Here is a 52,153-nt window from a genome sequence, read left to right on the forward strand (position 1 = left end):
ATCAGCCAGGGGTTCTGCCCACCCGCCAGCTGCGTGGCCACATCGGTAAACTGTGCCGGGAGCATACGCATTGCTGCGTTATACTGACCCACAGAAATACCCGCTTTGCGCGCGGCGTTCTCCTGGCGGCTGAAGGACTGCTGGATACGTAACGCTTCGTCGTTTGCCGCACTGCCGGTCTGTTTTAATTCTTTTTTGACGTAGTTAAGCTGCTCGCTGAATTTCGACGAGTTAACGTCAAGGTTAACGACCAGATCACCGACTGCCGTCTGGGCCATAGCGCACGCCTCCTGAAATACCTGCAGCCTTCGCCATCAGCGTATTGTCATCCGGTTCATCAATGTCGATGGGTTCCGGTGCAGTATTAAGAATGCTGAAACTGTCCGGGGTTAACTCCGGATCGGCAAAAAACAGGGTTGAGATGGTGTAGAGCAAGCCGGAGAAGTGTGCGTCCAGCTGCGCATCATGAAAGTAATTGTCCTGATAGAAGATTTTCCAGTCGCCGTACTCCGTTGAGGACATGCCAGCAAGCATGGCACGCCAGTCCGGGCGACCGAACTCACGCGCCAGTTTCATGGCAAATTTCAGCTCACTGGCGAGGGCTTTTCCGCAGTAACGGGTTCAGCGGGTTTATAACCTTCTTCGGCGGACGCTGCCTGGTCATCAGTTACCGGCGCAATCATCCCGGACAGGAGCTTCACCTTATATTCCGCTTCGGCAACCAGTTCTGTCGGCCATGACTGCATGACCTCATCCTGAATCTTTGCCACTTCCGCCGCAGCATTTTCTCCCTGGGAGCCTTTCAGTTCGTGGCCGTGCCAGAGCGACATCGCCACGAGGAACGCCCCACTTTTTACGGTGAGGGTGATGGCCGCCTGGAAATCGCCAGCTTCAACTGCCTCCAGCTGCTTCAGGTATTCGAGGTATTCAATACGCTGAAGCGCCGAAAGCTGGAACAATGTGACGCTGCTGCCGTTACTTTCCAGCAGTTCGCTCTTTAGAAACATATTTACTCCGGGTCGGAACGGGGCTCACGCCCCGGTTATCAGGAAACAGTGACTTTGCAGATCGCCACAAAGTTACCGTCATTGCTCATAACGATGATTTCTACGGTGCCCGCCGCCACGCCGGTGACAGTCAGGGTATTGCCGTTAACGGTGACCGTCGCTTTTGAAGGATCAGAGCTGGCTACGCGGAAGGATTTATCTGACGCACTGGCCGGAAGGACTGAAACCACCAGTTGCGTTGTGGCTGCGACCGCTACAGCTGCAGTGGATTTATCCAGACTGATCCCCGTAACAGCAATCGGCGCGGTACCGCTGTCCTCTGCCAGCGATGGTTTGCCGTTGTTTGTGATTTTGGCCGTGCGGGTCATGACCTCTTTGGACGTAATGGTTTTACCGAGGCTGCTCACCCAGCCCTTAAACACATCGACAACCCCATTCGGATATTTGATTTTATATCCCCTCACGGTGCCCTCATCGAACCAGTTCACCAGGTCCTGCTGCCCGGAATCTCCCGGCATCCACGCGAGCGTCAGGTTGGTTTCACCGGCTGATTTCTGCCCCTGCATCGTTGATGTCCAGTCGGCATTCTCATCATCGATGTAGGTGTCATCTTCAGATTCAGCCGTCAGTTCACCGGGCTGCAGGTCTTTAATCTTTGCCAGACGCAGCCAGTCAACATCTGAAAGCGGGTTGGCATAGGGGTCACCGGTTCCGGTGTAAACCCATAGGGTGGTACCAGCACCTTTTGTTGGCGCCAGCGGGTTTGGTGTGGCCATAGGATCCTCACATTACATAGCTGATTGAATAACTGAGATCGGCTGATCCCCACATCATCACTTCCTCATCTCGCTGATAGTCATAGCCATTCGCATTCATCAGTTCGATTAGGGGCAGCAATTCTGGGATATCAGCCAGAGCGGGGTACACTTTTTCTTCCATCCAGGCATCCAGAGCGGAATCGGTCTCTTTTGCCTTCAAAAAGACCTCGATATGCAGCAGTGCAGTCCACATATCTTCATCCACCCTATCTTCTGAAGCTCTCGCATCAGTCAGATAGACGGCTACAGCAGGCAGATCTTCTTCTTCCAGAAATCCAGGACGGCCGTCGAACCAGGTTATTTGCTCTGTAATACTGCGTTTCAGGGCCGTCAGAACGGCGGCCCGTATCTGCGGGTGTTTCATCGTTTGAGTATCAACCTCAGTTGGTTTTGCAGGTTCTGGCGCATAACTGCTGGCATGTTTTCGTCCATCAGCCGGGGTAGCTCCGCACGGAAGGCCTCTGTAAGGGGAACAGCCAGTGGAATGCTGACCACTTCAATGGGGTAGCGGTTCTTGGTGGTGCGTCGCAGCACATGCCATCGACCATTTGCCAGTTGCTGGATAAAAGCGCCTGGAAAACGAAACGGGCCTATTCTGAGCACACTGTTTGCACCCGACTTATCCCGTTTTCTGCGGGACAGACGAACACTGGCGGGACCGAGTTTTATGGCGGGGAGATTTCCCCGGTTCACCCGAATAAGTGCGCGTGGTTTACTGACGGTAGCCCGCCGTAACCGGGCACGTTGCTTAACCAGTTTTCGAGGTACACGCGTCGATTTTGAAACGACAGAAACGCTTCGGTTGATGGCCTGCCCGGCAATACGGTTAACCGACTGGGCAGAGGCACGTGGTACGGCCGTTTTGCTGATGCTGTTGAGGTTTGCGATAGCCTGCTCGAGGCCTTTGATCGACATAGCCCCTCCTACTCAATGAAGATACGAGGTTTCCCGTTAAACAGTTCGTGACGTGTGACGGTCCAGTTTCTGCCTTCCCAAACCACTTCATCGTTTCGCCGCGGGGTATATTCTCCACTGAATACCACCAGAGACCGTAAATTCCCTGATAACGGCCCCATCTCTTCAAGCAACTCAGCAGAGATAACGTCGTATGTGATTCCGTTAATCAGAGCCGTTTTCCCCATCTTTTTTATGGTGGCCGCGTCCATGCGAGCCGCCATCCGATCAAAGGGATTAGACATTAATCTTCACTTCAACAACGGTGGTGTTTGCCGGTGCATCTTCCCAGGCGATGCCTGCGGCAACGGCATCCGTTTCATCGGTCTGGATTTTGCCGTCCTTCAGATACACCTGCGCCCCGGCAGTAACCGCATCTGCGGATACTTTTGGCAAGAGGAAAACACCCTCAGTAAAACCGTCCCCGGTATCGCCAGCCGAGATATCGGTAATTGCCACCGCGATAAGTTTTCCAACAACAACCGGGTCGCCGCTCTGAATATCGGTTGCACCACTGTTTACCAGCGGGATCGTTTTCCCGTCCTGCGCATAGTTCTTAGCCATAACTTCTCCATTCAGCCCCATGCGGGGCTGGTTTCAGGTATAAAAAAAGCCCTTACGGGCATCTGTTTGTCAGGACTGTTTTTTACTGACCAGTGGATTTGGTCATGCCGCGATGGTCCAGCGGCGCCACACCGGCATCAATACGCACTTTCGTGGCGATACCATCAGTGGTGAAGCCTTCCTGCTGATCGATGTAAGGCGTATCGACACCGTTGAGATAAGCGACCTCGATGGTGTCGGTGCCCTTCGCGGCGGCCAGATACCAGGCTTTCGCATCCGCTTCATCCAGACGCGGTTCAGCGATGACCTCTGCAAAGTTCTGGATCGGGTTAACGATGCCGGCATTAATATCAGCACCTTTAACACTGGCCGACTTGATAGTCTGATTCGCCAGGGTTTCCAGAGCTACAGGCACCAGCATGTAGGCTGGGCGGATATTCAGGGTACGCTCACCTTCCTTCTGCAGGCGCATCAGCTTGCGCGCTTCGTCCAGGCTGGCCACAGAAATTGCGCCCGCGCTCAGGTTCTTGTGATCGGCATGGAACAGCGGTTTGCCGTCGGAGAGTTTCGGGTTTTTGGTCAGGATGGCGTAAACCAGATCGCCAATCGTTGCTTTCGCCGCACGCCCCATCTTCATCGGCACGTCGGTGAGCTGGTTCAGATCGTCGTTAATGATCGCCTGGCGGGTTACAGAGAAAATTTCACCATAAGTGGCTAGCGCGATGGTTTCGCCTTTATCACTTGTAGTGACGTACTTGTACTCCGCCCCCTCGCGAACCTGTCGCAGAGAAGGGAAACCACCCATACCGACACGATGCGCCGTTTTGAAGTCTGACAGCTGGCCTTTTTTGGTCCACAGTTCGAAAGTTTCCTGGGATTCTTCCCAGCCCTGAAGCAGCGCTTTGTTCGCCACGTCGAGCAGAATATTGCCAAAGTCAGAGGTGCTGTGCGTCAGCGCCAGGCCAACCATCTGCATCGGATTGTAGCTGGATACACCGATACCTTTTTCTGTCAGGGCCATGCGCGCATACTCGCGCAGCGTCATACCGTTATAAACGTTATCCCGCTCCTGGCCTTCAAAACCGGCACGCGCCATCAGCGCCTGGCGAATACCATCCGCAACGAAATTACCGTTGCCCGCATGAATATGCGGTTGTGTGGTTTTGTTGGATGGCGTGGCCGTTTTACCGAGCTCTGCCAGTAGTAAATCTTTCGCCTTATCAACGGAACAATCAGGATCGGCCACGCACTGATTTTGCAGTTCCGTATGTTTATTACCGAACATGGCAAAGAGATCACCGATGGCGTTAACACGGGCTTTCTGCTCAGCCAGTACCTGCGCGCGGATTGCATTTTCATCCGGCGCCGGGTCAGTTTTTGCCTGCGGTGTCTGAGGCTGGGTAATAACCGGGTCACGCTGGGTAGTATTGCGCGGCGGGGTGATCATGTTGCGAATGCTTTTTGGCATTTTTTCAAATTCCTCAATACGTTTTGAATGGATACAGGCCATAGCCTGCAGGGATGGAGTCACCTGGTCGGCAAAACCCAGTTCAAGGCACTCGCTGCCGCTCATCCAGGTTTCGTCTTCCAACATTGCCGCAATTTCTTCGGTGGATTTCCCGGTTTTTTGCGCGTAAGCCGGGATAAGAACGGATTCAACCTTGTCGAGAAGATCCGCATAGTCGCGCATATCGCTCGCATCACCACCAGCAAACCCCCATGGCTTATGGATCATCATCATCGTGTTTTCAGGCATGATGACCGGATTGCCTACCATCGCGATCACCGAGGCCATGGAGGCCGCCAGTCCGTCGATATGAACGGTAATCGCCGCACCGTGGTGCTTCAGCGCGTTATAGATAGCAATACCGTCGAAGACATCACCACCGGGTGAGTTGATGTGAAGGTTGATGTGGGTAATGTCACCAAGCGCCCGGAGATCATTGACGAACTGTTTCGCCGTTACGCCCCAGTACCCGATTTCGTCATAAATAAAAATGTCGGCCTCGCTGTTATTGCTGGCCTGCATGCGGAACCACGAATTACTTTTTGCGCTGGCTTTCGGACGGTAGCGCGCCCGGTTCTTTGGCTTCGGCACTGGTGCCTCCTTTATCATTGGCGGGGTCGGTGTCAAACACCAGGCCCTGTTCACGGTTCTCGTCAACCTCCGCTTTACGGCGTGACTTGACATCATCCGGGTTGCGACCGCTGGCACGGATCCAGTCGGACTCGGTGGCCGCACCGCCGCGGATTTGCGTTTTCCAGGCATTGGCTTCTTTAACGGGATCAATCCACGGCATAACGGGTCCCGAATAAACCGCGTTATACAGCGTGTCCATATCGATGCCTCTCGGCAGCTTGATTTCTCCGGCAGCAATAGCCATCTTCAGCCAGGCCCGGTACATTGGCCGGGTCACTGAACCGATGAACCAGTCCTGCAGAATCAGATATCCGTCTGTTGACTCGACAAGCTCCTGCCGCTGGGCACTGTATGTGCCGTTGTAGTTTCTGGATGTACTGGAAAAACTGAGGCGACTGCCCGCAGATACCGCCCGCAGCTGTCCATTACGAAACGATTCGAGGTTAGGGTTCGGGCGATCGGATTTAATCATCCCGATTTCTTCCCCGGCCTGCAGTTCGTCATACAGCATCCCTGGCTGAATCATCAGCTCGCGGTCATCGCTGCTGGAATCTGAATCGAAACTCTGTCCGTCGCCTTTTTTGATATACATGCCGAGCGCCGCAGCAATTCTTGCTGCAGTAAGCTCCGAGTCCTCGTACTCTTTCAGCGCGCTCAGACGCATCAGGACACCAGACAAAAGAGACGTTCCGCGGGTCTGGTGCAGGCGGCGGGTGAATTTGAGATGAAGCATGTTCTCAGCATCTATCTCTTTCGTATCGAACTGTCGCCCGGACACCGGCAGACTTTTATAGACCTGATATTTTTTGGGCCGTCCCCAGTTATCGACAAAAACGCCCTGATTAAGCTGGGTGGCTGCATCACTGTTCATCGGCACGAAATCAGGCTCCAGCGCTTCCAGCCAGAACGGCACGCCAGCGACCGGCTGAAGCCCATTTCCGGTACCGCTAACCAGCTGAGCAAAAACCTCGCCGTCCCTGAGCCACGTTCGCAGCATAAGACGCTCAAGCATGGGTCGGGTAAACTGGGTTGTGACATCGGGCCTTACGGACCATTCGCCCCACTTTCTGCGGATATCAGTGGCAAGCTTTTTAGCGATCTTCCCGTTACTCAGCATCGGATGCGGTTCAACTATGATGCCCTTCGCACCCACCACCCTTTCTTCCAGCTTGTCGAAAACGCCGATCACCAGATCGTGGTTGTTATCCAGCCAGCGCGCTTGCTGCCTCAGTGAAACCGCCCCCATCTGGCTGAGCTGATCGGCTGAGCGATTTTCCTTCTGGGCTTTGTGGGTACGCGTTTGCTTTACCGCCTCATACGCCTTAATAACCGCACGGGCACGCAGGCGTGAGGCTTTCCAGCCTGGTGAAAACAGGCCAATCGCATCATCTAAAAAACTCATCCAAACCTCGCCAGCCTGTAGCCGGGTCGCCCGCGGCGTTTGTTATTGAGCGTTGCCAGTCGTCGCTCCCATTCCTGACGGCCTTTTCTGATTTCCGACAGGTTTTCGAGCGTCATCTGCTGCCCGTTGAAAGTGATTGATTTCCCTTCCAGAACAGACAGCTCTGCAGCAGCGTAGCGGTCGATCATGTTTTGAATATCAGCTGGACTCACACCCAACCTCCTGACGAAGACCACGGATTAGCCTGTTCAGTTACGGGCTTCTCACGTTTTGGTTTTGATTTAGATTTCGGCGCAGGCGACGGGGATGGCACTTCGCCAGTTTCCGTCTGCGTGTCCTCGATCCACGTTTCCCGCCGTGCCCACTCAGGAGCTGACGGCCATTTAATTTTTTCGTATCCACTAAGGATGGCGAGCGCATCGGCATAAACGAGCAGGTCAAATGCTTCATTTGCGCCCCGGCCGGGCTTACTCCACTTCCCTTCATTCGAGCGTTCCTCATATGTCAGTTCGTCATAGAACCAGCTGCCCAGCCAGGCGGGGAAATGCACATAGCCAGGGCCGGGTGAATCACGCCACAGCGCATTGTTCACCCGGTCTTTAAGGGCATCGGTTTGGAGAAGATAAAGAGGCACATCCCCGGTCGCCTGTGCGCGGCGTGTTGACCTGCCGGTGTTGTCGGGAAACGTTCGCTGGATAAGTTTGCTGCGACGAACACTGTCACCTTTGAAGAGATAGATACGCTTACCCAGCCCCTCCCGGCGGCATCTGCGCCAGAACTTGTATGCATTATCCGTCACACCGTCCTCGCCCCCGGAGTCCACGGCCATCGACATAAGCCGCATGCCCTTTGACGGGTCAGATGCCAGAGGCCACGTTTTCTCAAAGACGTCAGTGAGCAAAAGATCCCAGTCCTCCGGATAGCTTGCCGGATCAACCTGTATGCTTTCCCCGTTGCCGTCACAGCGCAGCGAATACCGTATGTTGTAACGGTCAACTATCCATCGCTCACCCATACTTCCGTAACCCGTAACCTGCACGACAAATCGCCGGTCGCGCCCGGCCTGCACGTCCACGGTCGCGGTGAGAAACTGCACGCCGTCCGGTACCGAACGTTTTGGAACATCCTCGGCACGCTGCTCGAGCAATTCACTTTTACGCTGCTCCAGGCTTGCCCGCGGCAGATAGGGTCTGCCGAAATCGGTGTTGATCACCGTTTTCAGGGTTTCTTCGCTGCGCGTGGATTCGTATTCCTGCTCGGCGGTCAGGTACTTATAAATAAGCTGCGCCCAGGTCTGGTATGCAGCTGCCGGACCTTCCATCCAGAAGGAGGCAATACGGGAACGACGGCCATCACCACTTACCTGACCGTTACGGTCGATACTTTGCCCATCCCTCAGCCAGACACATTTCATGTTCAGCGCACGCTTCATGTCCGGTGTGATCCTGCCTTTACAGGCCGGGCACTGTAGAAACGCAGCTTCACTGGCCAGCACGGGATCGCTGCTGTCGCGGTACCCGGTCATATTGTCCATTTCCGGCTGGAAATACTCCCCACAATGCGGGCATGGCCAGTAAAGGCGGCGGCGGTCGCCACGGTTATAGAGTGATAAAATTCCGGTAGTTGGAGGGGCTTCATGAGGCGTGGTTCGTCGCCATTTTGTGTCTCTGATATCCCTGCCGGGTGAACTCTCAACCAGCGTCATTCCGGAGGACATAAATGTCGTGGTACGTTTCGACGCCAGTGAAAAAGCGTCGCCCTCCCCGTCGATATCTTCAGGAAAACGGTCGTAATCCGTCAGCGCCACACTTTTATAGTCAGAGGACGACATGATATTGACGGATGGCCAGCCGAGCTTCAGATAGTTACCGGCGCGGAATGTACGATCGTAGACGTTATTATCGTTACGCCTCGGACTTAACCGGTTTTTAACTTCAGGGCTGCAGCGAAAAGTACGGTCCAGACGTTTTTTTGAATGCTCGCGGGCCTTTTCCTCTGATACCTGAATGACGAGCATATCTGCCGGATCGCAGACGATGTTATAGACAATCCAGCCGTCAATCAGCCCGATGGTTTTACCCGTTCGCGCCGGGCCAACAAACACAACCGCATCGTATTCACGCGAGGCCAGGCAATTCATCGGCTCTATCACATAAGGAGCAAGATCCGGCTCCCATGGAACGGAGTTTCCTGCCCCCATCGGCACGCGCATATATGTACCGACCGCATCGGCCACCGGCATACGACGCGGGGCACGTAAAATACCGGAAACATCGCGGCGGATGCCCCTGGCGGATGCCCGCTTTGCCATCAGTCCTCCTCTGGCTCTTCCTCCTCTGTTTCAGCGTCCTTCACCCTCTCCGCCATCTGGTCGCGCAGGTCATCGATAACGTTTTGTACGCGGGAAACCGCAGTCGGCGTTAATGCGCAGTCGCGTTCGAGTATGTCAGGGAGAGTTTCAAGTACCATGACGACGGCTTTCGCCATCAATGAGAATTCACGCGCCACTTCATCAGCAGGTATTAACTGCCCCGTATCCTGTTCAAACTTCAGCCTCTCGTTCTCTGCTTTCCAGTGAGCGAGCCTGTCGGATGGATCCATATCGTCGATATTCGTCGACACGGTGGGGATCATCAGTTCAGTCAGAATGTCTGTAACCAGATAGAGCTTTAATTTGCTGTTGCTGCCTGGCGCAGGTTCGACATTTTTCAACCTCGCGGCAACCGTCTGACGGTGTACGCCGGTTATCCCGGCAAGCTGATTGATATTCAGTTTTAATGCGGCGATTTCCTGGTCCATGATGGTGAACACTTTTTAAACGATTCGACATCTTGCGAAAACGGCCTTTAAACAAATCAAAGACCTGCATAAATGATGATGATGACCCTAGATCGCAAAAACTAGCCGTTTTCCGCGCGCCAGCCGCCCCGTGGTAGGCGCCCACGACGGGAGGACCCGTATGACTGCCAATAAAAAACCGCGCGAAGGCAGTTACTGTTTGAATATCAGGATGTTGTTTTGTATTAACCCTGGTTAAGGTAAGTCCTCAGCCCGTCAGTGGTGGGACACTGCCGAAACCTAATACAGAGAAATGGCTGAAAACCTCTGTGAAGGAAATAAAATGAACGAAGAAATTCATCTCAATCTTGAATGTACGTTGAAAAGCCTTGCCGATGCTGAACGCGAGATTGGCGAATTGAAAATGGTCGTTGGTTTAATGCTAGCTAAACTGCCAACCAATGAACGTGAAGCTGTAATTAATGAACTACGTTCGTGGGGTTTCCCTGAGAAGGCCAACGAATTTGATCAATTTGTCCATCCACGTCCTGCCCGTTAGGCTGATAAACCCAGACCGATTAATAGACCACTTATAATGAGTGGTCTCCACATTATTTTTTGATTTCATGTAACCTCCTGATTCACTTATGGCACCACCAGGTATTTTCACAGTCTGTTTGAAAACGGTGTGCACCAGATGGCCAATGACCAGCGAATGACTATGCGACAATACCAAACGCCAGCATGTCACCCACCGCCGCAACAGCCTATTCTTTCTTCCAGCACCGATAACTCTGGCTCCTGTAGTAAAGTCGGATGATGCCGTTAGCGAACGGCCATCACAACAGCGCAGGTAACGGCGATGGCCAAGCGCCATCATCCCCTAAAGACAGATGCTCGCCCCCGTCATCCATCAGGGCTGACAGGCTGGCGTTCTTCGAAGCAACAATGCCGAGTGATTCATCATGGCGGAGCAGCTGCACGCCGTCGGGCGCTATCGCTGCAGGCTTTGAACCGTCATCGATAACAACCACCAGCGCGCCGGCGGGAAGATGCTTCATGTACTGTTCGAGAGATCGTTTCAGAACGTCGGGGCGCTGGTGCGTCGTTATTGCAATGTCTATCCGCGATGAAATTGCGCAGGCGGGTGCATACAGAACACCATCATTAGTAACTTGCATTACTAGTCTCACATTTTGAACAATGGGGTATGTAACAAAAACATTGTTAGATATAACATGTCGAAAAATAAATAAGAGGAAAAGCCAGTATGTCTAGAGAAGGTTCGTTGGACTTATTGCAAGAAGTTGAAGAAAATCTTGACATCATGAGACAAACACAGAGCATAAAGCCTGTAAAAGTCAAAGCCATCTTGGAAAACCTGCGAAGCTCCTTAGAGTATCTCGCTAATGACACCTACGACAAATATAATGAACCTAGCCCTACGATCAAACGCCCCAATATATACTTCCCTTACGGAAAGAAAATCTTCGTTGATAATTTCTTTATTAAAAGTTTAAAAGTAAATCCGCCGAACGCATCTCCGCTATACAAGGTCTTTACTTCCATACAGGACTACCACACTGGTGAAAAATGGCTGGAAATGATGTGTAACCTTACAAATGAAGTTAAACACAGACAACCAATCTCTTTAAGAGAAGACAATTCTGTTAAAGACCTTAGTGTCAGCGTGGATGGTTTTGGTTTAATTAGCGCAGGAAGTTCTGCAAACATCCTCTTTAAAAATAATTATGTTAATGGTCACAAACTAGAAGATTTTACTTTTGAAAATGGAAATCTGCAAAGAAGTGGTAATGGAATACCATTAAACATAGTAATTACCGAAGAGAAAAAAATTAGATTTCATGGTAATGATTATGAAGTAATTCCTTTCATTGAATTATGCCTTATCAAAATCAGGTCTCTTATCATTGAAGCCTATGATGAACTAGAAAACATATAAATTGAATATTTCGCGTCACAGTGGATCTTAAATATGCGTCTGCTGTGATGACTATCCATTTATTTGAAGAATGTTCGTCATATCTAATGATGAGGATGATATAAATTTGAACTTGCTTTTTGTTTTTTTGGACAGTTTTTTTGCCACGCTTTGTTATGCGCAAGGATGTCTCTTTTCGTCTGGCGGTCCATAACGTCGATGTCGTGATCAGTCAGGTAGATTGGCTTTACCCAGTCACAGGCGGTATCAACCACCACCGGGACGCTTCCACGTGTCACGCAGCTCGCGATCAACATCGTCATCAGGCATGTGGTTAACAGTCTGCTGTACATTGCTGGCCTCTTTCGTTGTCTCTACCCGGCGATCTGCTGCTGTGACCGTTGCCGCTGCGTTATCTTCGGTGCGCTGCTGATCTGCTTTCGCTTCAGCTTTGCTTGTGCCGCGAATATGGCCCAGGCCGAAAGCGCCAGCGATGGCGGCAATGACAGCTGCAGCAATACCAATTAAAGTTTCAAACCCCATTGTGACCTCACAATAGCACTGATTTTGCTAGGTTAAACAGCGCACGGCGTTTATCCAGACCGTTACGGCCACCATTGATAAGCAGCGTGACGCGCTCCACATCGCCTGAATGGTGCAGGCATCCGTGCGAGACGTAGAACCATGCGGCGGAGCGCGCAGCGTATTCATCTCGTTCCAGTAGTTCTGGATACGAAACCAGATCCACTTTGAGAGCCTGGCCGCAGCTGTGATAGTTGCTAAGCCCGGTGATTTGCTTAAGGCCTCGGCCGCGATATTTCCAGCCATCACCAGCAACCTGGTTGCCCAGGTTCTTTTTGCCCCACTCACCGCCATAAACCAGATTGGCTATCGCTTTCTGATTTGCCGGTTGCGTTGCCGTTCTGCCGAGTGCGGCGGCCTGCTGTGCAGTAATGCGATGCTTGCCGAACGTAGGTACCAGGTTTTCTGCCGCATAGTTCAGGTTTTCCACCAGACGGGTAAACCCGCAGGACTCATGCCCCATTTGTGCAATAAACATGGCCAGATCGAGCGGGGCAGTAATGCCGAATTCCTTCATTGCAGCATCGATGTAATGAAACCAGCGCGCGGCTAGCCCGCCGCTGATACCAGCCGCCTTTTGAAATTGTGTTTGGTTCAAGTTGTGCTCTCTCCAGTAATACGAGTGATATTGCCGCCCGCACGCCAGACAGCCACGCAGACAACAACGTTAATGAGGATTTCACCGTAATCGACCTGCACATAATCGCCGTGCCAGATGCGGAAAGCCGTGTACGCAGGAGCCAGAATCAGCCCATAGGCCAGAAGTTCCATTAACCGGCGCCGCCGCATACTGCGCTTACGGAAAAACATCAGGCGGAACGAAATCATGATGCAGGCCAGTGCATTGAGGTGAAGCAACAGCCATGGAAAGTTCAGCAGCAGCCACGTCATTCTTCCCCCTTCACGCCGGGCAGATTGCCTGATTTTGAGCGGGCAAGAATGCGCAGCAGAATTGTCACGGAAACCGTTGAAGCCGCCAGTGCGCCAATCGCGGGCGATACCTTGATAGTGACTGGCGGGCTAAGCTGATTCAGTCCGGCGTTGATAAGGGCGGCGATAATTTCTGAGGCTGTACCGGCACAGTAAATGCCACCGATAAACGAAATGAGCGCAAAAAGAATCTGCTTCCAGATTTTATGGTCCTCAGAGCTGAGGATATACAGCGCCGCCCCTGCGAGGGAGCAGACCATCACTGCTGGCGTAGCCTCTGGAAAAAGCGTGGCGAAGGTGATTCCGGTTGTACCAGCAGCCACGCCCGCCGTTACCGTTGCAGTTATTGGTTCTGCGGACATTTTACCCCCTCTTATTGCTGTGGATCCTCTCAGAAAATTTGAGGGGAAATAAAAAAGGCCGCCAGTTGGCAGCCTTGATTGGTATGATAATTTTTTACGATAACCTTAGATTGATATATTCGTGGCATCCAAATATAAAAGCGTTTTGAGCATCTACGAATTCCTTTTTTTCTTCAGGCGTAAAGTATCCTTTTAAAAAACACTTAGTTAAAGCCTGCTGTAAGTTTGCTGTTAGACCAACAAGCTTACAACCTTGTTCATCAGGACTAATCAACAGAAGGAATTTATTTTTACTAATCTCAGCTGATTTCATTGGTGTCTGTATCTCATCGGGAAAAATTCCTTTAGACAACAATGAAACATCTTTTTTACCTATCAAATGCCATTGTTCAAACGTTGTAGCTAACATTATTACATCCGTCACTACTTCCGCGCCTGCGGTTCTGATTAGCTGTGCCAATTCCTTATTGGCATTTAACTGCGTTTGCAATCTTGCCAGTGCAAAGTTCTGTTCAATCGCTCGATATGCGACCCAGCCTGTAATTGCAGCTGCCAATACACCTGCGATGGCAGTGATCAGGGTTTCGATAGGGAAAGCAGAATTAATCTCAATTGGCGGGAGCTTTTCTATAGCCAGCGTGAACACACCAGTTGATTTTTCATATGTGAAAGGTACACCTTGCCAATCCATGAAGCCTCCTTGGTTGCGTAGGCATCATAGCAAAAAACCCCGCCGAAGCGAGGTTTAGAATATTGTAACGTCATGGGCGTAATATCCCAGCGTTGGAAAGAGATTAACCATTTTCCGCCAGTTTTGCAACCCCCCGAAATTAAACGTACCCTCAGGCGGGTTTGGCCCAACCTGTTAATGTGTTACCTGGCCGAGCACTTTTTCAGCAAAGGATTCCTCTATGTAGCAGTGCTCAACCAGACGATCAAAGAAGAGTTTATAGTTGCGGCGCCACGTGGATTCGGTGACTCCCAAGGCTTTAAATACCTCGGTATCTTTCAGGCGTGGATATCCTCTACCGGAGCAGCGCGGGCATTTTTTATAGACCGGTACACCCTGCAGCTCTGTTTTCTTCTTATCCAATACCTCACCGCGACCTCGACAACGGCACTCGTTTTTAACATGCCCTTTTCCGGAGCAGGTCTTACACACAATACGAACCTGTTCGCGTACCTCTTTCCACACCTCCCAATCTGAAGGCAAAATACCTTTTGTGTCTCTGACCCATTTTGGTGGTTTGCCGTCCGGATATGTAACTTTATTCGTGAATACCTCTGCCGTTATGAACTTCTCTCCGGCGCAGCTGCTGCACATGATCAGGCTGGCCGCACTCAGCGAATAATCGCGGAAAACATACTTTGCCAGCGTCTGGAGGAATGCAACCCTGTTCCCTTCTGACATTTTACGCAATGGTGCGTGCCTTTCTGCCCGCTGCACAGCCAACTGATGAATGTAGGCGATGATATTATCCGACGACATAACCCCGGCTTTTGCCAGATAAAGCTCAATACCTATTGCAGCTTTTGATGTAAGCAGACCAAGTGAAGCCATTACATCTGTGATGGTCAAAGTATCAGCTGTTTTTCCGCAGGGAACAGCACCGGGTAACATCGATTTTGGTGAGAAATACTTCGGTAAACTTTCCAGCTTCATTTTATGTCCTCGATAATTATCATTCCGGTTTCGCCCCATACTTTTGATGTCCGGGCGTCCCAAATGTGGGAATCATCCTCAAACAAGGCGTCCAACAGAGATTTTGTTAAGTTGTCCAGATCTGGCTTTTGCTGGTGGGGCTGGCCGTCCATAGCTGCGCGTTTTTTCTTGCTCCAGCTCTGCGGCATCGGCAAAACGAAAGTGATATGGGCGCCGTTCTCCGGTAGCTGGATTCCATGAAGACGCGCTTCATCGCAAAATATGCGATAACGCATAACCGGCGGGCGCTGCTTCCACTTATCAGCGCGGGTCATGCGGGGTTTTCCGACAGGAATGATGAGGTATTTAGGCATAGAACACCCCCAGCTCTAACTGGACCTGCTCCAGCAGCTGCAACTCGGTACCGAAGTTTTTCTCCCATTGCTTACGGCCAGCATGAATCGCCACACCATAACCGCCGTTGCGATGATGCATATGGCACAGGGGAATTGATTTTCGATGGTCAGCGCGCTGGCTTGTGCCCTGCCCGGTTCGGATATGGTGAATTTCCGCGGGCGTCTCGCCCAGGTTCTGGTTTCTGCACACGATGCAGCCCAGCGCGGCCACACGTGAAAGATGGAGGCTATCTGCTTTCTTCATGCTGGACCACCAGCATAAGCAGAAACATCGTGCACGACGGGGCGGTGTGAGTGATATATGGTAATGCTCTGCGCCATTTTGATTCCTCAGGTTGGCGCAGTAATCAGAGGGTGTTCAGCCCGTTTGATTATTATAAATCAACACTTACGTCTTGAGAACCTTAAGCGCTTCTGGCAGGGAGTTTAGGTTTATTACCCGCTCATCATCACTGAGGATGCGCGCAGAAATTCGATTACCTTCCCGGCGTATCAGAGTACGTAAGGCGTTATTGGTGACGAGGTAATCAGTTATTTGACCATCCGATAGATTTAAAACTAGCAATCCATCTTTGGTTAAACCAGCGGCAAATTCGTTTAATTTCATGGGCACATCCCTAAAAATGGTTTCCCCTGACGGGGGCGGTCCTTTATCTCCCTGTCTACTGATTTAATTAAAGGTTCCGCTAACCGATCGGATTTGAGACACAGGAATCATGCACGTTCTGCTAAATCACCGGCCTGTCGTCTGCATCTTTCACACGATTTAGGAGGTGCGTTACCACACCCATTACGGTCACATCATCCAGCACATCGCCCTCAATAGCCTCGTCGTCCAGGGTAATCAGCGCTTTCCCATGGAGTTTCGCGTACTCCAGACTTCCGCAGAAAGAAATCAGAACCGTGTCACCCATTTCCGGTTTCATGGCGACGTTTATGATCGCGTGCCCGAATGAAGTTTCTATGGTTCGGCAGTTATCGTCGTAACCGCAAAGGCTGGTAATAGTGAGCGTCTGTTCTGCGTAGTCTGCTGCTGGTGATGGAAAACCCATGATAACCACCCCTGTTAATTAACTGTATATTTATACAGTAACACCAAAAAAACGAGGGTCAAGAATTTGGGCGCAAAAAACCCGCCGAAGTGGGTAAGTGATTAATAAATAATCAATTCTTCTCGCAGTCAGCACCACCAGCACGATTAAAACCACCAGCCAGACGGTCCCTGATAACAGCTCCATCAGGTTTACGTTTTTACCTCATGCCTATCGCGCAACCGCTGGTACTTGCAATATTGGGGGATAGTCAGATAGCAGCCGATGCTCATCGCCCTGGCTTCGACTTTGCACAGGAAGATGTTAATCTCGCCGGCTTCCAGCTCGGACGTATGGCGCAGGGTTTGCACGGCAGTAACCTCGCCGGACACGACGTCTCCCCAGTCTTTGCTTTCGTTGCCGAGATAGGTGTGCTTCATCGCTTCCTTGACATACCCTGCCTAGAGAAGGCCTTGCTTCGGTTAGCTGACTTTCGTGAACTACAAGTGGCTGAACGCGTTCTGAGCCAGGCTGCGCTTCTCTCGCCACGGCTTCACATGCAGGCGGAAGCATTACCCGGCATCCAGTAGTGGCTGTGGATATGCTTGCCGATAACGACGAAGTTACCGCGATGGAGTTTGATGCCGTCTACAGGCAGGGCCATACGGCCTCCTTGACGAAAACCGCAGAATGCACAAAATGACCAGTGCATTTCTGCATCGGTGACAAGGTGAGGAGTTCAGATAGTTGTCGCATTTAAGCCCCCTTAAATGCGCAGAAGTCACCGGAGTTGTTCATGCTCCGATGACTCAATTTTGGTGGGATGATTTCAGAAATCACTTTGTGAATAACGACAAATATAGTTAAGGGATCCAGCCTTCACCGCAGTTTCCTGTCTCTCTCATCCACTCATGACCGCATTCTGAGCACTTGTAATAACGCTCGTTTGCTTCGCGTCCATGATAGCTGAAGTTAACGGATTTATTGCCTTGCAAGACCATGCATGCAAGAGGAGGATCCCTTCGTCCAAGGGGTTGTTTGTCACAAACTTCACAAGTCATAAATCCCGGACCTCACACGTTGTTCGTCTGTAAAAATCATTATAACGACAAAAATTTGGATAAGATGCGAGCGGAATGTAAAACATGTGTATAGCTATGAAATCCGTCCTCAGCGATTTACTTTTTAGCGTCAAACCCCACATAATGGGACGCGACTTCAGTGAATTTACGAACAACATCCATGGCGAAATCACCTCTCTCAGCAAGTTTCCATACCCAATGTACCACTTGCTCTGCGTTCGTTAGGCGGGAAAGAGGAATTGAATAAACCTGACCATGGATGTCTATCACCTCAAGCTCATCAAGGCATACCTTAACTAGATCCTCAAGCTCTCTTTCTCTTTCAAGAATCCTTGCGATGCTCATGCTATTTTCCATTCCCACCTCCTAATGAGCTATTTTGAATTTTGTTCTGCCATCTCAACATAACGAGGATCCGATGGCTTAGGTAAAGTTATTGACGCTTCTCGGTAAAATTTCAACCTCTCCAAAAAATAACCTCGCAACTACTCCGGCTGCTCACGCATCACCACCTCAGCGATAACTGGCATAGGTACAATATTTCATAAAGTCGTTCAGCGCAGTGATTCGCTGGTCGAATGGCATAACTGGAGCCTCTCCAGCGATTTTTGCATTCGCCGCCGCTTCACGTAATGCGCGTTTGTCGATGTTGCTCACTTTGACTCCACTAACTCTTTCCATTTTTCTTGAAGCAAATACCGAGCTGCAGCCTCTCCATCAGGCGGGAACGAAAATCCCGCGCGTATGCCCGGACAACCGTTTGAACAGCGTACTTCTGCCGAACCCCAGTTCATCCCCCGGCTGCGAACCCTCAGTGAAGGGGCCATGCCGCATTTAGGGCATTTCGGTAAATCAGTCATTTCCCATCCCCTGCAGCAGATGTTTGTGGCGGCGCAGCTCGCGAACGGCCCCCTGCAGACGCTGCAGGCATGCCAGCTTCGCTTTCGTGCGGCGGATTTCAGTTGAGATATAACGCGGTGACGGAATAATCAGATCATCCGGACGGCTGGCGAAAGTTGGGATTTCCCCAATAATTTCTTCTAGGGTTGTGCTGTCTGGCACTGACGATAACTTGACGTCCGGTACTGAAGGCTCCTGCAGTTCTGGCTGAACTTCCGGTTCACCCGCCAGGCTCCAGGTGATATTTTTCCCGTCCACATGGCGCAGGACCAGACCGTCCTTGCACATCGCACCCAGCGAGGCATTCAGAGCTCGCGAACCTTTACCCAGTTTTTCTGCAACCTGGTTGGCACTCATAGCCCCCTGCCCCTGCATAGCTGACAATACCCTCTCCACCAGCTGCGATGGCTGCTTTGCTCTGATACGCTTCGGCTTCTGCTCTTTCGCGGTACCAACCGACCAGGCTCCATCGAAGAAATCGCACAACCCCTCTTCCTTGTGCTCGCGCAACATTTTCAGAGCCTCTACGGGTTCAATATCCAGGCGTGCTGCTACTTCGTGATAGGTTGCTTTACCCATGGCTTTCAATGCGTCGACTACAGATTCCATAATTTTCTCCTCTAAATTTACTTAACAGGTCTAAGGTGGCTAACGTTTCCGCGATAGCTCTCCCAGTCAAAGTTCACCCAAATGCCGTTATCCATGCGCAGGCGATCAACAACCCTTTCGCCCAGGGTATCTACCAGCTCGTCGTAATTCAGGTTGGTCAGCACGCCAACCGGGCGCATAGCGGCCAGCCGGCGATCGATAATCTGGTTCAATAAAACTTTCTCGCCGCGGCTGTCGCGCTGAATGCCGACTTCGTCGAGCACCAGCAGATCAACTTTGCAGAGGTCATCCAGCAGCGCGGCTTCAGAATGCCCTTCGTCATAGCAGGCCCGGGCGCGCAGGGTCAGATCCGGCACCGTCACAATCAGAACCGTTCTCCCCTGTTTCAGCAGATAATTTCCAATGGCTGCTGACAGGTGGTTTTTGCCAGTGCCCGGCTTTCCGGTGAAAACGAAACTCGCAAAGCCGGTGCCAAAATTTTGCGCATAGCTCTTTGCCATACTCAGGGCATGGCGCTGGCCATCGCCGTTCACCGTGTAATTCGCGAAGCTGCAGCTGCGGTGCAGGTTCTGGATCCCGGATCGCCCGAAAATTTTCTCAGCACGTGCCTGCTGGTTGAGTTTGTCTACCTCAGCGGCACGTTTTAGACCTTCCTCGCGCTGCCAGGCCATCAGCTCAGCGGCGCTCTTGAATTTGGGTTCTACGCCCGGCGGAATGACGCGGCGAAGGCGATCGAGAATGGAACCTGCGTTTTGCATGCTTACCCCCTGAATCCTGGCGGAACGGAGCTGTCAGGACGGGAGATACGATTGATATCCCGGCCACCAGCCTGATTCTGAGCCGCCCCTGGCGATGGCAGCCGTAGAATTAAGTCATCCCATTTTTCGCGCAGTTTTGACGGTGACATCACGTTCCGGCACCAGAACGGATCACGCTGTACACGCGAAAACATTTCGCAAATTTGCTTATGTGTTCTGCCATCAAGGGCACACATCAGACGAATTTCGTTGGACCATGCAGCCCAGTTAGGCTCTTTGGGGCGCACCAGTTCCCCGTCTGTCTCAGCGGCTTTTTCATACAGTTTGACGATGCGGTTCCACATCCACTGGGCGCAGGTCAGATCTTCCTTGCTTCCCCACTGCCGTTTTCCTGCATGTGCAACCACGGCTTCTGGATGACGATTTAAAAACGCCTCTTTGGTCAGTTGTTCGTCCGACAGCGAAGCGTCCGGACAAGAAGTGTTTTTATTCTCTGTAGTAGTCTCTGTAGTAATCTCTGTAGGATCGAAATGGGTTTTGCCTTCCCCGCGGGCTGGGCTTTCCCCAGTTCCCGAACAAGGGATTCCCTCGTTACCGACCTGGGCTTTGCCCATTCCCCGAAATGGGTTTTGCCCATTTGGTGATTTATCAATGGCTTGTGTTAGTACCTGATCCACTCGCTCAAAGTTAACTTTGAAGTAAATCCGGTGCTCCAATCGCTTATGTGTCTCTACCAAAACCCCCAGACGCTTAAGCTTTTTCCGGGCCGTCAGCTGCTCTTCGTAACTCAGCCCGGTTTCATCCTGAATTTCCTCTGAGGTTTTATGCACACCCAGATCAGAGGTGAGCTTGTCCATCCAGTAGGTCATCTGGCAAAAAAGAACTGTGGCGCTAACGCCGCCGAGGTGTTCGGCCAGTGCCGGGTAATAAGCAACCGGACGACCGAACCCGCGAATGATGTCAGATGGATTCATGGTTTTACTGACCCTTACGCCGCACGGTGGCAGTGCATAATTTGGACTTTCACGCCAGCCATCTGCGCCAGCGCATCGATCGCTTCCAGAGTCTCGCGTCGGATTACCGGTTGCGGCTTGCCTGTGAAGACAGCATTGGTGGCTTCGATACACTCTTTGTTAACCCTGGCCGCCCGGTAATGCATGCAGTCCTTCTGCGCCAGCTCGTTATCAATGGCGGTACGGATTGCATAGCTCAGCGCTTCCGCCTGTTTCAGGTAATTAGGCGTATCGTTGCGGAACGCACGCTGAATGATTTGCTTGTTGTTATGCAGCCGCCGCGCGTACTCGTCCGGATCTGATACGTCATCAAGTGACTGAAGCAGATCCCCAAAGTGATGCGGGGTTATCAGCTGCGTCACAGTCTTCCAGCCCTTTTCCTGCGCCCAGGTCTCCAGCTCACATGCAAGTTTTTTGATTTCCATCAGTCAGTATCCTTCTGCTTTGTCGTGTTATTTTTTGGATCGTAGTCAGGCCAGATTTCGGCCCAATCGCCTGGACGCATGTCAGAACGAGAAACCTCTCCTTTGGTGAAAGTCTCGATAACGATGCAGCGGCTTGGCGAAATAGCAGCCCGCCCCGTTGCAAGTTGGGAGAGGTAAGATTTCGATATCCCAAGGTGTTGCTCCAGCGCCTTGCGGATCTTTGGCCCACCGGCTTTCAAAAAGTCATTGAGTTGCATAATTGCTCCTGTGTGTTGAGTTGTAAGTTTATAAACTACTAAACATTAATGTCAAGTTTTTGCTTGTTTAGAAATTACTAATCAAAATGACTGCATGGACACAAAAGAAATCAGGCGTAAGCGCCTAGCGGCATGGTTTTCCAGCAGAACCCTACCGGAGAAAGAGAAGAGCTACCTTTCACAGCTGATCAACGGCAAAGCGTCGTTCGGCGAGAGAGCTGCGCGCCGTATTGAACGAGATTACGGCATGGCTCCTGGTTATCTTGATGAAGAACCTATGGGTGAAGAGATAAGATCCCCCCGCCCATTTGACGCGCGCCATGAAGAATTGCTAGACCTTTTCGACAGCCTTGCTGAATGGGAAAAAGAGCAGCACATGGTAAACCTCAGGGCCCAAGTTAACTCCATAGACAATGAGCTCAAGGCAAGGCTGAAAGGCAAGAGCAAACAAGAAATCCTTCAGATGCTCAAAGACCTCGAAATAGACTAACTCCCTTAAAGACCGCCTGTTGCGGTCTTTTTTTTCTCCAAATTCAACCACATCCAATTTTTCACGCCTTTTTGTTTACTATTAACTTTACATATTGGTTTATTTGTTTATAAACTTAGACCAACAAAACACGCAGTAATCAGTAAACGTTCCGCCTACCCGGCGATAAGGGTGAAAAAGAGGGATGCACTATGACCAGCCACAAAATCAATATCGGCAAAGCGGTATACAGCGTGAAACAACGCGAAGATGGCACCTTCAACGCGTATAACTGCAGCACATTGCGTGAAGTGAAATCAGAGAACACGATGCACAAAATTTTAAAAGCTCTGGCAGAACGTGACCACGCCGAAGCGCTAGAATTCAACGCAGAGATTGACGAAGTGAAAGCAGATGAGCAGTGGGATGAATGGGCTAATCAACACGACAGCCGCAAGACCATCGCGCAAATGATTGAATCTGACCACACCGAAGCGCTGGAAATCAACGAAGCAATCGACAGCATGATCGCTGCCCGGCAACATATCGCAAATAAAAAGCCCGACTTTTCACAGGAAACCTGGGATCTGGTTAGACTCGGTAATTCATACAAAGAAGCTGGCCGCGAATGGTACCGCTGGGCAAAAGCAACTGCCCTCCGATTATGGGAAAACAGATTAACTCAGCGGCAATTATTTCAGATGCTATAAGATTTGATCGCTTGGCGGTATATGCTTTCCCGTGGTCCATGATTATACCGCCCTTTTTAGGATTAATTTCTCAGCGGGGTATTCAGTAATGAATAAAACACAATTAACACCGGAACAGCAAATTGCATGGGCTCAGGGTAAACTTGTCACATCAGTGTTTCTTCGTGATGTTGCCGGATGTCATGCCGCCTGGAAAGTATTACGTAAATACAGAAATTTTGTAGTGCATCGCCAACCCCGCCAGGAGTGGCGCGATAGTTTAAACGTTATTTGATTTTCCTAACTTTAAAAATCGATGCCTTAAACGGCAGGGATTTTCACACCTTAAATTAAGGATCATAAAATGAAATCAACTATTACCACCGTAGAATTGAGCCTTGCAATCGTAAATAAAGACCTTGCAACATTTAATGTTAACGGTGCTATTTCAGGCGTGGTTCATTTGCCATCCTCTGGCCCTGTTACCGTTGTGATTGATGGTGGCTACGTACTCGGGGAGTTCGATTGCCCTGCATGCGCTGTCAAACACATTAGTTTGCTATCTGTGAAATTCGCAGAAGCGCAGAACTCCTGTGGCATGTCCTATTACGATCATAAGCGCCAACAACTTAATTAATATGGATGACATCATTTGTCATTGCGCTGTTTGCCTCCACGAATTTAAAAAATCGGAAATGCACGAAAGGAAAACAGATATATATCCCTTTAAGCGCACGATTTATTTATGTGAGCAATGCAATGAAAAAAGAGAAAAGCGTGACGCTTTAAGAAAGGTAAAACGCGGCATCCGCAAGCCATTTCATTCAACATCATTTTTCAAATATTAAACGAGGTTATTATGTCTGTTGAGTTAAAAGTATTTGGTGGTGCTTACTTCCCAAAAGATAAAGCATTAAAAAAACATCCCGATTTAAAACCACTTGCCACCGCAGTTAATGCGGCCACAAAAGCCATCGCTGAAGCCGTTATTTTCGGTAAGCTGGCGGCAGAACATCCTGAACATATTGATGATTATTTTAAGGTGAAAATCTGGGAACACCATGATGATCTCCCCTGCCCTGAGCTTGATGTGTTTAGCTCTGATTTCTTTGGTGATCACGTTGTCTGGAATACCAACCGCGGTGAACCAGCTGCTGCACCAAAGCCAGAGACTGAAGCAAAGGAAGAATGGGAGGACAACAAGACTCAGGAAGAAATTAAAATCGTTGCGCAGCTCGACCAGGCATCCCGCGCGGCTTGTCTGGCACTGTTCGGCCCGGTCCCGGGAATCACTACAGCGCAGTACGGCCAGATCGTTGACCTGGTTAATGATGATGCTGGCAGCTTTACACGCGAACTGGCAGAAGCCCTAACAAAAGAGAGACGTGCGCTTGAGCTGGAGCCGGGACGCCAGGCGCAATTACTCTCCTGGTTACGTGAGAACACCAAAGAATCTGCACAGTGGCCGGACATTAAAAAGCAGATCGCTAAATGGATCGATACACCAGTTGATAAACGTCCTCTGTCTACCACCACCAGAGAAGAAAACCGTACAGACACCGGCTCCACGCTGGGTGGTGGCAACAAGACAGACCGTAGCCCGGATCTGGTTCATAACCTCTCTACGCTGCGTATCGAAGTGGCTATTGCCATTCTGAGTATGTACGACGAGATCGACATTTACTGGATCCCGAATAAATACATGATTCCAGCGAAAGCAATGGCGGAAGCCGCACAGGATCCTCGTTTTACTGCATGGTGGGCGCAGCTACGCGGCACCCCTGGAATTTTGGACTATTCGCGTGCGTCCATCATCGCCCTGATCAAGTCAGCACCAGAAGACATCTGGCTCAATCCGATCAAATTACGGGAGTACATTAATCGCGAGTTGGTTGAATCTGACCACGCGCACCCTGACCAGAAAACAATTGATACGGCCTGCCGCCCAAAACCTCGCACCAATGCTGAGCAAAAAGAAAATGATAAAACCGAATCGACTGTACCGGGCGAAACTCTGCCACCAGCAGTTTGCCCTGGCAAAGCTGCGCAACTCGACAAAGAACTCAACGACGCATTCGCTCAGAGCCCAGCACCTGAAAATCAAACCGGGGATCAGCCGCGGGTGGAGAACTTAGGTGGCGGAGTCTTCTCTGTCGATGCTCTTATAAATACCACCGCCTCAAATGAAGTCGAAAAACAGGAAGTACCACCAGCACCAGGCGAACGCGAAATTTCAATTTTGCATGCACTGAATGACCTGATTTCTGGCCGCACCGACATCATGGGGAAAGAAGAGGCAGAGGGAGTGGTGGCATGCACCGGCCAGCTCGTTTCCGATGTTATCCCGCTACTGATGGAAGATATCACCGCCACAGAATTTTGCCTGTCTCCTGATTTCACCGACGAGGAGATCCACGACGTGGCCACCACCATGCTGGATAGCTGGGCCGATGATATTAGCGTTCGTCAGAAAATAGCGCTTGATGCGATCGTGGAATACCGACGACCCGAACCACCAAAATCTGTCGTGCTCGATCCGCCGTCAGTTACTGCAAAGCCGAAAGCAGAGCCCGAACCAGCGCCTGAAATAAACGCTCCGCTTTCTTCTGTTACCTACCTGCAGCAGCTGACCATTGCAGCACTGCAGGGCTTATGTTCCAACCCAGCATATTGCAATCAGTATGAGGAATTACCGGCTATGGCCGCCGGGCTTGCCCGCAGCGTTATCAATCATCAGGAAGGCTCCAGTGCGTCTGATTAACCGGAGCAAACGAGACAGCATCGGCGGGCCAGCATGCGCCGCCGCGCTCAAATGCCATTTTGAAAAATATGGCGAACATGGGCGTCGCTACACCCAGACGATTTACACAGTGCGTGTCGGCGAACAGAAAGTGACAGTCGAAGTCGTCAACCGGAGCCGTAGTTATGTGGCGACGGCCATGACCAGAGCCCGTCATCTTCGCCGCCTGCCAGGGTTGGCTGATTCGTGAGATTCAATATCCGCCAGCTGCAGCACGTATGATCGCAGCTGGCTATCAAGAGTGATAGCTATGAGTGAACAAAGTCTGATACCGCTGCGTGACTGGAAAGCTCGCAGATTGCACTTCCCCATAACAATCACATGCCTGGTGAAACACGGGAAACTGGGATACATACAACCGAGGCCGATTAAAATTGGAAATCGTTGGTGTATAGACGAACAGGCAATTTATATCGGACCAGGCGCGACGGGAGTCGAACCAGAAATTCACAGTGACGATGACGAAATTTTGCGGGAGATCCTGAGCGATGTCACCAAGGCCACGAAAAAATAATGTATCAATTTCCGGGCTGTATGCCCGGTTTGATCGTCGCACAGCAAAAACATACTACCAGTATAAAAACCCTTTAACGGGTAAGTTCCACGGCCTGGGAACAGACAGAGAGAAAGCGGAAAAAATAGCAACAACGGCAAATCAGAGAATTGCAGCAGCAGAAGCCGAGCACTATTTGCGCCAAATTGATGATACTCCAAAAGCAGCAGCACAGCGCGGGATCAGCCTCAAAGCATGGATAGAACGATATCTGAAGATTCAGAAACAAAGCCTGGATGCCGGATCGCTATCGCTGAAACGCTTTAAAGAAAAAAAACGCATGGCAGAGTTGCTTTCCAGGCGGCTTGGTTCCCGGCCAATGAAGAGTTTGGAGGTAAAGGATTTTGCCGTGTTACTGGATGAATATCTGGATGCAGGACATGCCAGCAGTGCCCTCTGTAACCGGGTGGTATGGGTGGATATTTTCACTGAAGCACAACATGCAGGAGAAGTGCCTCCTGGATGGAATCCACCAGCAGCAACAAAAAAACCTTCGGTGAAGGTTACACGTGCGCGCCTCTCTCTGGAAGAATGGAAAAAAATACTGGCGCAAATACCCGAGGATCGGTACTCGCATAAAGCGATGCTGCTTGCCTTAGTCACTGGTCAGCGCCGGGAGGATATTGCGAACATGAAATTTTCAGACATTAAGGACGGCTATCTGCACATCGAGCAAAGCAAAACGGGGGCACGTATTGCATTGCCGCTGAACCTCCGTTGTGAAGCCATTGGCTTATCGCTGGAGGATGTAATACGGAAATGTAGGGATAGGTTTGTCAGTCCCTACCTCTTGCACGGGAAAATGAACAGTAAGGCGAAACCTGTGAATCTGATTTTGGTTTCCAAAGAGTTTGCCGCGGCACGTGATGCAGCCGGTATCGTACCGCCTGCAGGAAAAACACCAACAACGTTTCACGAACAGCGCTCATTGTCCGAACGACTTTACCGCGCCCAGGGGATCGATACGAAAATTTTGCTGGGGCATAAAACACAGTCAACCACTGACAGATACAACGATGATCGCGGGAAGGAATGGACCAAACTTGCAATTTAATTTTTCGCTGCGGTTCTCCTGGGGAGAGGATTAATTACTGATGGAGGTCATAAAAAAGGTAGGTATTTTGGAGAAAAGTTTTGGAGAGGTTTTGGAGAAAGGAAAAAAGTTATATATTCCAGACCGTTAAAACAACATACACCTTCTGAGTTCAGAGGCTTACTCATGTCATGGCAATACTTCAAACAGACTTACCTGGTTAAGTTCTGGTCACCCGTACCGGCCGTCATCGCGGCGGGGATCCTTTCCACCTACTATTTCGGCATTACCGGCACCTTCTGGGCCGTGACCGGCGAATTCACCCGCTGGGGTGGGCAACTGCTGCAGCTCGCTGGCGTACATACCGAGGAGTGGGGTTACTTTAAGCTTATTCATCTGGACGGCACGCCGCTGACCCGCATCGACGGTTTGATGATTATCGGCATGTTCGGGGGGTGTTTTGCCGCCGCGCTGTGGGCTAACAACGTTAAGTTGCGAATGCCTAAAAGCCGGATACGCGTTACGCAGGCGATTGTCGGCGGCATGATTGCCGGGTTCGGCGCCCGTCTGGCGATGGGGTGCAACCTGGCCGCTTTCTTTACCGGCATTCCACAGTTTTCGCTGCACGCCTGGTTTTTTGCTGTCGCCACGGCGATTGGCTCTTACTTTGGCGCGAAGTTTACCCTCCTGCCGCTGTTCCGCATTCCGGTCAAAATGGTGAAGGTCAGCGCTGCCTCGCCGCTGACGCAAAAGCCTTCTCAGGCGCGTCGTCGTTTTCGTCTCGGCATGTTGGTCTTTTTCGCCATGGTCGCCTGGGCGCTCTGTACGGCGCTCAACCAGCCTAAGCTGGGCCTGGCCATGCTGTTCGGTGTCGGTTTCGGCCTGCTGATAGAACGTGCGCAGATCTGCTTCACCTCGGCGTTTCGCGATATGTGGATCACCGGCCGTACAATGATGGCCAAAGCGATTATTGCGGGTATGGCGGTAAGCGCCATTGGCATCTTCAGCTATGTGCAACTGGGTGTTGAGCCGAAAATCATGTGGGCTGGTCCGAACGCGGTGATTGGCGGTCTGCTGTTTGGCTTCGGAATTGTACTGGCTGGCGGGTGTGAAACCGGCTGGATGTACCGCGCGGTTGAAGGTCAGGTGCATTACTGGTGGGTAGGTCTGGGGAACGTCATCGGCTCCACCCTGCTGGCCTGGTACTGGGACGATTTGTCTCCGGTGCTGGCCACGAACTGGGACAAGGTGAATCTGCTCAGCACGTTTGGCCCGCTCGGTGGACTGCTGGTGACCTACGCCCTGCTGCTGGTCGCTTTTTTACTGGTTGTCGCGCAAGAGAAACGTTTCTTCCGCCGTGCCACGGTTAAACCTGAACCCCAGGAGAATGCAGCATGAAAGAGATTGTGCCTGACTACCGCCTTGATATGGTCGGTGAACCGTGTCCTTACCCGGCTGTCGCCACGCTTGAAGCGCTCCCGCAGCTTCAAAAAGGGGAAATTCTGGAAGTGGTGAGCGACTGCCCGCAGTCCATCAACAACATTCCTCTGGATGCCAAAAACCACGGTTACACCGTACTGGATATTCAGCAGGATGGCCCAACCATTCGCTATCTTATCCAGAAGTAAACCGCAGGTGACGGGGGGCGTCCCCCCCGTCGAAAAAGCTGCCTCACCTCCCATTTTGATGGCGAATACAGCGCCACTGAAAATGGTAGCACTACACTTAAAGTGGATAAAAAACAAACAGGAGGTGAGGTATGTTTAATTCAATTTTAGTCCCTGTCGATATCTCTGAAAGTCGTCTGACCGAACAGGTGATTCCCTATGTTCAGGCAAACGCAGCAATCGGTAACGGTAAAATCCATTTTCTGACGGTAGTGCCTTCTTTCCCTTACTATTCATCGCTTGGGCTGGCGTATTCGGTTGAAATGCCAAAGCTGGCGGAGATTCAGGAGGAAGCCCTTACGAAGCTCAAAGAGATGGTTAAGCAGTTCAATTTACCTGCCGATCGTGTGGAGACACACGCCATTTCAGGTGCGCCTAAAGATCAGATCCTGAAGCTGGCTGACAGTATCAACGCTGACCTCATTATCATTGCATCCCATCGACCGGATATCACAACCTACCTTTTAGGTTCAAACGCGGCGGTTGTGGTACGCCATGCAAAATGCCCGGTGCTGGTTGTACGCTAGCGAGGCTGGTGAGAAACTTAAGCCCCGGAATCCCGGGGCTTATTTAAATCGTTGTACAATAAAATAATTTCGATAAACGGACTTAACAATGAAAAAAGTAGTGATGCTGGTATGCCTTGCCACAGCAATAACGGGCTGTGCCCCTCTCGCGCCTGAAGGTTGTCAGAAGAAAACCGCTCTCGACTCGTGCTCCTATAAGCAGTCCGGTAAAGTCTCCGATAAGGATATTTATGGTCAACAGGCTGCCGCGATAAAGAAAGCGCTGGACTCGGCGCTGACCGATCCGCACGCCTGGAATGGTAAGCGATGCAACATGCATCTCGACTTCACCGTCGACGGGCTACTGCAGAACCTGGAGATAAAAGGCGGAGACAAAGCGTATTGCCAGGCTTTAGCCGACGCGGCAACACGGGCCACCTTCCCGCCCTTCACAGACGAGCGTGTGTTTCAGGATATGGGTTCTGCCCGCTGGAACATGGAGGGGCAACCGTAGAGGTAAGCCGCTAGAAAGACTGGCCATGTTCTGGCCAGTCCCGGAAAGTAGAATCAGAAACGATAACCCGCAGAGAACATAAATACCCATGGATCCAGACGGGTACTGATGCTTTGTTGCTGTCCGCCTGCCTTGAAGCGGACATCGGTATCGATATCCATATACCAGACCGAGGCGTTAATTAACCAGTCGCGGTTAATGAGATAGTCCATCCCCACCTGTCCTGCCACGCCCCATGAATCTTTCAGGCTGAGATCGGTCAGCCCGGCCTCTTTACCGGTATCGTTGAATTTCTCATCAAAGAAGGTGGTGTAGTTCACGCCTGCGCCAATATAGGGGCGCAGTTTGCTGCTTGAGTCACCAAAGTACCACTGCGCCATCAGCGTTGGCGGCAGATGATGCACCGTGGCGATATCACCGGTTGGGCCTAAACCAACGCGATGACGGAATGGCGTCGCTGCCAGAAGCTCAACGCCAATGTTATCCGTCGCCATATACGTGAATGTTAAACCTAACTGGGTATTGTTGCTGACGTTAAAGCCACCCATCCCCAGCACGTTATCAGAACCTTCAGTTGGACGTACCGTTGCCGAACCGGCACGAATAAAGAATTCACCTGCTTCATGCGCATACGCGCCGCCAGAGAGACTGCTTAAGATAAGGGCTGCCACCGCTAATTTTTTCATATCCGCTCCATCGTTGTGGTTTTAGCTGCGGATGAGAATATACTCACAAATGAGTAATAAGTGATCTGTCACAGATCACATTAAAACCAGTAACTTAACATTCATTGATCTGGGTTAATTTTTGGTGACACACCGTAAGGCCAAAAAGTTGTTCTTACGTCAATTTTTGGCATTTCCCGGTTACAAAATTTTCTGTTTCCCCCTCTTGCTCTTCGAATGGCGGCTGGATAATTTAGCGCTCTCACAATGTGATTTGATGCGTTCTTTTTTGCAGGTGTGCCATGAGTGATATGAACCCGTGCATGACGTGCGGAGCCTGTTGTGCGTATTTTCGAGTCTCTTTCTACTGGGCCGAAGCCAGCGATGGCGGCGGCACCGTTCCGGTTCATCTCTCTGAACCGTTATCCCCCTTTCTGCGCTGCATGAGCGGTACGAATCAAAAGCAGGCCCGCTGTGTGGCGTTACAAGGCGAGCCAGGCGTGTCGACCCGCTGCTCCATCTATGAGGATCGCCCCAGCCCGTGTCGGGACTTTGCGATGTCTGGCGAAGAGGGTCAGGTCAACGAAGCCTGTAATCGCGCCCGCGCGCGCTTCGGATTACCGCCGCTTTACAAAGATATGCTTTTCCATACAAGCCTTGATGCTGCCACGACCGCGTTATCCGGTGTACAATTGCCGGCTAATTAACACCTGCAATACTCAAGGAGAGTGCATGTCTATCACGGCGAAGTCTGTCTACCGTGACACGGGAAACTTTTTCCGCAATCAGTTCGTAACCTTTTTACTGATCGCGTTGTTATGCGCCTTTATTACGGTGGTGCTGGGTCACGCGTTCTCTCCGAGTGACGAACAGATCGCCAGCCTGAGCCAGGGTGACCATCTTGCAGGGAGCGTGGGGTTGTTTGAGCTGGTGCAAAACATGACGCCAGAGCAGCAGCAAATCCTGCTGCGGGCCTCTGCGGCATCGACCTTCTCTGGACTGATCGGCAATGCCATTCTCGCGGGCGGCGTTCTGCTGATGATCCAGCTGGTTTCTGCAGGCCACCGCGTCAGCGCCTTACGGGCGATCGGTGCCAGCGCGCCGGTATTGCCTAAGCTGTTTATCCTCATCTTTTTAACCACCCTGCTGGTGCAGATGGGGATCATGCTCGTTGTGGTTCCAGGTGTGCTGCTGGCTATCGTCCTCGCGTTCGCTCCGGTGATGGTGGTGCAGGACAAAATGGGGATCTTTACCGCCATGCGCAGCAGCATCAAACTGGCATGGGCCAATATGCGCCTGGTGGCACCGGCCGTAATTAGCTGGCTGCTGGCCAAAACGCTCCTGCTGCTGTTTGCCCCAAACTTTGCAGTCTTAACGCCGAACGTCGGTGCGGTGGTAGCCAACACGCTGAGTAACCTGATTTCAGCGATACTGCTGGTTTATCTGTTCCGCCTGTATATGTTAATTCGTCAGTAATCCTGTGGCCGGGTGTATCGCAGCACCCGGCCCCACACAGAAGATGGAATCACAGAATGAAGCAGTTTCTTGATTTTTTACCGCTGGTCGTGTTTTTCGCGTTTTATAAGCTGTATGACATTTATGCAGCCACGATGGCGCTGATCGTTGCTACCGCTATCGTGCTGATCTACAGCTGGGTTCGCTATCGTAAAGTCGAAAAAATGGCTCTGATTACGTTCGCACTGGTGGCCGTGTTCGGTGGGCTGACGCTGTTCTTCCATAACGATGAATTCATTAAATGGAAAGTCACCGTGATTTACGCGCTGTTTGCCGGTGCATTGCTGATCAGCCAGTGGGTAATGAAAAAACCCCTGATCCAGCGCATGCTGGGTAAAGAGCTGACGCTGCCACAGGAAGTATGGTCTCGTCTGAATATCGCCTGGGCGCTGTTCTTTATTCTTTGCGGCCTGGCGAATATCTACATCGCCTTCTGGCTGCCGCAGAATATCTGGGTCAACTTCAAGGTCTTTGGCCTGACGGCGCTGACGCTCATCTTCACTCTGTTAAGCGGTGTCTATATCTACCGGCACATGCCGCAGGATGATAAACACTGATGAATCCCCGACCAGAACGTGCACAACAGGCGTTCTGGTCTATTCTCTCCTGCCAAAAATCATAGTAGCATCCCGCCTGAAGTCTTCAGTTACGAGTTTAAAACAATGACAACAAATGACGCCCCTCAGGGCGAACTGGTTTTACGCACACTGGCAATGCCTGCGGACACGAATGCCAATGGCGATATTTTTGGCGGCTGGCTGATGTCGCAAATGGATATGGGCGGCGCAATTCTGGCAAAAGAGATCGCGCATGGTCGCGTTGTGACCGTCCGGGTGGATGGGATGACCTTCCTGCGCCCGGTCGCGGTGGGTGATGTGGTCTGCTGCTATGCACGCTGCGTCAAGCGCGGTAATACTTCCATTTCCATTAACATTGAAGTCTGGGTGAAAAAGGTCTCATCTGAACCGATTGGACAGCGTTATAAAGCAACAGAAGCGCTGTTTATTTATGTGGCAGTCGATAGCGAGGGCAAACCCCGCCAGCTGCCTCAGGCCTGATCTTCAGGCATAAAAAAGCCTCCTTGCGGAGGCTTTTCTTATTCCATCTGCGCCCCGCCGTTCAGGCGGAAAACAATATTAACGATCAACCCACTGCCTGGTTTGCCTGGCTCATAACGCCATCTGCGCATCGCCGATTTCACTTCACGCTCAAACATATTTGAAGGCTGAGCAGACAAGATTTCCACGTTATCAACACGCCCATCCGGGGTGACGTCAAATTTAACCCGCACACGACCTTCAATGCGCAACGCCTGAGCACGAGGAGGATATTGCGGCTGGTTGCGGCTCACGGCGCGCGGGCCAGCGGGCGCGGTTGGCGTCGGTTTTGCGGTCGCGGGCGTGTTGTTCATCAACGGACGCGAAGGCGCTGTGTTTTCTACCCTCTGCGTAGCGCGTGGTTCAACCGGACGTTCTTCCCGTTTAGGGCGCTCCTCCACCTTTTTCACCGGTTTTGGTTTCGGCTTAGGCTTCGGTTTGGGTTCTGGCTTATGGATCACCACCGGCGCTTCCTTTGGTGGCTCCGGAACCGGCTCAGGTTCTGGTTCTGGTTCTGGCTCAGCAACCGGCTGCGGCGGTGGTGCAACCTGCGGCGGCTCAAGATCCGCAGGCGAGACCATCGTCACTGAAATGGGCTGCGAAGGCGCTGGCATTTCAATAACCTGATGAACCGAGGTATAGAGCAAACCCGCCACGACAGCACCGTGAATCACGACAGAAAGCAGCGTCGGCCAGGGAAAGCGGCGAGGTAAATCAAGGGTCATCGAAGTCATAATCATCAACGTTAAAAAACCGAATCCTGATTTTAAATGCAAATAGCAATCATATTCAATAAGACACTTTGTTCTGGCGCAATTTAGGCGCGGGAGAGGCCAAAAAAGAGGCATTCAGATCAGGGTATTAACATTGTTTTTATTTTACATTGCAGTCAGTTGTCCTTTCACATAACGTAACTGACACTTTTAATGGTTAAGGAGCTTCACCGTGTTTTACGTGATTTACTCTGAAGATGTCGCTGATTCCCTGGAAAAACGCCAGTCTGTACGCCCTGCTCACCTCGCACGCTTACAGTTGCTACAGGATGAAGGGCGTTTACTGACTGCGGGCCCTATGCCAGCCGTCGACAGCAACGATCCGGGTGCTGCCGGTTTTTCTGGCTCCACGGTGATTGCCGAGTTTGAATCCCAGGAGGCCGCTCAGGCCTGGGCCGATGCCGATCCGTACGTTGCTGCGGGTGTGTATGCGAAAGTGACGGTTCGACCGTACAAGAAAGTGTTCTGATACCAAAAAGGCTCCCTCAGGAGCTTTTTGAAACCTTTCAACATAATGAAATAAAAGGATTTATTTCAGGTCACGTCCACATATTGACCACATCGTAACTCAAAGCCTCGTTTTTTCGAGGCTCTTGATATTCATTGCAAAAAAGGATTAGAGTCTTGGCCACGAATCAAAAAAAACACCTTATCTTGCCAAGCTCGATGTAAATCAGTCATATGAATTTGAAAAAAAGCGGGTCTGTTGACGGCTTTACTTAAACAAATCCATATGAATGCATACTTAAACGCGGTTCCTTATATCTGAAATACCGCTCCAAAAAGTCGGTGACGATAAGATTTCGAGAAAAATGTTAACAAGTTCTTCTTCTGAATCTACTGCTGTTTTACCTTTTCGAGTGGTAACTGCTATCTGACTTCCATTTTCCTTAATAATTTCTATGTCCATCACCCTTCTCGTTTCGAAGTTATCTTTATAGTCTAGATTTGCTGATATTTTTAAATAATGCGAATCTCCAATTGTAGAGGCGGAAATTTTGACATCATCATATACGGAATTAACGGCATCGCTTGCTTCTTCGATTATCTTTAAAATACGTTCAATTTTAAGCTCAAGTTCATTCGCCCGCTGGAGACCTTCAGCAACAGCAGCCGCAAACAAGTTTTTGCTATTTTTATCTTTCATAACTCACCTTTTTTTTTCAATTCGAATAAGAATCGGAAAGTGATCTATGACACCATCCTTTATTGCTTTTTTTATTTCAGCATTGGATATTATTCTTGAAGATCGTTCATTTATAATCCAAGGACCATTACTAATCATACTAGAAGGTACCATGACCTGATCAAAATTTTTGCAAGAAGACTCTTCTTTATTCCGAAACTGTGCGTCGGATGATACCCAAGATCCTGAAAAGTGGTAGTCAACCCCATGAAAATTGGGAATGTGAGGACCAGAGAATGATTCAGACAAATTGTACATAATATCACCATCCAATTTTGCATAGTGCCTATTAGTAGTAGTATACATCAAATCTTTGATCGTTTCAGATGTTGGTTCAACATTATAATCGCCCATCAAAACAATTTGTCTATCAGACTTGACTGATTCAATATCACGAATTGTCTTTATCTGTCTTGCTGCATGTTTCCTCTTGAAAACAGAGTTGTCTCTTATAATGCTGGGCCAGTGTGATGCAATAATATTAATTTTTCCACTATCATTTGATTTGTTCTGCGATAAAGAAATCAAAAAGGAATATCCCGCCTTAATATTATAACCCTCATCACAACTCGGGTTTGATTTTTTAAAAATAGGTGCTTGTTCTAATATCTTAATTTTATGATTATGGATCATAACCATATCAAAATAAAGGTTTTTGGAAACCATATCATTTGCCTTAACAATTGAAAGCCCATTCAATTCTCGTTTCAAATGCCCAATTGCGGTTTCATTCATTTCACAAAGGATCAAAACATCTACAATACGTTTTGTAAAAAATTCATTGCACAGGCCATAAAGATACTTCATTTTGGCATTATCTACTTTTGAATAAAATAATGGGGCAATGTTAATATTCCAAAATGCAATGTTTAAAATAGACATATCGTATCGGTGTAATTTGATTTATTTTGCATCTTATCTTACAACGTAAAATTAGTCATCTAAAACAAACCCCACAGTGCATAGTTGCACAAAAAACACACACCTCAATCTCGTCTTTAATGGGAGCAGAAAAGAGAACCCATAATAAAATAAACACAAGTAATTGATTTAATTGTATTTTTAGAATAATAAAAATGAATTTGAATGGTATCGCTTCTCACATATCTTCAACTTTATGTCTACACTGACATCTAAACAACCACATTAACATGTGCATTTTTTAACTATTGCCATGACAATAAATGCTGCCCTGAGGTGGAAGGATGCGGTGGCGCTGGCACAACTTCACCCGGCGATACAATGAAACGCTCGACCGTCTCAGTGGTGACGAACGTGCAACTGCAGTTGATGTTTGTGCACTGATGATAACGCTCTTTTGTCGTATCGGAAAAATAGCGACTCGTGCGAGCGTGGGCGGCGTAATGGCATTTTGGACAATGAAACATGGCGAGCACCTCAGAGCGTTATTGATGCATCAATTTTAACCATTAAACCCTTACATATCAAACATATAAACAACTTTTATTGAGTTATCTCTTCGCTTTCATACTCCACATCCGAAACCTTAACCTCAAGCTCTAAGCCCGTCGTGTAGCCGTTCCCGTTAAGGTTATGCACCAGCGGCAGTACAACAAACAAAAAGCCCTCACGCTGGAGGGCTTCGTTTATTCAGGCAGTTCAGGCCATTCTATCGATGGTGCTTAGCTCGTATCGAGGCGGTTTAGCATCACCCGGTAACGCTTCCAGCGGATGAGTAATGCTTTATCAGCATCGGTGGCGATTCCAAGTTCCTCAGCATCTTGCAGTGGCGCAATGGCATCCCCTGCGACCTGCATCAGCTTCTGTTTATTGCTCTCAGCTTCCCTAACCAGCTGTTCTTGCATCGGTGGTTCCGGGTCGGAAAGAACGGGATAACCATACTCATTCAGAGTGATTACTTTTCCTGCAGACTGCTCCTTAATAAGGCTCTGATACCATCTTTCAGAAACTGGAATGACATCAGCAGGCCATGAATTAGCAGTCTCGTAGTCAGCTTCCATAACATCATCATAAAAACCCATCTTCGAAGGGCTAAAGAAAATCGCCATATCAGTAACCTATCGCTATCCAGTTAAGAGAAACGTTGCTTTGTTCAGAATACATTGTGAAACCGGTGGTATTTCGCGCCCAAGAGATACCTTGACTATTCCTGACCCTGTATCATTTCCGGTTACCGAGAGACAGGCATTGGGAAATGCAGTAGGGAACGTGATCCGGCCTCCATTTGTATAACCGCCGCTACCGAACTGGATAATTATTCCTGTGCTGGAATCCTTATGCCATCCATTGGAGTTTTTACTTGCTGTATTTTTCAGGTTAAAACGGCCATCACTTTCAGCCTTGGTATAGGCCTGTCCTGCCGGGGTGTAGTTACCTTTAGGCTGGAATCTGCCATCCGCAACTGCTTGCGTATAGAAAAGATTGTCAAAGTTCCCATAGTTGCCCGGAATGATTTGTTCTTTCATTTCCAGACGACCAATACGGACATTCACATATCCGAAAGATTACTTGTCTTGAGTAACCATGTGTCAGCATTATCGTCAGCCAGTTTAGCCGCTTTGTTTGCTGTATCAGCAAGGTCATATGCTGTTTTGACGGCTTTTGGCGTCGCTGCGAGCAGCTCCGATACACTGTCGGTAGCACTGCTTAGCCTGACAATACCTTTTTGCGCCGTGGTGGCGTCCTGAGCCGTGTACTTTCCTTTCGCAAGGTCATATGCCGCCTTAACCGCTTTCGGCGTTGCTGCGACGATCTCAGACGCGCTGTCGGTCGCATTGCTTAGCTGTGTGAAACCTTTTGCGGTGAGCGTGGCGTCAGGATGGCGGCGGGACTGTTCATGCTCCGCGAGTTTGTCGTCGACGTAGTCCTGCGTTGCCATCACCGTTGAAGTATCGATGGTCAGCTCGACTGACTCGATGTCGCTCACCATGATGACCATGCGCACGGTCTGCGCGCGCCCTGCCCCCTCTGCCAGCGCGGGCTTGTAGCTTTCGGCCATGTTGCCGACCGCAATCAGCGTACCAGCGTCATCATAGAGCCCAAGCTCGCGCATCCAGAAACCGCCGGTCTCAGGCGGGATAAGCAGCTCCGCCACGACGTAATTTTTATTTTTCCTGTCTTGGCTGATTTTGTTCAGTGCGTGACGCCAGACCTCTTTGACGAGCTTTGTCTGGTTTGGGTCAGGAGTTGGCAGTGCGCCACCGCCGTCACCGACGGCCATCGCCGTCAAATTTACCTTTTTCCCGCCGGGGATGGCCGCTGCAGCCAGCTTGATGGCACCGGCTTTGGTGATGACCGTTTTGTATTTCACTGTCATTTTGTTCTCACTTACCCTGGGTAAACCATGATGATGTCGCCGTCATAAGTCAGGGCTCCGGTGTACATATGGCCGGGTATGTCCTGAATAATATTGAGGCCGATAAGATGGCGGCTGGCTGGCTTTGCATCAGCAATAAGCCGCTCCATTTCGTAATACATTTCCTCGGTGATACCGGTCTCCAGCACACCGATATCGAGTCGAAACGTGCCAGGCGGGTCACTGGTTTCCCACCACTCAGTCACGTTTATCAGGTAGCCGAGCGGCTCGACCACGCGGCGCACCGCACCTATCGTTCCCTTGTGCGCGTGGATGTACCACGCATTACGGATCACATCCCTCTTAGTCTCCTCCGGCCATTTCTCATCCCATCTGTCAACGGAAAACGCCCACGCCAGCCATGGCAGCAGATTTGCCGGGCAGTCGTCAGGGCTCCAGAGTCGGCGCAGGGGAACGGGAGTTTTTTCAATCTCAGCGCAGGCGCGCGCCGCCGCCACCTCAAGCGGCGACGAGCCCACCGGCAACAGCCGGGTATTACTCATCGTTGCCCCCGATAGTCACGCTGTACTCACTACACCATGACGCCTGAGTCTCATCGAGCACGATATCGGCCACTGGCGCGGCCAGCTCGACGCGCTGCACGCCCTCGACGTGGAGGGCAGCATAAATGGCTGATTTGCGGATATCACGCCCGAGCCGGTGCTGCGCGCTGATATATGCCTGCAGCTTTGCTTTTGCCGCACTGAGCACCGGCTCACTTTCCGGACCGGGGTACAGGTAAAGCGATGCGATGATTTTATAATCGACGATTTTCGCTGACTGCACGGTCACGCTGTCAGCGACCGGTCTGACGTCCTCATCGTTCAGCGCGTTACGCACGATGGCGAGCAACTCGTCAGAGGCGACGCCGTTATTTTCGCGCGACAGCACGGACACGGTCACGCACGCAGGCTCAGGACTGATGACGGAAATATCCGCGACCCGCCCGTCGGCGCGGCGGCCATGAAACTGATATGAGCCGGTAGAGCCTGCGGTACTCAGCCCCTCAAAAGCCTGTTGAATGCGCAGGCGGTAGTCGGTGTCAGACTCCATAACGGCTGGCGTCGGCGGAAACGTCGTGTCGTCTGCAGGCGTGATGACGAGGCGCTCAACGTTGTAATTTCCGCCTATCTGGTCGAGGTCGCTGTCAGCAGCGTAAGCCAGCATGACCGCACGCGCAGCCTCGTTGACGCGCTGTCGCCAGATAACTTCCCGGTAGGCGTTTTCCTCCAGCAGCTTAACAATCGGCTCTGATTCAAGCGTCAGCGTGCGCGCGACGGCCTCCTGCTGTTCCTCAGGATAAAGCGAGACGAGTGTCGCCTTACGCTCTGCGAGGATGGTCTCATAGTCCAGCACTTCCACAACATCTGGTGCGGCGAGCTGGTTAAGGTCAACAATTGCCATAGCGTTTAACTCAGTGGAATGGTGAGTGAAAAAGGCTGGCCGCCGGTTGAGCGGTTGCCGGTGATGTCGACATACAGCCCGCCGTCGGTCTCTGACCGTTCAAAGGTGATGGTCGTCAGGCTGACGCGGGGCTCCCACTTCTGGATCGCGGAATAGCACGCGGCCATAATCTGCAGTCGCAGCGCCGGAGTCTGCGGCTGGTCAATCAGCGCCGACAGAAGCGAGCCGTATTCACGGCGCATGACGAGCGAGCCAATCGGTGTGACCAGAATGTCGCGCACGCTTTGCCTGATATGCTCAACCTCAGAGATACTGAGGCCGGTCTGGCTGTTCATACCCAGATAACGCACTGTCATTGCGTCCCCTTAGTCCAGCTTCCGCCGCTTTGTACGTTGCCGTGTGCGTGGTCATCCACCTGCACGCCGTTTGAGGTCAGTTTCCCTCCGGTGTGCTCGATGTTTCCGGTCATCTTCCCGCCTTTCTGCACTTCGAGCGTGCCGGTCGTCAGCTTGTTGGTGCAAACCACCCCGGGCGTATCGAGCGTGATGCGGCTCGACGCTTTCACCAGCACCACCGGCACGGTGGCCGTAATGGAGTCCGACGCGGTGACGTCTGCGGTTTTAATACCTGACACGGTGAGCGCACCGCTTTGGGGCTCGTACTCGATAACCGCCCCGTCAGGAAAGGACACATGAAGCGCATCAGGGGAGGCAGACGGCGCGGGATTGTCATTAGAGAAAATGCCGGGCAGCACAAACGCCGTATCGAGCTCGCCGCCGACAGCGAGCAAAAGCACCTGCTCACCAACAGAAGGAGCCCACCATACGCGCGAGCGACCGGCGCGGCAGGTTAGCCAGTTCAGCCAGGTGGTTTCCATGCCGCCGGTCTGGACACGACAAAGCCCCTCGTCGTGGTCGACGTCGGTCACGATGCCGGTGCGGATAAGGTTGCGGATCGCGCGTGCGATTTCCTGCAGAGAAGTTAGATTATTCATGGGGAAAGGATGCCGAATGGAAAGGCCAGCGGCAATGAAGCAAGGTTTTGTCATTTATGGAACAACATCCAGAAAATGAGAGCCCCTACTACGCTATCATCCGGGCAATAATGTTTACTTAATTAAAATTTCTACCAAATACCCGTAGAGAATAATGTTCAAATTTCTTATTTCCACTTTGATAACAACAACGAACTTCACATAATCACATCATAATTAGTTGATCTCCACGTGATTGATACTATATGATTGCTGGACGATATGGCATGGGCGCAGTCGAGCGCAAGTGTAAACTAGCTTTACATTGGGAGGTTAAAATCCTTTCCGTGCCTCCTATTTAAGACGGGAATGTCTAATGACTTTCAAATTAGAACAGTCTTGGAAGATTCTGATATCTTTAGATAATAAGTCTCCTAATTATTTGAATTCCCATGAACTCTTCCTATTAGAGTCAGGGAAATCATTTTTGCGTAAAATAGGCGGAGGCATGGAAAACTTTGATATTAGCCCCTTAGTTCTGCGCCCAACCATAATTTTCAACAACGCAATATCTAAAATAGCCAATAAATTAGGATTCACTGGTAATAAAGCCCCCTATAAAAACGGGAATGAAACACTTAATATAACTATCCATCTTTATTTTGAAAAATACATTATACTAACACTTAAGCACACTCAAATTGACATCCCGACAACTGTTAACTTAAGAGAAACCACTCTACTAACCCATTACCCAAACATACATGACCTTGCATTATCAATTACTGGATTAATTAAATCAGGGGATTATAAAAACATTAATCCTTTGACATCAATAGGGACTTTACGTTGTACTTCGATCGAGATATCTGATGACAATTCAAATCACTTTGATGATTCTGATTTAGTCGAGTCTTTAACTGGTCATTTGCGACCAGTACAAAATATTGTACATCACGTGCTTGAGCGTAACAACACGCATCAGTTGAATGAGGCACTAACACTTATAGATAAACAGGGTGTGATACAGCAAATACCTTTTGCTTTTCCTGCAAAAAAAGAAGCTCATAAAAAATACATAATTTGTTGTAATCTCTTCGAATTATTCGTTTTAATTAACAAGGCAGTACAGGATAAAGCATTAGGTACAAATAAGACCTTTATCGAAGCCATAAGTTTACTAGTTAAAACACCAGAAAAAATCGTAAACAGCTATACTGCAATCAAGACCATCGAACAATTCGTAAAAGACTTTCACTTATCCAACTATTTAAATGATCTTGAACTCGAAGCAAGTAAAGAATTTGCTGCCAATGAGTTAATCAAAAACAAAGAAATAAAAATGACAAGCTTTGTAGATGGGTTTAAAAAATTCTATGCATCAGAAAATTTTTTTGTAGTTTTATTTACAACTTTATTTGCCGGCATTGCCACAGCTTATGGCTTAATACTTAAGCTTTTTGAATGACAATACTGCCCCTATTCTGATGATGTATAATAATTACATCCTACTATTAAAATCCGCCAATTCATAGACTAATGTAAAAGACAATCCTTTTTTAAACATTAAGAATCAAACATCTCCTCAAGAGAGGGTGCATCAAGCAACTGTAATACTCTTAATATGCTCCATTGCCAGTTCCTCAACGAGATCTTTATCAACCTGGTTGAACCCTATTAACTGGCGCTTTGGAAACTGCACATCCTTCGCGTGACGATTTGGCCGGTCTTTAAGTCCGAGCTGATGAACTCGCGCAATGCGCTGCACTTTGCCGGTAAACTCCACCAAAGCAACATAATTGCGGCTACTGGCTTTCATGTAGCGACTGGTTCTCAGCTTCTGAAACATAGCGCGCTTGATGCGCCCTTTTTTAGACCTGAGCGGCTTACGCTTCCTCGCCTCATACGGCGTGCCATCGGGTGCAACTTGTTGTTTGATGCGTTGCTGTTGCGATCTGCGCAGTTCCTTCGCTATCTCAGCAGCAAGCTTTCGCCGTCCCGCCGGTGACAAAGCACCAATCAGCCCGGCGAGCTTGTCGTCAAAAGGCTTAAAGTCACTCATCCCATTTACTCACCAGCTCGCCGTTGATGTAGAGCTCTTTTGGTCGCGTGACGGGCTCCGGCAGCGGCGGCTCGGGGGCATAGCTCACATGCAGAGCGCCGTTTTCCTCTTTGATGAGGGTTCGCTCGGTGAACTGCAGGCTGATACTGATATCGACGCTGTCCCCGTCGTTTAAATCCATCTGGAAACGGTAGCCCTTTTTGCGGCCGTCATCGAGCGTGCATATATCCGGCTGGTTTTCCCTGAGCCATGCGGCCACCGGCACGAAAATCAAATCAGGGTCGCCCACAAAGTCACACACGATCACATTCAGCGTGTAAATTTTCTCATGCGACAGCGAGGCCGCGAGACGCGCATCGATATTCCCCTCATCGGCAAAGATGCGCATCATTTCGGGGTTTGTTTCAAGCTGCGGAACGGCTTTAATCAGCGCGGCGCGCAGGCTGCGTGCTTTCTTCATCGAGTTTATCCTGACAGTCTTTGACGGTTTCAATCTGCAGCGCGCAGGCCGCGAGCGCGTGCTCAAGCCTGCGGATATCTGCACTCAGGTCACCATTAACGACCGGATCGCTTTCCGGCATCGGGCAATAACTCACCTTCGGGCAGGCGCTGTAAACAATGACCGGCGGAGGCGCAACCGGCGCGAGTGTGCAGCCTGCGCACAACATCAGGCAGCCTGTCGCTATACCAGCGGCGTAACGTTTCATTCTCATTAATCAGCCTCGTAATGGTTTCTTCCCGTCGCCCGGCCATTGCACCGGCGGCGATTAACTCACCGCGTAAAGTGAACTGCGCGGTTTCGTTTTTCCTGGCAATTCCCTGCGAAACGGAAAGCTGGTTTTTCAGCATCCCGATCACGTTTTTCTGTTCAACTGCCACCTTGTTTGCCCGTTCAAAGGAGCGCATCAGGTTGCCGTTTTCATGACGCTGCCAGAGCACAACCGCCATCAGCACGGCCAGTAAAAACAACATCACTTTCATTGAATACCCCTGATGCAGTAGGCACGCTCACGCGCGCGGCGATTTTCCAGCCCTTTATTGATTGAGCCATTCACATAAACCCAACGGGTGAGCTGGTCGCACGCCTGCCACCATTGATGACGCTTGATGTACGAGACCAGCGTTGAGCGGCAGGCCGCGCCGGTTCCCACGTTGAATGAGAAGCTGACCAGCGCGTCGTAAACGTGCTGCGGCATTTCTACCGGCGCGCAGACCGCGAGACGTTTCTCGACGGTCATCACATCCGCGACAAGGTTCGCCGCCGCCTGACGCTCGGTGATTTCCCCTTTCGGGACGACGCCTGCAGTGTGGCCGATGCCCGACGTCCACACTGCCGCGCTGCACTGGTAAGGCTTCAAGCGACAACCTTCGAGGTCGGCAATCAGCTCCAGCCCCTCGGGCGAGGTGTTTAGCAGGCGAAAGTCAGGCATCAGTGCTGCCAGCGCCAGCACGGCGGCCACACTGCAATTTTTAACGATTGATTTCACGAATAGCCCCTTTATCGAGTCCGAGCGATGTCAGATAGAGGTACGTCTTGCGCTTAAACCAGTAGTTCGTCAGCGCGGTAAAAATGGCGCATCCGCCGCCCACGTAAAGCGCCATCTTTTCGGGTGACATTGCCCCGACATATGCCAGCCCTACGGCCAGCCAGTAGGCGATAAACGTGGTGATTTTTTCCATACTCAGTCCCATAGATTCACCGTTTCGGTTCTGGCCGCGCTGTCGGTCTCGGGCAGCTCTATTGCCGTGCCGTGCGGCAGATTGACGCCGAGTTCAGACAGGCCGGGATTAGCCTCCAGTACGGTTTCGACCACGCCCTCTGTACGCCCGTAGTACCGGGCGCAAATCGCGTCGAGGGTGTCGCCCTGCAGCGCGTAGGCTTTCATCAGATTTGCCCCACGATACAGCGCGCTTTGTCCTGGATGCGCGCCACAGACCAGCGCATATCCCGCCACATCTCATCGATAGTGCTGTCGATGCTGTCGGCCTTTTTGTCGCCTTTGGCGGTCGCATCCATGCCGCGAAAACGCTCATAAAGCGTGGCCGTCGTCATCGAGCACACGGCGTTAAAGTAGTGAAAAACGCGCACGCTCTCGCCGTCGAGCTCGTCGGTCGGGACATCCGCCAGCGTGGCGTAACCGGCTTCGAGCTGAATTTCGCGCCAGTCGCTCAGCTCCGCGTTAGTCTCCGCAATGGCGGTCTTAATCGCCCGGCGCAGGCGCACGGGGGAAACGGTCTGCTCCAGTCGCATTTCCTCGCGCACGCGCTTCGGATCAACGTCAGGAAAAAACGGGGTGTTTTCGATTACCGGCTCGCTCACGCCCGGCGGCGGTATCACCACGCCCGGCACATCCTGCGGCTCTTGTTTTGGCTCAATAATCAGCGTCGTCATGACAACCTCGGGTACTGGTACGTGTCGAGCTTTACCCACCCGCACCAGTTCGCCCCAGGTTCGGTGTTTCATCTGCTTGAGCCTGATATCAACCGGGAGCTTTACGGGATGCCGGAATACCTGAGCGCGCTCAATTCTGCCTGGCTGAATGAATCCGCCACGCTGTTTCGTCGCAAGTATTACCAGAACGGCGCGCACGCGGGTTACATCATGTACGTGACCGACGCGGCGCAGAGCAGCACCGACGTTGAGGCGCTACGCTCCGCGATGCGCGACTCGAAAGGACTCGGGAATTTTAAAAACCTGTTTTTCTATGCCCCGAACGGAAAGCCGGATGGCATCAAGATCGTGCCGTTGAGTGAAGTCGCCACGAAGGATGATTTTTTTAACATCAAGAAGGTGAGCGCCGCTGACCTGCTCGATGCGCACCGCGTGCCGTTCCAGCTTATGGGCGGCAAGCCTGAAAATATCGGCTCAATGGGCGATATCGAGAAGGTGGCACGGGTGTTTGTGCGTAACGAGTTGACGCCGCTGCAGGAGCGTTTCAAAGAGATAAACGACTGGCTCGGGATGGAGGTGATCCGCTTTAAGGATTATAACATCGAGGCCGAGTAACCCCCCGTTAAAATGCCGCCTCCGGGCGGCACTTCCTCAGAGCTCACCAGACGTTGCACACGCCACGTAATCCTGCCACCACCTCACATCCAGCCTCACCGCTCAGCGCGCCACCATGACGCTCACAGACGCGCAAAATAAATCCTGCCACCACGTCTGGCACGCAGTGCTATCCCCGCCTCGCCTGCCCGCTTAATGTGGCGGATTAAATGCACGTGCATCTGAAGTGCCGAACCGCGTCAGTGCTGGCGCTGGCAGGTAAACTCCTTAATAAAAAATGTATGCAAATTCACGCACCGATGTCGTGCACTGCTAAAGCTGCTGAATTTGAATGATTTTCTACTCAAGGTTGCGCTATATCACTAAAATTATAAGTAGTTATGAGCCCTACTATTTTTGCGCTTGAAACCCCCACAGACTTAAGATAGATCTTTATGATTTAGGGGGCTAGTGAGCAACCTAACACTACACACAAATCATATATCACAAATGAGGCGTAAACATGGAACTTAGGCTAAAAAATGTCACAAGTTACAATAAAAACATTTTCACGAATGTAGACCTCTCAAAGAAAATAAATATTCTATATGGTCAAAACGGTTGTGGGAAATCTACAATCTCCAATTTCTTTTACAATACGACCCACAAAGATTTTGCAGAATGCGAATGTCCATTACTAAACGACTATCGCCCAATCGTTTATAATTCAAAATTCATCGAAGATAACTTCTATCATGCAAAAGAACAAAAAGGGGTATTCACTCTCAGTAAGAAAAATGCAGATATAGAAAAAGATCTAGCAATAAAAGAAGACTTAAGACAAGATTTAAAAGAACAATACCGGAATAAAAGAGATGCAGCAACAAAATTAAAAGAAGAACAAAACGCCAAAGAAAATGACTGCATAGAGGCCATTTGGGTAAAAACAGAATCGATAAGATCGTCTGATCTAAAAAACGTCATGCGAGGTCCACTAGGGAGCAAAAAGGCTTTTTTTGCTCAATTACAAAAAACACCTGCATTACCAATCGCAAACTTGGAGCAACTATCTAAAGAGTACAGCGAACTGATAAAGCACAAAAATAAAGAAATACCTCTCATCACTGCTTTGCTATCATTTGCACTTTCAGAAGAAGATAATAAACTATTAGCCACACCTATTATAGACTCAAGTAACAGTTATTTATCAGAAACAATAAAACAACTTCAAAATCTTGACTGGGTAAAAAAAGGGAAAGAACTTTATCTTAAAGATAATTTATGCCCATTCTGCCAAGAAAGCACAATCAATGCTAAATTCATAGAGGCAATTGAGTCTATCTTTGATGAAAGTTACTCTAATAAAACAAATCAAATAAGCGCAATTAAATCAGCTTATGAGTTAGCAACGAAACCAATTTATCAAAAATTAACTCAAGAAATATCTACTTGTGAACTGATAACTGAAGAGGATAGAGAAATCACCACCTCTCACATCAAAATTTTAGATGAAATTGCAAGTAGGAATATAGATCTAATAATCAGCAAACTTCATAACCCTTCATCTATCATCATACTTGAGAGTGATGAGTCAATCGAACAAAAGATAATTAAGTGCATTGCAGATTATAATACAATAATTAAAGATATTAATCTTAAAGTTGCAAAGTTCAAGGAAACCGAAAACGCAGTTAAAAGTAAAATATGGCCAGCGCTTAGAAACTTTTGCAATCCAGAATTAAATGCCTTAACTGCTCACGAAAAGAGCTTTCAAGATAACCACAAAAAGATTCTTGATGAAATGAAAGAAATTGAAAATAAAGGAAAGGACAATACTAAAAACATTAAAGAACTGAGAGAACAGATTTCGAACATCGATGAAACAATCGAGTCTATCAACTTGAGACTGAAAAGTTTAGGCATATATGGCTTTAGTGTAAAAAAACACGAAGAAAATAAGGATATGTACATCATTTCCCGTTCAGACAAAGATGAAAATGATGATGTATACAAATCCCTTAGTGAAGGAGAGAAAACATTAATCACTTTTCTCTATTTCTTGGAATGTTGCAAAGGGAAAACGGATAAAGACGACGAAGATAACAGAGATAATTTAATAATCATTGATGACCCAATATCTAGCCTTTCACAAAATTATGTTTATGATATAGCATCAATCATTCATCATGAACTAATCAAAAATGAAACTACAAAAAAAATACTAATACTCACTCACAATCTCTATTTTTTCCATGAGTTGATAAAATTATCTCCTAAAAGTAAAGATGACAAAAAGTTCAAGCGTGATTACCGTCTTTTTAGAATCACAAAGAATGAATTTAGCACCATCACCGAAATACAAAAAAATAGTATACAAAATGAGTATCAATCACTTTGGCAAATATTAAAAGACGCTAAAGAAGAAAAGGTCAATAAAATCATAATACCAAACATAATGAGAAACATTTTAGAATACTATTTTGGTTTTGTTCACAGAACAGACTCCTTACAAGATGAACTAACTAAACTCGAAAAAGATGAGAACAATAGCGATTTTAGGGCGTTTTATCGATACATAAACCGAGGTTCTCATTCTGACTCTGTGAATATCACCGATATGGGTGACATTGACCCAGACAAGTACCTCAAACAGCTAAAAAGTATATTCTCAGCAACAGGAGATGAAAAACATTATGCTAAAATGATGGATGAAATCGATGAGGAAATCGCTACCGCTTAGGCCGCATATTATCGATTCGGGTATGAACGACGGTGCTTGCGCACCGTCTCCCAACGCCCGAAGCGGTAGCGGTTGTACTGGCGTACATTCACTAGCTTTAACATGAGTTTATCTCCATGCAAGCGCCATTGTTGCCAATAGCAGCCTTTATACCCTCTGTATAAAGCTAATACGAAGAGTAATGCAATGTAGATATCCCAAGCGGTAGCATGGACATTCTATTAAATTTTTTTCAGAAGTCAAAATTTAACTTGATTTCATCCCATTCCTGAGCAAACGAGTAGCTAAAAGACTTATTGCCATAAACTACTGTTGCACCACGCGTCAGCGCGTTAAGTTCCCACCGTTCCGGGTTAATCCCTTCCAGAGCTAAATCGAAACGAATTTTTGCGACGCGTTCCCTTTCGGCTTTTGTCATCCTGGCTGATGGCGCTTGCTCGCTCGTTTTGAGCGGCGCATTCCTTCTTTGCTGGCGATTCTTACGCGGTATGCCAGCTTTTAACGCTCCGTTAAGCACCTTCACGACGTCCGGCTCATTCCAGCCGATAACCCCACGCTCAATCAGATTTAACACCGCTGCGGCTTGCTCAGACGGTGTGGGGGTCATAACTGGATCGCCGCCGCCGGTGAGCTTTCCACAGTTATTGACAGGACTCCGAGGCGCGGCAGAGCCGCTTTTTAAGGTCAAAGGCTCAACGGCCAAAACCTTTGGAACGATTCGCCATTCGGCTGTATGGGTTACATGGACACGGTGAGCCCCGAGGTGAGGGGCATAAATACCGACCACCCTCTCGATATCTTCCTCGTACTCGTTAACCTCATCCGTCACCTTACGGGCGACCCTGACGGCCTGAGCATCACGCGGCATGTTTGCCCCACCCTGCGCGATGATGTACCGCTCAAAGTCGCCCTCATCTGCAGCAGCTCGCGCGGCCTTGACCCTGTCGTCAAACTCGCAGGCAATACTCACCCCACGCGGCAGTTTGCGCAGTTCGCGGTAAGCGCCCATCGTCGGGAGACCAATCGGTTTAAACTGAGGGATACGCCATGTTGACGCCCATGCGGTGACGGCTGCGGCCGTATCTTTCAGAGGCTTGCCGGTGTCGTGATCGAGCTGGCCGTCGAGCGCGTAACCGTCGATATTTTTTGCAATGTATTTAGCGATATAACCCGCCGCTCCGCCCTGATTAAGATGGCGTGACTCAAAGCGCTGTTTTGCCGCACCCTTTTCGTGTCCGTCCTCTTTGAGGGCATAACGACGCATAATTTCGTTAATGGCTTTACGCTGACCGGGTTTGCAAAACAGCATCATGTGCCAGTGAGGCGTACCGTCGTGGTGCGGTTCGACAACGCGCATCCCGTACACCTCTAAATCGTTATCTTTGAACGCGGTACGCATCAGGCTCCAGATTCGGCATAGATAGCGCTGGCCGTCTTTGGGTGTGAATGCTGTTTCGTTTCACCCATTTTTGAGCTGCACCGTTTTGCTTTCACCTTTGCCACCTGACGGGTCGGGTGATACTGCGATGGCGTGGTTAGCGTGATATACATCCCATGACCTTACTGATGAGGTCAATACGTTCGCCAGTGACTTTGTTTTCCAGTTCGCAGGATTTAAGGTATTCGAGATTAGCAACGCGGCGCGCGTGAACATCGCGGATCGCCATTTTGCTTGCGTAAGGTGAACGGTCTTTGTTGACCTCATGAGCAGCGCCTCGCACCAGCGCATCCACTGTGCCTTAAGCTGATTAACCCACCATTCATCTTTAATCAGTCGTGAAATAGCGGAAAATGCCTGTCGGATCGTTATCTGACCCTTACGGTATTTTTTCCTGTACATCGGGGTGAGGTTGAAAGCGCGCGCGACACCGGCAACTTTCCGTATAAATGCGCCTGCGCCTCATCAGTGAAAAGGGTTTCTTTGCCGCCGTGAGCGTGCGCCCATGCGTCACTTAACTCTTCATACCTGCTCCAGAGCTGAGAGGCTATTCTGGAGGCAAATTTCCTGAGCTCTTTGTCGTTCATATCTGGCAGGCGAGCATAGCCGCTTTTTATGGCTTTTGGCTGCTAGTAGTAAAACGTGAAGCCTTGTCTGGCGCGGCTTTCCAGCTACGCCAGACATTAAAAAGGCTCCCTCAGGAGCCTTTCTTTCAATCAATGCAGCGATGCTAACCGCGCCGCAAACCCGACAAACAACAGTCCTATCAGGCCGTTCCCCAGCTTTGCCAGTTTCTTTTTCGTTTTCAGATAACGTGTGACAAAAGCGCCTGAGAAGATCAGGAAGCTCATATACATAAAGCTTATTAGCTCAAGCGTGGTCGCGAGGATCAAGAAAGAGGTACCGGTATTCTTCGCATTCACATCGATAAACTGAACAAAGAACGAGACGTAGAACAGAATCGCTTTCGGGTTCGTCAGGCTCAATACCAGCGAGCGTTTCATGATCATGCTGGCAGGCTCGGTACCGCTTTCATGTGTATTATTCTGACGGGTAATAACCGACCAGAGCATTTTACCGCCCAGCCACAGCAGATAAAAAGCACCTAAATAACGTACGATATTAAACAGTACCGGTGTGGTCTGAATTAACGCGGCAACGCCCGCCCAGGCCAGGAACATCAGTACTGCATCGCCGATAAACACGCCGGTGGCGGCGAGATACCCTTTTTTAACGCCGTGACCAATCCCGGTTTTCAGCACAAATAAAGTATTCGGCCCTGGCACCAGCACGATAAAAAATGCGCCGACAACGTATGTCCAGAAATTCAGTACGCCAAACTCCGCAAACACTTCTCCCTCCTTTTGCTCAACACAACAGGAATAGCGCTGCAAATACGCTATTCCCAACAACCAGACGCCATAAAATCATTGGGCACCTTGCGGTGCCCTGATGGTTCTCAGAAATCCTGGACTGCGAACAGCAACGCATTGCGGTGCCGGGTCATTCCACATTTCCTGATGGCGTGTATACGCATATTGCGGCGGGATTGTGCTTCCAGCCAACGAGCCTTACGACGGTTCACCTGTCGCAACATGCGCCAGCGCCCTACTTCAGTTCTACTGCGCTTCATGTCTACAACTCTTTCTCTAAAAGAGAGGCCATTATAAACCCAACCCTGCAGCAAACCAGCGCTTTTACCTGGCGTTTTTATTTGCCAGATGATTCCTGATGCGTACACTCATAACAATACGCTTTCAAAAGGATTTTTTTACCTATGACAACCTTCTACACCGTGGTGAGTTGGCTGGTCATTCTGGGATACTGGCTGTTAATCGCGGGTGTGACATTGCGCATCCTGATGAAGCGCAGAGCCGTACCCTCTGCCATGGCCTGGCTTCTTATAATTTATATCCTGCCGCTGGTAGGAATTATTGCCTATCTCTCTTTCGGTGAACTTCATCTGGGCAAGCGTCGTGCCGAGCGTGCCCGGGCCATGTGGCCTTCCACCGCCAAATGGCTGAGCGATCTCAAAGCCTGTAAACATATCTTCGCAGAGGAAAACAGCAGCGTTGCCTCCTCATTATTTAAACTGTGCGAACTCAGACAAGGTATTGGAGGGGTAAAAGGCAAT

General features: G+C 50.0%; 72 protein-coding genes and 9 pseudogenes (2 of these 81 cut by a window edge). 22 read left to right on the forward strand and 59 right to left on the reverse strand.

Annotated elements, in window-relative coordinates; translation table 11 throughout:
• The 13 genes and pseudogenes from ACQG22_RS12930 to ACQG22_RS12990 form a co-directional block, all read right to left on the reverse strand.
• Positions 1–278: the start of a phage tail tape measure protein gene (locus ACQG22_RS12930; protein ID WP_369706950.1), read on the reverse strand. The gene continues 2,239 nt to the left of window position 1, outside the view; 278 of the gene's 2,517 nt are visible here — the first part of the coding sequence; the start codon lies at positions 276–278; its stop codon lies off the left edge, out of view.
• A pseudogene (locus ACQG22_RS12935) lies at positions 262–576 on the reverse strand (phage tail assembly protein T); the annotation flags it as partial. The gene ACQG22_RS12930 and the pseudogene ACQG22_RS12935, both read right to left, overlap by 17 nt.
• 8 nt (positions 577–584) lie before the next feature.
• Positions 585–1,007, reverse strand: coding sequence for a phage tail assembly chaperone G (gene gpG / locus ACQG22_RS12940; protein WP_013096339.1), 423 nt, complete (start codon positions 1,005–1,007; stop codon positions 585–587).
• 38 nt (positions 1,008–1,045) lie between these two features.
• A complete protein-coding gene (locus ACQG22_RS12945) occupies positions 1,046–1,783 on the reverse strand; it encodes a phage tail protein (RefSeq protein ID WP_013096338.1) in 738 nt (245 codons plus the stop codon).
• Between the two features lie 7 nt (positions 1,784–1,790).
• On the reverse strand, positions 1,791–2,189 hold the full coding sequence (gene gpU, locus ACQG22_RS12950; protein WP_368770468.1) for a phage tail terminator protein: 399 nt from the start codon (positions 2,187–2,189) through the stop codon (positions 1,791–1,793).
• The gene (locus tag ACQG22_RS12955) at positions 2,186–2,740 is read right to left on the reverse strand and encodes a phage tail protein (protein WP_013096336.1); all 555 of its coding nucleotides are present in this window, start codon (positions 2,738–2,740) and stop codon (positions 2,186–2,188) included. The genes gpU and ACQG22_RS12955 overlap by 4 nt, the downstream gene beginning before the upstream one ends.
• Before the next feature lie 8 nt (positions 2,741–2,748).
• Positions 2,749–3,024, reverse strand: a complete 276-nt coding sequence (locus tag ACQG22_RS12960) for a DNA breaking-rejoining protein (RefSeq protein ID WP_369706949.1) — start codon at positions 3,022–3,024, stop codon at positions 2,749–2,751.
• A complete protein-coding gene (locus ACQG22_RS12965; protein ID WP_369706948.1) occupies positions 3,017–3,343 on the reverse strand; it encodes a DUF2190 family protein in 327 nt (108 codons plus the stop codon). The genes ACQG22_RS12960 and ACQG22_RS12965 overlap by 8 nt, the downstream gene beginning before the upstream one ends.
• An 82-nt stretch (positions 3,344–3,425) precedes the next feature.
• Complete coding sequence (locus ACQG22_RS12970) at positions 3,426–5,441, reverse strand: ClpP-like prohead protease/major capsid protein fusion protein (RefSeq protein ID WP_426711550.1); 2,016 nt, start codon at positions 5,439–5,441, stop codon at positions 3,426–3,428.
• The gene (locus tag ACQG22_RS12975; protein ID WP_369706946.1) at positions 5,386–6,885 is read right to left on the reverse strand and encodes a phage portal protein; all 1,500 of its coding nucleotides are present in this window, start codon (positions 6,883–6,885) and stop codon (positions 5,386–5,388) included. The genes ACQG22_RS12970 and ACQG22_RS12975 overlap by 56 nt, the downstream gene beginning before the upstream one ends.
• Complete coding sequence (locus ACQG22_RS12980; protein WP_072216036.1) at positions 6,882–7,073, reverse strand: hypothetical protein; 192 nt, start codon at positions 7,071–7,073, stop codon at positions 6,882–6,884. The genes ACQG22_RS12975 and ACQG22_RS12980 overlap by 4 nt, the downstream gene beginning before the upstream one ends.
• 20 nt (positions 7,074–7,093) lie before the next feature.
• Positions 7,094–9,196, reverse strand: coding sequence for a phage terminase large subunit family protein (locus tag ACQG22_RS12985; RefSeq protein WP_369706945.1), 2,103 nt, complete (start codon positions 9,194–9,196; stop codon positions 7,094–7,096).
• Positions 9,196–9,684 (reverse strand): DUF1441 family protein, encoded by a 489-nt coding sequence (locus ACQG22_RS12990; protein WP_044158251.1) that lies wholly within the window; start codon positions 9,682–9,684, stop codon positions 9,196–9,198. Before ACQG22_RS12990 ends, ACQG22_RS12985 begins: the two co-directional genes overlap by 1 nt.
• A gap of 322 nt (positions 9,685–10,006) precedes the next feature.
• Here ACQG22_RS12990 and ACQG22_RS12995 point away from each other — a divergent pair, with 322 nt between their 5' ends.
• Entirely contained in the window at positions 10,007–10,222 is a 216-nt protein-coding gene (locus tag ACQG22_RS12995; protein WP_041689428.1) for a hypothetical protein, read from the forward strand.
• 304 nt (positions 10,223–10,526) lie between these two features.
• Here ACQG22_RS12995 and ACQG22_RS13000 read toward each other — a convergent pair.
• Positions 10,527–10,844: pseudogene (locus tag ACQG22_RS13000) on the reverse strand (glycosyltransferase family 2 protein); the annotation flags it as partial.
• An 89-nt stretch (positions 10,845–10,933) separates the two neighbouring features.
• Here ACQG22_RS13000 and ACQG22_RS13005 point away from each other — a divergent pair.
• Complete coding sequence (locus tag ACQG22_RS13005; protein WP_369706944.1) at positions 10,934–11,626, forward strand: hypothetical protein; 693 nt, start codon at positions 10,934–10,936, stop codon at positions 11,624–11,626.
• Positions 11,627–11,709: 83 nt separating this feature from the next.
• On the opposite strand, the gene ACQG22_RS13010 is transcribed toward ACQG22_RS13005, so the two are convergent.
• The 20 genes and pseudogenes from ACQG22_RS13010 to ACQG22_RS13105 form a co-directional block, all read right to left on the reverse strand.
• Complete coding sequence (locus tag ACQG22_RS13010) at positions 11,710–11,922, reverse strand: hypothetical protein (RefSeq protein WP_319851982.1); 213 nt, start codon at positions 11,920–11,922, stop codon at positions 11,710–11,712.
• Positions 11,873–12,148: a hypothetical protein gene (locus tag ACQG22_RS13015; protein ID WP_369706943.1), complete on the reverse strand. Its 276-nt coding sequence runs from the start codon at positions 12,146–12,148 to the stop codon at positions 11,873–11,875. Before ACQG22_RS13015 ends, ACQG22_RS13010 begins: the two co-directional genes overlap by 50 nt.
• Before the next feature lie 7 nt (positions 12,149–12,155).
• A complete protein-coding gene (locus tag ACQG22_RS13020) occupies positions 12,156–12,785 on the reverse strand; it encodes a glycoside hydrolase family 19 protein (RefSeq protein WP_369706942.1) in 630 nt (209 codons plus the stop codon).
• Positions 12,782–13,078 carry a phage holin family protein gene (locus tag ACQG22_RS13025; protein WP_369706941.1) on the reverse strand — a complete coding sequence of 99 codons (297 nt, stop codon included), beginning with the start codon at positions 13,076–13,078 and terminating at the stop codon, positions 12,782–12,784. The genes ACQG22_RS13020 and ACQG22_RS13025 overlap by 4 nt, the downstream gene beginning before the upstream one ends.
• Positions 13,075–13,479: a putative holin gene (locus tag ACQG22_RS13030; protein ID WP_150143449.1), complete on the reverse strand. Its 405-nt coding sequence runs from the start codon at positions 13,477–13,479 to the stop codon at positions 13,075–13,077. The genes ACQG22_RS13025 and ACQG22_RS13030 overlap by 4 nt, the downstream gene beginning before the upstream one ends.
• A 94-nt stretch (positions 13,480–13,573) precedes the next feature.
• Positions 13,574–14,170, reverse strand: a complete 597-nt coding sequence (locus ACQG22_RS13035; protein ID WP_193532662.1) for a hypothetical protein — start codon at positions 14,168–14,170, stop codon at positions 13,574–13,576.
• Positions 14,171–14,344: 174 nt separating this feature from the next.
• Complete coding sequence (locus ACQG22_RS13040) at positions 14,345–15,142, reverse strand: antitermination protein (RefSeq protein ID WP_369706940.1); 798 nt, start codon at positions 15,140–15,142, stop codon at positions 14,345–14,347.
• Positions 15,139–15,495, reverse strand: coding sequence for a RusA family crossover junction endodeoxyribonuclease (locus ACQG22_RS13045; RefSeq protein ID WP_369706939.1), 357 nt, complete (start codon positions 15,493–15,495; stop codon positions 15,139–15,141). Before ACQG22_RS13045 ends, ACQG22_RS13040 begins: the two co-directional genes overlap by 4 nt.
• A complete protein-coding gene (locus ACQG22_RS13050; protein WP_013096305.1) occupies positions 15,488–15,781 on the reverse strand; it encodes a Ref family recombination enhancement nuclease in 294 nt (97 codons plus the stop codon). Before ACQG22_RS13050 ends, ACQG22_RS13045 begins: the two co-directional genes overlap by 8 nt.
• A 144-nt stretch (positions 15,782–15,925) precedes the next feature.
• Entirely contained in the window at positions 15,926–16,144 is a 219-nt protein-coding gene (locus tag ACQG22_RS13055) for a hypothetical protein (RefSeq protein ID WP_248059199.1), read from the reverse strand.
• Positions 16,145–16,265: 121 nt separating this feature from the next.
• Positions 16,266–16,589: a hypothetical protein gene (locus ACQG22_RS13060; protein WP_369706938.1), complete on the reverse strand. Its 324-nt coding sequence runs from the start codon at positions 16,587–16,589 to the stop codon at positions 16,266–16,268.
• Between the two features lie 191 nt (positions 16,590–16,780).
• Positions 16,781–17,232, reverse strand: a pseudogene (locus ACQG22_RS13065) (hypothetical protein).
• Between the two features lie 514 nt (positions 17,233–17,746).
• Positions 17,747–18,007, reverse strand: a complete 261-nt coding sequence (locus ACQG22_RS13070; protein ID WP_369706937.1) for a hypothetical protein — start codon at positions 18,005–18,007, stop codon at positions 17,747–17,749.
• A 17-nt stretch (positions 18,008–18,024) separates the two neighbouring features.
• A pseudogene (locus ACQG22_RS13075) lies at positions 18,025–18,180 on the reverse strand (DNA polymerase III subunit theta); the annotation flags it as partial.
• Positions 18,164–18,307 (reverse strand): hypothetical protein, encoded by a 144-nt coding sequence (locus ACQG22_RS13080; RefSeq protein ID WP_369706957.1) that lies wholly within the window; start codon positions 18,305–18,307, stop codon positions 18,164–18,166. The pseudogene ACQG22_RS13075 and the gene ACQG22_RS13080, both read right to left, overlap by 17 nt.
• A 195-nt stretch (positions 18,308–18,502) precedes the next feature.
• On the reverse strand, positions 18,503–19,159 hold the full coding sequence (locus tag ACQG22_RS13085; RefSeq protein WP_369706936.1) for a DUF1627 domain-containing protein: 657 nt from the start codon (positions 19,157–19,159) through the stop codon (positions 18,503–18,505).
• Between the two features lie 17 nt (positions 19,160–19,176).
• Positions 19,177–19,917 (reverse strand): ATP-binding protein, encoded by a 741-nt coding sequence (locus ACQG22_RS13090; protein ID WP_369706935.1) that lies wholly within the window; start codon positions 19,915–19,917, stop codon positions 19,177–19,179.
• Between the two features lie 2 nt (positions 19,918–19,919).
• A complete protein-coding gene (locus tag ACQG22_RS13095; RefSeq protein WP_369706934.1) occupies positions 19,920–20,891 on the reverse strand; it encodes a hypothetical protein in 972 nt (323 codons plus the stop codon).
• 14 nt (positions 20,892–20,905) lie between these two features.
• Positions 20,906–21,355, reverse strand: coding sequence for a toxin YdaT family protein (locus ACQG22_RS13100; protein WP_227160087.1), 450 nt, complete (start codon positions 21,353–21,355; stop codon positions 20,906–20,908).
• Entirely contained in the window at positions 21,355–21,612 is a 258-nt protein-coding gene (locus ACQG22_RS13105; protein WP_348583931.1) for a transcriptional regulator, read from the reverse strand. The genes ACQG22_RS13100 and ACQG22_RS13105 overlap by 1 nt, the downstream gene beginning before the upstream one ends.
• A gap of 94 nt (positions 21,613–21,706) precedes the next feature.
• Between ACQG22_RS13105 and ACQG22_RS13110 the strand changes: the two genes are divergently transcribed.
• The 11 genes from ACQG22_RS13110 (at position 21,707) to ACQG22_RS13160 (ending at position 29,843) form a co-directional block, all read left to right on the forward strand.
• Positions 21,707–22,102 carry a hypothetical protein gene (locus tag ACQG22_RS13110; protein ID WP_023311188.1) on the forward strand — a complete coding sequence of 132 codons (396 nt, stop codon included), beginning with the start codon at positions 21,707–21,709 and terminating at the stop codon, positions 22,100–22,102.
• Between the two features lie 191 nt (positions 22,103–22,293).
• Entirely contained in the window at positions 22,294–22,791 is a 498-nt protein-coding gene (locus ACQG22_RS13115) for a hypothetical protein (protein WP_369706933.1), read from the forward strand.
• A gap of 88 nt (positions 22,792–22,879) precedes the next feature.
• A complete protein-coding gene (locus tag ACQG22_RS13120) occupies positions 22,880–23,065 on the forward strand; it encodes a hypothetical protein (protein ID WP_154590856.1) in 186 nt (61 codons plus the stop codon).
• 69 nt (positions 23,066–23,134) lie between these two features.
• Positions 23,135–23,407, forward strand: a complete 273-nt coding sequence (locus ACQG22_RS13125; protein ID WP_369706932.1) for a hypothetical protein — start codon at positions 23,135–23,137, stop codon at positions 23,405–23,407.
• Positions 23,408–23,629: 222 nt separating this feature from the next.
• Positions 23,630–25,531: an exodeoxyribonuclease VIII gene (locus ACQG22_RS13130; RefSeq protein WP_369706931.1), complete on the forward strand. Its 1,902-nt coding sequence runs from the start codon at positions 23,630–23,632 to the stop codon at positions 25,529–25,531.
• Positions 25,518–25,760 (forward strand): DUF4060 family protein, encoded by a 243-nt coding sequence (locus tag ACQG22_RS13135; protein WP_114518983.1) that lies wholly within the window; start codon positions 25,518–25,520, stop codon positions 25,758–25,760. The genes ACQG22_RS13130 and ACQG22_RS13135 overlap by 14 nt, the downstream gene beginning before the upstream one ends.
• A gap of 298 nt (positions 25,761–26,058) precedes the next feature.
• Complete coding sequence (locus tag ACQG22_RS13140; protein WP_369706930.1) at positions 26,059–27,177, forward strand: phage integrase Arm DNA-binding domain-containing protein; 1,119 nt, start codon at positions 26,059–26,061, stop codon at positions 27,175–27,177.
• Between the two features lie 165 nt (positions 27,178–27,342).
• Entirely contained in the window at positions 27,343–28,554 is a 1,212-nt protein-coding gene (gene yedE / locus ACQG22_RS13145; RefSeq protein ID WP_369706929.1) for a selenium metabolism membrane protein YedE/FdhT, read from the forward strand.
• The gene (yedF, locus tag ACQG22_RS13150) at positions 28,551–28,784 is read left to right on the forward strand and encodes a sulfurtransferase-like selenium metabolism protein YedF (RefSeq protein WP_013096288.1); all 234 of its coding nucleotides are present in this window, start codon (positions 28,551–28,553) and stop codon (positions 28,782–28,784) included. Before yedE ends, yedF begins: the two co-directional genes overlap by 4 nt.
• A 131-nt stretch (positions 28,785–28,915) precedes the next feature.
• Entirely contained in the window at positions 28,916–29,350 is a 435-nt protein-coding gene (gene uspF / locus ACQG22_RS13155; RefSeq protein ID WP_013096287.1) for a universal stress protein UspF, read from the forward strand.
• Between the two features lie 88 nt (positions 29,351–29,438).
• Positions 29,439–29,843 (forward strand): cell envelope integrity TolA C-terminal domain-containing protein, encoded by a 405-nt coding sequence (locus ACQG22_RS13160; RefSeq protein ID WP_128311126.1) that lies wholly within the window; start codon positions 29,439–29,441, stop codon positions 29,841–29,843.
• A gap of 53 nt (positions 29,844–29,896) precedes the next feature.
• On the opposite strand, the gene ompW is transcribed toward ACQG22_RS13160, so the two are convergent.
• The gene (gene ompW, locus ACQG22_RS13165; protein ID WP_013096285.1) at positions 29,897–30,529 is read right to left on the reverse strand and encodes an outer membrane protein OmpW; all 633 of its coding nucleotides are present in this window, start codon (positions 30,527–30,529) and stop codon (positions 29,897–29,899) included.
• A gap of 281 nt (positions 30,530–30,810) precedes the next feature.
• On the opposite strand from ompW, the gene ACQG22_RS13170 reads away from it, so the two are divergent.
• From ACQG22_RS13170 to yciA, 4 genes are all read left to right on the forward strand, one after another.
• Positions 30,811–31,215: a YkgJ family cysteine cluster protein gene (locus ACQG22_RS13170; protein WP_340346050.1), complete on the forward strand. Its 405-nt coding sequence runs from the start codon at positions 30,811–30,813 to the stop codon at positions 31,213–31,215.
• A gap of 25 nt (positions 31,216–31,240) precedes the next feature.
• Positions 31,241–31,984 carry a YciC family protein gene (locus ACQG22_RS13175; RefSeq protein WP_013096283.1) on the forward strand — a complete coding sequence of 248 codons (744 nt, stop codon included), beginning with the start codon at positions 31,241–31,243 and terminating at the stop codon, positions 31,982–31,984.
• Positions 31,985–32,040: 56 nt separating this feature from the next.
• Positions 32,041–32,580 (forward strand): septation protein A, encoded by a 540-nt coding sequence (locus tag ACQG22_RS13180; RefSeq protein ID WP_013096282.1) that lies wholly within the window; start codon positions 32,041–32,043, stop codon positions 32,578–32,580.
• A gap of 105 nt (positions 32,581–32,685) precedes the next feature.
• Complete coding sequence (yciA, locus tag ACQG22_RS13185; RefSeq protein ID WP_013096281.1) at positions 32,686–33,081, forward strand: acyl-CoA thioester hydrolase YciA; 396 nt, start codon at positions 32,686–32,688, stop codon at positions 33,079–33,081.
• 38 nt (positions 33,082–33,119) lie between these two features.
• On the opposite strand, the gene tonB is transcribed toward yciA, so the two are convergent.
• Complete coding sequence (gene tonB / locus ACQG22_RS13190) at positions 33,120–33,845, reverse strand: TonB system transport protein TonB (RefSeq protein ID WP_013096280.1); 726 nt, start codon at positions 33,843–33,845, stop codon at positions 33,120–33,122.
• A 220-nt stretch (positions 33,846–34,065) separates the two neighbouring features.
• Between tonB and ACQG22_RS13195 the strand changes: the two genes are divergently transcribed.
• Positions 34,066–34,362, forward strand: a complete 297-nt coding sequence (locus ACQG22_RS13195) for a YciI family protein (RefSeq protein ID WP_008502794.1) — start codon at positions 34,066–34,068, stop codon at positions 34,360–34,362.
• 276 nt (positions 34,363–34,638) lie between these two features.
• Here ACQG22_RS13195 and ACQG22_RS13200 read toward each other — a convergent pair whose 3' ends face one another.
• From ACQG22_RS13200 to ACQG22_RS13250, 11 genes and pseudogenes are all read right to left on the reverse strand, one after another.
• Positions 34,639–35,040, reverse strand: a complete 402-nt coding sequence (locus ACQG22_RS13200) for a hypothetical protein (protein ID WP_336340105.1) — start codon at positions 35,038–35,040, stop codon at positions 34,639–34,641.
• A gap of 3 nt (positions 35,041–35,043) precedes the next feature.
• Positions 35,044–35,961: a hypothetical protein gene (locus ACQG22_RS13205; protein WP_426711551.1), complete on the reverse strand. Its 918-nt coding sequence runs from the start codon at positions 35,959–35,961 to the stop codon at positions 35,044–35,046.
• A gap of 284 nt (positions 35,962–36,245) precedes the next feature.
• Positions 36,246–36,467, reverse strand: coding sequence for a DNA-binding transcriptional regulator (locus ACQG22_RS13210; RefSeq protein WP_336340103.1), 222 nt, complete (start codon positions 36,465–36,467; stop codon positions 36,246–36,248).
• A 76-nt stretch (positions 36,468–36,543) separates the two neighbouring features.
• A pseudogene (locus tag ACQG22_RS13215) lies at positions 36,544–36,639 on the reverse strand (late control protein); the annotation flags it as partial.
• An 83-nt stretch (positions 36,640–36,722) separates the two neighbouring features.
• The gene (locus ACQG22_RS13220; protein ID WP_369706927.1) at positions 36,723–37,109 is read right to left on the reverse strand and encodes a tail fiber assembly protein; all 387 of its coding nucleotides are present in this window, start codon (positions 37,107–37,109) and stop codon (positions 36,723–36,725) included.
• A 15-nt stretch (positions 37,110–37,124) separates the two neighbouring features.
• Positions 37,125–37,526 carry a gp53-like domain-containing protein gene (locus ACQG22_RS13225; RefSeq protein WP_336340101.1) on the reverse strand — a complete coding sequence of 134 codons (402 nt, stop codon included), beginning with the start codon at positions 37,524–37,526 and terminating at the stop codon, positions 37,125–37,127.
• Positions 37,527–37,630: 104 nt separating this feature from the next.
• Positions 37,631–38,377: pseudogene (locus ACQG22_RS13230) on the reverse strand (phage tail protein); the annotation flags it as partial.
• Between the two features lie 11 nt (positions 38,378–38,388).
• Positions 38,389–38,919: a phage tail protein I gene (locus ACQG22_RS13235; RefSeq protein ID WP_336340100.1), complete on the reverse strand. Its 531-nt coding sequence runs from the start codon at positions 38,917–38,919 to the stop codon at positions 38,389–38,391.
• Positions 38,912–39,820 (reverse strand): baseplate assembly protein, encoded by a 909-nt coding sequence (locus ACQG22_RS13240; protein WP_369706926.1) that lies wholly within the window; start codon positions 39,818–39,820, stop codon positions 38,912–38,914. The genes ACQG22_RS13235 and ACQG22_RS13240 overlap by 8 nt, the downstream gene beginning before the upstream one ends.
• A gap of 5 nt (positions 39,821–39,825) precedes the next feature.
• Complete coding sequence (locus ACQG22_RS13245) at positions 39,826–40,176, reverse strand: GPW/gp25 family protein (RefSeq protein WP_336340098.1); 351 nt, start codon at positions 40,174–40,176, stop codon at positions 39,826–39,828.
• Positions 40,173–40,814 carry a phage baseplate assembly protein V gene (locus ACQG22_RS13250; protein ID WP_336340097.1) on the reverse strand — a complete coding sequence of 214 codons (642 nt, stop codon included), beginning with the start codon at positions 40,812–40,814 and terminating at the stop codon, positions 40,173–40,175. Before ACQG22_RS13250 ends, ACQG22_RS13245 begins: the two co-directional genes overlap by 4 nt.
• A 355-nt stretch (positions 40,815–41,169) precedes the next feature.
• Between ACQG22_RS13250 and ACQG22_RS13255 the strand changes: the two genes are divergently transcribed.
• Positions 41,170–42,261, forward strand: coding sequence for a hypothetical protein (locus ACQG22_RS13255; protein ID WP_426711552.1), 1,092 nt, complete (start codon positions 41,170–41,172; stop codon positions 42,259–42,261).
• A gap of 132 nt (positions 42,262–42,393) precedes the next feature.
• Here ACQG22_RS13255 and ACQG22_RS13260 read toward each other — a convergent pair whose 3' ends face one another.
• Genes ACQG22_RS13260 through ACQG22_RS13295 form a run of 8 tightly spaced genes read right to left on the reverse strand, consistent with a single transcriptional unit; the run spans position 42,394 to position 45,247 of the window.
• The gene (locus ACQG22_RS13260) at positions 42,394–42,855 is read right to left on the reverse strand and encodes a phage virion morphogenesis protein (protein WP_336340095.1); all 462 of its coding nucleotides are present in this window, start codon (positions 42,853–42,855) and stop codon (positions 42,394–42,396) included.
• Positions 42,848–43,315, reverse strand: a complete 468-nt coding sequence (locus tag ACQG22_RS13265; protein ID WP_336340094.1) for a phage tail protein — start codon at positions 43,313–43,315, stop codon at positions 42,848–42,850. The genes ACQG22_RS13260 and ACQG22_RS13265 overlap by 8 nt, the downstream gene beginning before the upstream one ends.
• Complete coding sequence (gene lysC, locus ACQG22_RS13270) at positions 43,278–43,523, reverse strand: Rz1-like lysis system protein LysC (RefSeq protein WP_336340093.1); 246 nt, start codon at positions 43,521–43,523, stop codon at positions 43,278–43,280. The genes ACQG22_RS13265 and lysC overlap by 38 nt, the downstream gene beginning before the upstream one ends.
• The gene (gene lysB / locus ACQG22_RS13275) at positions 43,411–43,836 is read right to left on the reverse strand and encodes an Rz-like lysis system protein LysB (protein ID WP_336340092.1); all 426 of its coding nucleotides are present in this window, start codon (positions 43,834–43,836) and stop codon (positions 43,411–43,413) included. Before lysB ends, lysC begins: the two co-directional genes overlap by 113 nt.
• Complete coding sequence (locus ACQG22_RS13280; protein WP_336340091.1) at positions 43,833–44,342, reverse strand: lysozyme; 510 nt, start codon at positions 44,340–44,342, stop codon at positions 43,833–43,835. The genes lysB and ACQG22_RS13280 overlap by 4 nt, the downstream gene beginning before the upstream one ends.
• Entirely contained in the window at positions 44,326–44,547 is a 222-nt protein-coding gene (locus tag ACQG22_RS13285; RefSeq protein ID WP_001354073.1) for a hypothetical protein, read from the reverse strand. The genes ACQG22_RS13280 and ACQG22_RS13285 overlap by 17 nt, the downstream gene beginning before the upstream one ends.
• The gene (locus tag ACQG22_RS13290) at positions 44,538–44,741 is read right to left on the reverse strand and encodes a tail protein X (protein WP_336340090.1); all 204 of its coding nucleotides are present in this window, start codon (positions 44,739–44,741) and stop codon (positions 44,538–44,540) included. Before ACQG22_RS13290 ends, ACQG22_RS13285 begins: the two co-directional genes overlap by 10 nt.
• Positions 44,741–45,247 (reverse strand): head completion/stabilization protein, encoded by a 507-nt coding sequence (locus ACQG22_RS13295; RefSeq protein ID WP_336340089.1) that lies wholly within the window; start codon positions 45,245–45,247, stop codon positions 44,741–44,743. The genes ACQG22_RS13290 and ACQG22_RS13295 overlap by 1 nt, the downstream gene beginning before the upstream one ends.
• A gap of 12 nt (positions 45,248–45,259) precedes the next feature.
• On the opposite strand from ACQG22_RS13295, the pseudogene ACQG22_RS13300 reads away from it, so the two are divergent.
• Together ACQG22_RS13300 and ACQG22_RS13305 are read left to right on the forward strand one after the other, a co-directional pair.
• A pseudogene (locus tag ACQG22_RS13300) lies at positions 45,260–45,862 on the forward strand (phage portal protein); the annotation flags it as partial.
• Between the two features lie 502 nt (positions 45,863–46,364).
• Positions 46,365–48,581, forward strand: a complete 2,217-nt coding sequence (locus ACQG22_RS13305; protein WP_426711553.1) for an AAA family ATPase — start codon at positions 46,365–46,367, stop codon at positions 48,579–48,581.
• 232 nt (positions 48,582–48,813) lie between these two features.
• Here the strand turns inward: ACQG22_RS13305 and ACQG22_RS13310 are convergent.
• The 4 genes and pseudogenes from ACQG22_RS13310 to ACQG22_RS13325 form a co-directional block, all read right to left on the reverse strand.
• Positions 48,814–50,135, reverse strand: a pseudogene (locus ACQG22_RS13310) (replication endonuclease); the annotation flags it as partial.
• Between the two features lie 2 nt (positions 50,136–50,137).
• Positions 50,138–50,639, reverse strand: a pseudogene (locus tag ACQG22_RS13315) (replication endonuclease); the annotation flags it as partial.
• Positions 50,640–50,735: 96 nt separating this feature from the next.
• On the reverse strand, positions 50,736–51,371 hold the full coding sequence (gene leuE / locus ACQG22_RS13320; protein WP_013096278.1) for a leucine efflux protein LeuE: 636 nt from the start codon (positions 51,369–51,371) through the stop codon (positions 50,736–50,738).
• 107 nt (positions 51,372–51,478) lie between these two features.
• Positions 51,479–51,652, reverse strand: coding sequence for a YciY family protein (locus ACQG22_RS13325; protein WP_086528096.1), 174 nt, complete (start codon positions 51,650–51,652; stop codon positions 51,479–51,481).
• Between the two features lie 144 nt (positions 51,653–51,796).
• Here ACQG22_RS13325 and cls point away from each other — a divergent pair, with 144 nt between their 5' ends.
• Positions 51,797–52,153, forward strand: partial view of a cardiolipin synthase gene (gene cls, locus ACQG22_RS13330; RefSeq protein ID WP_020690926.1) — the 5' end (the start) only. The gene runs 1,104 nt beyond the window's last position; 357 of the gene's 1,461 nt are visible here — the first part of the coding sequence; it begins with the start codon at positions 51,797–51,799; the stop codon falls past the right edge of the window.

This window comes from Enterobacter cloacae complex sp. 309I3 (genome assembly GCF_050031595.1).
Taxonomy (GTDB): domain Bacteria; phylum Pseudomonadota; class Gammaproteobacteria; order Enterobacterales; family Enterobacteriaceae; genus Enterobacter; species Enterobacter cloacae.

What these genes read in the sequence shown, in the direction of transcription:
- ACQG22_RS12960 (WP_369706949.1), bottom strand. Translation starts at nt 3,024, where the DNA reads ATGTCTAATCCCTTTGATCGGATGGCGGCTCGCATGGACGCGGCCACC.
- ACQG22_RS13250 (WP_336340097.1), bottom strand. Translation starts at nt 40,814, where the DNA reads ATGAATAATCTAACTTCTCTGCAGGAAATCGCACGCGCGATCCGCAAC.
- ACQG22_RS13225 (WP_336340101.1), bottom strand. Translation starts at nt 37,526, where the DNA reads ATGAAAGAACAAATCATTCCGGGCAACTATGGGAACTTTGACAATCTT.
- ACQG22_RS12995 (WP_041689428.1), top strand. Translation starts at nt 10,007, where the DNA reads ATGAACGAAGAAATTCATCTCAATCTTGAATGTACGTTGAAAAGCCTT.
- ACQG22_RS13045 (WP_369706939.1), bottom strand. Translation starts at nt 15,495, where the DNA reads ATGCCTAAATACCTCATCATTCCTGTCGGAAAACCCCGCATGACCCGC.
- ACQG22_RS13240 (WP_369706926.1), bottom strand. Translation starts at nt 39,820, where the DNA reads ATGGCAATTGTTGACCTTAACCAGCTCGCCGCACCAGATGTTGTGGAA.
- ACQG22_RS13050 (WP_013096305.1), bottom strand. Translation starts at nt 15,781, where the DNA reads ATGAAGAAAGCAGATAGCCTCCATCTTTCACGTGTGGCCGCGCTGGGC.
- tonB (WP_013096280.1), bottom strand. Translation starts at nt 33,845, where the DNA reads ATGACCCTTGATTTACCTCGCCGCTTTCCCTGGCCGACGCTGCTTTCT.
- ACQG22_RS13140 (WP_369706930.1), top strand. Translation starts at nt 26,059, where the DNA reads ATGTCACCAAGGCCACGAAAAAATAATGTATCAATTTCCGGGCTGTAT.
- gpU (WP_368770468.1), bottom strand. Translation starts at nt 2,189, where the DNA reads ATGAAACACCCGCAGATACGGGCCGCCGTTCTGACGGCCCTGAAACGC.
- ACQG22_RS13055 (WP_248059199.1), bottom strand. Translation starts at nt 16,144, where the DNA reads ATGAAATTAAACGAATTTGCCGCTGGTTTAACCAAAGATGGATTGCTA.
- ACQG22_RS13120 (WP_154590856.1), top strand. Translation starts at nt 22,880, where the DNA reads ATGAATAAAACACAATTAACACCGGAACAGCAAATTGCATGGGCTCAG.
- ACQG22_RS13160 (WP_128311126.1), top strand. Translation starts at nt 29,439, where the DNA reads ATGAAAAAAGTAGTGATGCTGGTATGCCTTGCCACAGCAATAACGGGC.
- yedE (WP_369706929.1), top strand. Translation starts at nt 27,343, where the DNA reads ATGTCATGGCAATACTTCAAACAGACTTACCTGGTTAAGTTCTGGTCA.
- ACQG22_RS13095 (WP_369706934.1), bottom strand. Translation starts at nt 20,891, where the DNA reads ATGAATCCATCTGACATCATTCGCGGGTTCGGTCGTCCGGTTGCTTAT.
- ACQG22_RS13180 (WP_013096282.1), top strand. Translation starts at nt 32,041, where the DNA reads ATGAAGCAGTTTCTTGATTTTTTACCGCTGGTCGTGTTTTTCGCGTTT.
- lysC (WP_336340093.1), bottom strand. Translation starts at nt 43,523, where the DNA reads ATGTTGTGCGCAGGCTGCACACTCGCGCCGGTTGCGCCTCCGCCGGTC.
- ACQG22_RS12965 (WP_369706948.1), bottom strand. Translation starts at nt 3,343, where the DNA reads ATGGCTAAGAACTATGCGCAGGACGGGAAAACGATCCCGCTGGTAAAC.
- ACQG22_RS13100 (WP_227160087.1), bottom strand. Translation starts at nt 21,355, where the DNA reads ATGGAAATCAAAAAACTTGCATGTGAGCTGGAGACCTGGGCGCAGGAA.
- uspF (WP_013096287.1), top strand. Translation starts at nt 28,916, where the DNA reads ATGTTTAATTCAATTTTAGTCCCTGTCGATATCTCTGAAAGTCGTCTG.
- ACQG22_RS12945 (WP_013096338.1), bottom strand. Translation starts at nt 1,783, where the DNA reads ATGGCCACACCAAACCCGCTGGCGCCAACAAAAGGTGCTGGTACCACC.
- ACQG22_RS13115 (WP_369706933.1), top strand. Translation starts at nt 22,294, where the DNA reads ATGACCAGCCACAAAATCAATATCGGCAAAGCGGTATACAGCGTGAAA.
- ACQG22_RS13110 (WP_023311188.1), top strand. Translation starts at nt 21,707, where the DNA reads ATGGACACAAAAGAAATCAGGCGTAAGCGCCTAGCGGCATGGTTTTCC.
- ACQG22_RS13085 (WP_369706936.1), bottom strand. Translation starts at nt 19,159, where the DNA reads ATGGAATCTGTAGTCGACGCATTGAAAGCCATGGGTAAAGCAACCTAT.
- ACQG22_RS13015 (WP_369706943.1), bottom strand. Translation starts at nt 12,148, where the DNA reads ATGGGGTTTGAAACTTTAATTGGTATTGCTGCAGCTGTCATTGCCGCC.
- ACQG22_RS13325 (WP_086528096.1), bottom strand. Translation starts at nt 51,652, where the DNA reads ATGAAGCGCAGTAGAACTGAAGTAGGGCGCTGGCGCATGTTGCGACAG.
- ACQG22_RS13090 (WP_369706935.1), bottom strand. Translation starts at nt 19,917, where the DNA reads ATGCAAAACGCAGGTTCCATTCTCGATCGCCTTCGCCGCGTCATTCCG.
- ACQG22_RS13005 (WP_369706944.1), top strand. Translation starts at nt 10,934, where the DNA reads ATGTCTAGAGAAGGTTCGTTGGACTTATTGCAAGAAGTTGAAGAAAAT.
- ACQG22_RS13125 (WP_369706932.1), top strand. Translation starts at nt 23,135, where the DNA reads ATGAAATCAACTATTACCACCGTAGAATTGAGCCTTGCAATCGTAAAT.
- ACQG22_RS13170 (WP_340346050.1), top strand. Translation starts at nt 30,811, where the DNA reads ATGAGTGATATGAACCCGTGCATGACGTGCGGAGCCTGTTGTGCGTAT.
- ACQG22_RS13210 (WP_336340103.1), bottom strand. Translation starts at nt 36,467, where the DNA reads ATGTTTCATTGTCCAAAATGCCATTACGCCGCCCACGCTCGCACGAGT.
- ACQG22_RS13025 (WP_369706941.1), bottom strand. Translation starts at nt 13,078, where the DNA reads ATGACGTGGCTGCTGCTGAACTTTCCATGGCTGTTGCTTCACCTCAAT.
- ACQG22_RS13175 (WP_013096283.1), top strand. Translation starts at nt 31,241, where the DNA reads ATGTCTATCACGGCGAAGTCTGTCTACCGTGACACGGGAAACTTTTTC.
- ACQG22_RS12955 (WP_013096336.1), bottom strand. Translation starts at nt 2,740, where the DNA reads ATGTCGATCAAAGGCCTCGAGCAGGCTATCGCAAACCTCAACAGCATC.
- ACQG22_RS13290 (WP_336340090.1), bottom strand. Translation starts at nt 44,741, where the DNA reads ATGAAAGCCTACGCGCTGCAGGGCGACACCCTCGACGCGATTTGCGCC.
- yciA (WP_013096281.1), top strand. Translation starts at nt 32,686, where the DNA reads ATGACAACAAATGACGCCCCTCAGGGCGAACTGGTTTTACGCACACTG.
- ACQG22_RS12990 (WP_044158251.1), bottom strand. Translation starts at nt 9,684, where the DNA reads ATGGACCAGGAAATCGCCGCATTAAAACTGAATATCAATCAGCTTGCC.
- ACQG22_RS13220 (WP_369706927.1), bottom strand. Translation starts at nt 37,109, where the DNA reads ATGGCGATTTTCTTTAGCCCTTCGAAGATGGGTTTTTATGATGATGTT.
- ACQG22_RS13060 (WP_369706938.1), bottom strand. Translation starts at nt 16,589, where the DNA reads ATGGGTTTTCCATCACCAGCAGCAGACTACGCAGAACAGACGCTCACT.
- ACQG22_RS12975 (WP_369706946.1), bottom strand. Translation starts at nt 6,885, where the DNA reads ATGAGTTTTTTAGATGATGCGATTGGCCTGTTTTCACCAGGCTGGAAA.
- gpG (WP_013096339.1), bottom strand. Translation starts at nt 1,007, where the DNA reads ATGTTTCTAAAGAGCGAACTGCTGGAAAGTAACGGCAGCAGCGTCACA.
- ACQG22_RS12985 (WP_369706945.1), bottom strand. Translation starts at nt 9,196, where the DNA reads ATGGCAAAGCGGGCATCCGCCAGGGGCATCCGCCGCGATGTTTCCGGT.
- ACQG22_RS13265 (WP_336340094.1), bottom strand. Translation starts at nt 43,315, where the DNA reads ATGAAGAAAGCACGCAGCCTGCGCGCCGCGCTGATTAAAGCCGTTCCG.
- lysB (WP_336340092.1), bottom strand. Translation starts at nt 43,836, where the DNA reads ATGAAAGTGATGTTGTTTTTACTGGCCGTGCTGATGGCGGTTGTGCTC.
- ACQG22_RS13285 (WP_001354073.1), bottom strand. Translation starts at nt 44,547, where the DNA reads ATGGGACTGAGTATGGAAAAAATCACCACGTTTATCGCCTACTGGCTG.
- ACQG22_RS13205 (WP_426711551.1), bottom strand. Translation starts at nt 35,961, where the DNA reads ATGTCTATTTTAAACATTGCATTTTGGAATATTAACATTGCCCCATTA.
- ACQG22_RS13035 (WP_193532662.1), bottom strand. Translation starts at nt 14,170, where the DNA reads ATGGATTGGCAAGGTGTACCTTTCACATATGAAAAATCAACTGGTGTG.
- ACQG22_RS13295 (WP_336340089.1), bottom strand. Translation starts at nt 45,247, where the DNA reads ATGACGACGCTGATTATTGAGCCAAAACAAGAGCCGCAGGATGTGCCG.
- ACQG22_RS13130 (WP_369706931.1), top strand. Translation starts at nt 23,630, where the DNA reads ATGTCTGTTGAGTTAAAAGTATTTGGTGGTGCTTACTTCCCAAAAGAT.
- ACQG22_RS13030 (WP_150143449.1), bottom strand. Translation starts at nt 13,479, where the DNA reads ATGTCCGCAGAACCAATAACTGCAACGGTAACGGCGGGCGTGGCTGCT.
- ACQG22_RS13040 (WP_369706940.1), bottom strand. Translation starts at nt 15,142, where the DNA reads ATGAAGCTGGAAAGTTTACCGAAGTATTTCTCACCAAAATCGATGTTA.
- ACQG22_RS13070 (WP_369706937.1), bottom strand. Translation starts at nt 18,007, where the DNA reads ATGGAAAATAGCATGAGCATCGCAAGGATTCTTGAAAGAGAAAGAGAG.
- ACQG22_RS13260 (WP_336340095.1), bottom strand. Translation starts at nt 42,855, where the DNA reads ATGAGTGACTTTAAGCCTTTTGACGACAAGCTCGCCGGGCTGATTGGT.
- ACQG22_RS13245 (WP_336340098.1), bottom strand. Translation starts at nt 40,176, where the DNA reads ATGACAGTGCGTTATCTGGGTATGAACAGCCAGACCGGCCTCAGTATC.
- ACQG22_RS13255 (WP_426711552.1), top strand. Translation starts at nt 41,170, where the DNA reads ATGACTTTCAAATTAGAACAGTCTTGGAAGATTCTGATATCTTTAGAT.
- ACQG22_RS13235 (WP_336340100.1), bottom strand. Translation starts at nt 38,919, where the DNA reads ATGAGTAATACCCGGCTGTTGCCGGTGGGCTCGTCGCCGCTTGAGGTG.
- ompW (WP_013096285.1), bottom strand. Translation starts at nt 30,529, where the DNA reads ATGAAAAAATTAGCGGTGGCAGCCCTTATCTTAAGCAGTCTCTCTGGC.
- yedF (WP_013096288.1), top strand. Translation starts at nt 28,551, where the DNA reads ATGAAAGAGATTGTGCCTGACTACCGCCTTGATATGGTCGGTGAACCG.
- ACQG22_RS13010 (WP_319851982.1), bottom strand. Translation starts at nt 11,922, where the DNA reads ATGTTGATCGCGAGCTGCGTGACACGTGGAAGCGTCCCGGTGGTGGTT.
- ACQG22_RS13105 (WP_348583931.1), bottom strand. Translation starts at nt 21,612, where the DNA reads ATGCAACTCAATGACTTTTTGAAAGCCGGTGGGCCAAAGATCCGCAAG.
- ACQG22_RS12980 (WP_072216036.1), bottom strand. Translation starts at nt 7,073, where the DNA reads ATGATCGACCGCTACGCTGCTGCAGAGCTGTCTGTTCTGGAAGGGAAA.
- ACQG22_RS13200 (WP_336340105.1), bottom strand. Translation starts at nt 35,040, where the DNA reads ATGAAAGATAAAAATAGCAAAAACTTGTTTGCGGCTGCTGTTGCTGAA.
- ACQG22_RS13305 (WP_426711553.1), top strand. Translation starts at nt 46,365, where the DNA reads ATGGAACTTAGGCTAAAAAATGTCACAAGTTACAATAAAAACATTTTC.